Here is a 57671-nt window from a genome sequence, read left to right as displayed (position 1 = left end):
GAATATCGGTTGTTAGTTTTAGTCTGTAATTAGTTTCAACGCCATTTGGGAGCAGCATACGGCCTTTAAAGGCGGATGTATCTCCCGTATTTAAACGCTTAGCTTCGTCGATATTTAAGCAATAAAACTCTTTTAGGAGTATGTCAGTGCTCGGTTTATCTTCTGTCTGCATTAAAGAGTTAAAAGGTGTTAGCCATGCCTTTAAAGAAATTTTTTGTGGGATCAAGGTGCCAGATTCACTCAGGTATTGACATAAATGAGCAAAAATAAAAACTTGGGGTTCTCGCTTTAATAGCGCTGTCATAGTTTCAGAAATAATAATGTCAAATTGCTGGGAGTCTGGTGTTTGCCAACGCGTTGCGTCATCACACGTGATTGCAACAATGTTTTGGGTGATTGAAAAGTGCTTTACTAGCTTTTTAATTGCACTGATGTTTTCTGGATGAATGTCAATGAGAGTGACTTTTATGCGCGGGTTTGTGGCAACACTTAAATAAGGAATAAGTAACGTACCATAAGGGCCTGTACCGGCATAAAGAACATGAATATCATCAGTCGTTGCTTTTAAGCGTTCTTCAATAGCGAGTTTAACACCTTGCATAAATATTTGCGTACGAAGAGTTTATTCTATGCATTTAGCTGCTTGTACGGGAGAAATTGCAACGCCTTGGGATGTATTTTCATCATTCCAGTCATTCATATCTAAATCAGTTGATATAGACGTAATATTCCCTAAGTAATTTTTTAAATCGTTGATAAAAGGCTTCATCAACCCAGCATCACCTGGCTCATTTAGCAAATGTGTAACCGCATTACGGTATCTATTCAGTAACTCACTATCCATATCGCTCCCTGTATTTATCTACAACAATTGTTGCTTGCAATAATATAGCACTCTATTCTAATTAAGTTTAGCTTGTGTTAATAAATCAATTTAAGGTGTTTTACTTGCCTGAAATCAGGTAAGGAAAAGGAGTTATTATGCAAAATGAGTTGATAGCAAAAGTGCCACCTCCGCACACAATAACGCAGAGCACACTTCCTTGTTATAAAGAAACTGGAGGCTTAGGTCTATTTCAATTAAAGCGAATGTGGCACAAAGCACAGTTACAAAAACAAGGCTGTGCGGATAAAAAAATAATAGAAGACGAATGGTCGCTTGATGTCATGATCATTGACACTTTAGGTTTAGGGCTCACTCCGGCTATAGAGTCTATTTTTGCGAGTGATAGTTTTTTCGAATTTGAAAATTGGGTAAAAAAAGTGCATGGCAGAGTTATTTCAAACGCAAAAATAAATCAGCTTAATAAAAACATTGTTTCATTTTTTGAGAAAGCAGACATAAAAAATGAAACAGTATTAGTAGAGACGCCTCGTTACTCTATTTTAACGCCACTGCAGTGGTAAAGCTGGGATGATAATGGTTATGTTATTATTCCAGCGTTGGTGCCAAAAAAATTATGTGAAGACGTTTGTAATATGCTTTATGAACGTTTAAAAATGGATAAAAACAACCCCGCTTCATGGTATAGCTGTCATGCGCTTAAACAGGGGGTTATGGTACAAATATTTAATGATATAACCATGCAAGTTATACGCTCTCTTCCTCAAGTTCGAGATGTTTTTGAGCAACTTTGGGGAAGAGAAAACTTAATAGTAAGCACTGATAGGATTAGTTTTAATCCACCGCAGACAGAAAGTTGGCAGTTTCCTGGGCCAAATCTTCACTGGGATATAAACTTTAATAAACCACTCACCTTTGCAACGCAAGGGTTATTGTACCTTACTGACGTTGCCGCTGAGCAAGGTGCGTTTAGTTGTGTACCTGGCTTTCATAAAAAAATAGATAACTGGCTAGCTAACTTACCTAAAAATACTAATCCACACTCTTTTGATTTCGATAAATGCCACAGCACTCCATTAGCGGCAAAAGCAGGTAGCTTAATTGTTTGGCGACATACATTACCGCACGGTAGTTGTCCAAATAAGGGAAGTAGACCTCGTATTGTACAATATATAAACATGGCTCCATTAAAGTAAGTAGCTAAAGACTCGCTATGAGTAATAAACAATGCCGTGTAATAAAGTGTAATATTTTTTACAGCAAGTTTGTGGCATATTGTTTTTTATAAATGCCATTTAATCAATGGTTTAGTGATTTCTTCTTAGTTTATTATTTAAAGTAACTATTATTGATATTTATGCAAAAATAATTGCGTTCTAAGCCTTGTGGGTTAAAATGTTAGCTGAATGTAGTATTAACGAATGAAGGTTTTACATGGCAATCAAAATTCAAGGAAATGCTTAATTATGAAAACATATAGCTCTCATCCTAAAGCGTGTTTGGAATATGCAGAGCCCCACATTGATGAGCTATTAAAACATTCAATACGTACCCAGCTTGAGTCTCTTCTAAAATCTAAATTAACAACTGAACAACGCCAACAAGTTTTGCAAAAAAGCTTTGTTGATACAATGACTTTGGTATTGAGCAACACGCAAGTCGAACACCTTCAATTAGTGAACGCTTTTGAGTCTATGTATGATCATGCTGTGCAATCAATGGCATTAGCACAGCTCAGCCAAGAGCAGCTAACGCGGCAATATGTGTCAGGCTCTGGTTTAATTATGTCTCCTCATAACTGCAAACACACCATAAAAGATGTGTATCGTATTCAAGGTTATGCACGTGGGATTGATCAAGCGATAGAAAGCAAGCTTAAGCACTCGTCTTCCATCACCATTTTATACCCCGCCTGTGGCCCATTTGCACCGTTGCTGCTGCCTTTGTTGAGTCACTATAAAGAGAGTAATAAATTTACGTCAAAGCAGGTCAACGTAATTTTGGTAGATGTTCACCCTGGGGCAATATTATCGTTGCAGCAGTTAGTTAAAGACTTACAACTTGGCGATTATGTTTTGCGAATTGAAGAAGCTGATGCTACCCAGTATCACCCTACTGAGTCGATAGATATTCTTGTGCTAGAGGCAATGCAGCATGGTTTCACGAAAGAAGGGCAGCTAAGTATTGCCAAACATTTGGTGCAATTTTTAACCATTGATGGTTGGATGATCCCACAAAATGTCTCAGTGAAAGGCATGATGGTGATAGGAGAAACCGAGTTTAATGAACAATGGAAAGATGTAGATTACAGTCATTCGATCACTATTAATAAAAGCGCACAGCAAGATAGAGTTGAACTCGGTGAAATTTTAAGTATTAACAAATCAACGTTGTTAAATATGCAGGAACTTGAGCTGCAGGACGGCGTAAAAGTTATTCCTGCAAACCAAATTACTTTACCCAGCAATATTCAAGATATGAATAAGCGTGTTTTAGCTATTTATACGCATATCAACACATTTGCTGATGAGAGTGTTGGTCAGTATGACTCAGGGATTACACACCCAAGGCCTGATATGACGTTTTATATAGACGTTAAACCCAGAGATATTGAACACACTCATTTTGTTGCCAATAGCGGTGATACTGTGCAGTTTTATTATCAATTAACTGGTTTGCCAGGATTTGTCCCTGTCAAAGTACAGGGTGATTAAAGTGAAAAAAATAGCTTTCTTTACAGGTAGCTGCCAAAGTCTACCTGCAATTCAATACTTACTTCAAAGCAATTTATTAGGCTGTGTGGTGTTAGTTGAGGGTGAACCGAACCCCGATTTAATACAACTGCAACATTGGTTACAACAGCAAGGTATAACGACGTTATCTTACGTTAAAGCACAAGACGAAACACTGATTGCTCAGTTAGATAGATTAGCTATCAACTGTGGGTTGATTTATTTATTTAGACACAAAATAAGAGCGCCATTGATCCAGTATTTCAATGGTGAGTTGATGAATATTCACCCAAGTCCTTTACCTGAATACAGAGGGCCACAACCACTTTATTGGCAATTAAGAAATGGTGAAACACTCACCAAATTAACATTGCACAGAGTAACCGAAGAATTAGACTGTGGCGATATTGCATTGGATGTTGATATAGAGATCCACCCGTTTGACACAATTCAGTGTTTATATCAAAAAACAAATCAAGCCTTACCTTATTTAGTTTCGCAATTTTTTCAGTTGAGTGAGCAAAGTAAACTACAGTGGCGTCAACAAGAACAAAAAAACGTTAAACCAGCACCTGCATTGCAGCAGTTAGATTTATTTATTAATTGGTACAAACACAGCGCTCGCGACATTGTTAATATGGCAAGAGCGGGTAATTTTGATAGCCTATGTGCGCTTTTTCAATTTCGCGAAGGTACTTTTCAATTACTACAAGCAACTAAAGTCGATTCTACATTGAAGGGGGTCAGCCCTGGTACTGTTGTAGAGCTTGATAAAAAACAAGGTTTGATTATAAAAACATATGATGGAGCCGTTAAGTTAGATTTCATTGGCACATCACAGGGTGGCTTTGATGGCTATCGATTTGCACTGCTATTTGCATTAGAGCCTGGTCAAATATTGGAGAATATGAGTTGTACTAATAGTGCATAATTTTGCAGTAGGTCAATACTTACTTACAATTTATAAGTTATAAATATGATGGTGTAGTTGAGATAAAGTGATATGGCGTGGTTGCGGTAAGACCAATGTAGTTTGTTATTCCCGTGGTCTACTATTATCTGATTACCACTTCAGAGGCGAGGTAGGTATGAATATAAAAATAGGTCTAACAAACCACGGTGGGTATGAGCTGATTGCTTATTCATTTAACGGTGGTATTTACCCCGATAGTAGTAAAACCTCAAAAATAATGCAGAGTGAAGGCACGGGTGAGTAGACCATCGTCAATAGTGAAATCACGATTATAGAAATACCTGGTATGGAATTTTTACTGATACATTATTAGGCGATCAAAAGCTAGAAAACGTCCATGATAGGGTTTGTGAAGTTCCAAGTTACTTTGATAAATATGGACAAATGACACTATTACGCTATAGAACTACAGAAATTTATTGGCGCTTTCCTACCAGTGACGATGCCGCTGAGTTAACCGTATGTGTTATTGATATCGGTACCGTGTGTTTAGATAAGTGTTAATAGGCGTAGTACGCTGTGTTTGTGACTGAGTAGGTGATGGTGGTTCCTAGATTTATATAAGCACTAATTGCGACTAACTCGTGACAGCGGTATTTCCCAAAGCGATAAAATACACTCTACAGTGCGTTTTATAAAAAAGCATTAAAACAAATTATGAGGAATTAAATATGGCTACTGAACCATTTATTGGCACACTCACTGCGTTCGGCGGTACTTTTACCATTGAGAAGTGGGGTATGTGTTGGGGGCAGATGCAGGCAATTAGCGAGAATACGGCTTTGTTTTCATTGTTTGGGGCGATGTATGGTGGCGATGCTCGTACCACCTTTGCTTTGCCAGATTTACGAGGTCGTAGCCCAGTTGGTCAAGGGCAGATGCGAGGAGGGCATGATTATCGACAAGGCATAATGATGGGGACTGAGCGTATAAGTTTGGCTACAAGCCAGATGCCAGCCCATTCTCATACTGCTATTTTTACGCCCTCGGGTGGTGGTAGCCCTATTGCAGCAAAACTTGAAGTTGCTACTAATGGAGGCACATCTACAACGCCAAGTACAAGCACTTACTTAGCAGCAGGTAGTACTAGTGATAACTATGTGGCACCTGGATTAGGTGGGGTTGACTTAGTAGACATACCGGGTCTTACAGTAACTGGTGGTGGCAGTGAGGGTGGAACCGTGACTGTAGGGGCAACGGGGGGTTCCGAACCGATTGGAATAATTAACCCCTTGTTACCACTTAACTGGTTAGTAGCTCTGCAGGGGATTTACCCATCAAGGAGCTAGCCATACTCTGGTTATGTTGTTAGCTAAGGTGTAATTAATAGTGCTTGTAGCTGCTATTTAAACTATAGTTGGTTGTTTTGAAAACGTATATCATCGAGCTTAGTGACGATGATATACGTTCAACAGTTTGAACTTTCGTTAAAAGTAAGCGCCAGTTTTAGCGAAAGTTAAAGTAAAGCGAGTTACTAAGAGTGAGCATATATAGAGGATTTAAACAATGCATTTTGATTTCGCATTTCCCAAGTATGTTAACCCACAGAGCATGTGTGTTAACTATAATAAAATGACAAAACTAGCCTTATTTATGTCCGCAATTTATAGCACACATGCTGTTGCAGGGACATATGATTTTAGTTCAGTATCTGGCTCTGGAACACCAACGCTAACGACCACGGTAGACGGTATTACATTAACAGCAACTCAGTCAAACAGTAATAATATAACCCTTACTGCAGGCTTTTTAGATCCTGGCATCTCTAACAATAGTGATACTTGGACCATTACCTTTAGCTCACCGATAAATATAAGCCAGTTTCAAATGGGTGAAATTTCTAATCTATCAGATGGTATTTATATTTTTACACCAGATAGTGGTACGGCGGTCAGTATTGATGCGGATGATCCGGCTATTGTCGGCTCTGTTGCCACCTTAACACCAGGTGACTGGACATCGGTTAATTCTGTAACAATGAGTTATGATTACCCTTCTAATTCGTCTCATGTGGGCGTTGATAATATTCAATTTACTGCTGCGCCAGCAAATTCAGCGCCTGTTGTTGATTTAAATGGTGGGATTCCAGGTACAGGGAGTTTTTCGGCGTTTACTGAAGGCAGCCCTGCTACCGTGATTGCACCCGATGCTGAAGCTGGTGATAGTGATGGCGACTCAATAACAACAATAACCGTTGCATTAACAAATGATCAAGACGGGGTGTTTGAAGGTCTTAATGTATCTGCTAGTGCGCAAAATGCACTTGGGGGTGTAAGTGGTGCATCAGATATTAGTTTACAAGACACAATTTCTATTACAGGTGCAACTGCAACAACGGCTGAAGTTACCACTTTCCTTAAAGCAATCACGTATAACAATACCAGTTCGTCGCCCAACACAACTTCGCGGACAGTGTCAGTTGTTATCAATGATGGCACTGAAAACAGTACTAGCCGTACCGCGACAATTTCAGTGGCTAATCTTACAGCAGCTAGCTCTACAGCAGCGGGTTTTAGCACCTTAGATGGTACAAATTTAAATCCGGCAATAACGTTTAGTAGTGATGATGAGGTTTTAACTGTATCTTCAGCAAGCCATATTATAGGGTCTACAGCCCAGGGTGGCGATGGTACAGATGAGATTATTGTTATAGATGGTAGTGATCTCACACAATTTACCAGTTTAACCTCCTTTGAAACGCTCTCTACTTATAATGACGGCTCATTAACGCTCAGCGAGTCGCAACACGATGCGTTTACAACGATAAATGGCGCTGGAACAAATACATTTACTTTGGCAAGTGCAGATGGTGATAGCAGCGTAATTGCAGATGCAGACATAGAAACGTATGTTTTAAATGCTGCTTTTAATATTACTTTAGCTGGGACCGCGCAAAATGTTACCGGTAGTAGCAATGCTGATACTATTAATATTGCTGGATTGAGCGTGACAGGTACGCTTGCTGGCGGCGGCGATACCGATGTACTGCAAATGAGCACCGGTGCTGATATTAGTAATGCCACGGTAAGTGCATTTGAGTCTTTAGCATTAAATAGTGGTGCTTCAGTGACGATGACTGAGGCGCAGCACGACAGCTTTCCTTCGATAACAGCAAGTGGCACTGATTCAATTACCATAAGCACCGCGACCGATGGCCTAACTGGTAATAGTTCGGTTGAAACGTATGTGTTGAGTGCAGCGAATACATTTACGTTAGGCAATGCATCACAGAATCTAACCGGTAGTGGTGGTGACGACACGGTTAATGTGAATGCACTGAGTGCAACGGGTATTTTAGCGGGCGGAATTGGTACCGATACCTTGGTTGTTACCAACGGTGGTAATATATCAGGTGCGACAGTCAGCGGGTTTGAAGATTTATCGGTTGCTGCTGGTGGCACAGTCACCCTAGGCGCATCTCAGCTTGCGAGTTTTTCTGGCACAGTATCAGGCAGTGGCACTGAGACAATTTCTGTTTCAGGAGATGGTAATGTAAGTACTGTTTCGGCAATAGAAAGTTATACCTTAAATGACGATAGTACGAATACGCGCTCGGTTACAGTCACTAATGCTAGCCACTCTGTAACTGCAACCTCTGCGACTGATGCAATTACGTTTGATTTAGGTTTACTTACATTTACTGGAATCATTACCGGTGACAATACTGTTGCAGATACACTGAGTTTAAGTAATGGTGCAAATATATCAGCTGGGACCATAAATAATATAAATAACCTAACCTTGGCATCTGGTGCTTCAGTTAACATGACGACCAGCCAGCACCAAGGATTTTCAGGCACAATCACGGCTCCAGGCTCAGAGTCTATTACCATTAGCGGAGATGGCGATTTTACTACTTTAGCAGGTGTTGAAAGCTATAGCGTGGGTGATGACAGCACTAATACTAGAATCATTACAGTTTCAAGCAGTAACACCAATGTGGATGCTACTTCAGCTACTGATGTTGTTACGTTTGCAATAGGCACTAGTGCATACACTGGTACCCTTACAGGCGACGCAACAGCAAGTGATATTGTTAACGTATCTGATGGCGCGGATGTCACAGGAGGGGGCTTCTTTAATATTGGTACATTAAGCTTAGCCTCTGCTGCAACAGTAGCAATTGATGTTAATAATATTAATGATTTTAATACAGCCATTACAGGCTCTGCTGGCGCTGATACGCTAAAACTTATGGATGGTGGTATTTTTAATTTTTCCAGCACCACGGTATCGGGTATTGAAAATCTGGCAATCGGCACTAACAGCAACACGACTATCACCTTAACCGATAATTTTAATACTGATGCTGGCGTTGTGTCTTTTTCTAATGCTAGTGGCAGTGCTATTACAGCTGCAGTGACGCTAGATGCAAGTGCATTTAGCGCTGACATTTTAACAATGACCTCATCAGATTTTAATGGTGATGATGTACTTAAAGGTGGCTCTGGGGCCGATACTTTACGCCCAGGCGCTGGTACAGATACGTTAACAGGTAACGCAGGTAATGATAATTTTGTAGGTAGCTCATCTCAATTATCAGGCGATACAATTACCGATTTAGCCGCAGGCGATCGTATTACTATTGCTGGTATTACAGGGCTTTCAGCCAGTAACGTACGTTTTAATGGCACAAGTACATTAGAAGTAGATACCAACGCCACTGATTTTAACATTTCTGAGCTAACTCTTGCTCTTACAAACGCACCAGGCAACGACCTTACCTTTACGGTTGCTGATAGTGGCCCTGATACTATCATTACTTTTATTTCACCGAACTCAGCACCCACATTTAGTTCGCTTAATGGCGGTGCTACATTTATCGAAAATGGCAGTGCAGTGATAATAGATAGCGATATGACAATTGCAGATGCTGAGCTTGATGCACTTAACAGCAACGCAGGGGATTACAATAATGCTAGCTTGACTATTCGCCGGCGCGATGGCGCAAGTACAGAAGATATATTTGCTCATTCGGGACTACTCAGTACATTAACTGAGGGAAGTACATTTAGTTACAATGCTAATAATATAGGGACTGTTACCACAAACTCGGCAGGCACTTTAACGCTAACATTTAATAGCAATGCTACTTCTGCAATCGTAGATTCTGTTGCGCAAGCAATTACCTACGCCAATAACTCAGATGTGCCTCTAAATGCAACTGTGCTTGACTATACCTTTAATGATGGAGTCGTAGATAGCACAGGTACTAATCAGGCGTCAGTTACTATTACCTCGGTTAACGATGCGCCTACGGTATCAGCAGTGGGGGCTAATCCAACCTTTACAGAAAATGGCTCGGCAGTTGGGATTTTCTCTTCAGCTTCTATTAGTACGGTTGAGAGTGGGCAAGATATTGAACAAATATCACTAACAATAACTAATGTAAAAGACACGGGTCATGAGTTCCTTCAATTTGGCACCGATCTTATCAACTTAGAGCATAATGCATCGGGCACGTACTCGGGGGCCGTTAATTTTAGCTACGTGGTCTCGTTAAGTGGTTCAACAGCAACGGTAACGGTTACCGCAACCGATTCAGCTGCGGTGTGGCAAAACTATGTGCCGTTTTTACAATATAAAAACACCAGTGAATCACCAACCACCGATAATAGAGTTGTTACACTTACATCAATAAAAGACAGCGGCGGCACCGCTAATGGTGGCGCTGATAGAGCAATTGGCAGTTTTGGATCCTCTACAGTTAGCGTCGTGGGTGAAAACAATGCACCTACTGATATCAACCTTTCAAGCTCTACGATTAGTGAATCAATTGTTGGTGCCGGTGCTGATGTTGGATTATTAACAACGACTGATCCCGATTCGAGCATTCATACTTATTCGTTAGTTTCATCAACGTCATTGGCTGCGGGCAGCTGTACTGCAAGTACAGGCAATAGCTCTTTCCAAATCAATGGCAATACGTTAGAAACAAAAGCCGCATTGCCACTGGGTATTTACACTGTTTGTATACAAACAAACGATAGTGCTGCGACCTTTAAAAAATCATTTGCTATTACCGTAACTGAAGCGCCTAAACCAACTAACCCTGAAATCAGTGGCGCACCAGTAACAAAAGTAAACCAAGGTGAGGCTTATAGCTTTACACCAACAGCAACGGATCCACAAAATAAAGCACTGACGTTTAGTATTGCTAATAAGCCAAGTTGGGCGAGTTTTAGTAGCGCGACGGGTAATTTATTGGGTACTCCCGTTAAAACTGACGTAGGGCTCTACCCTAATATCGCCATTACTGTGAGTAACGGTAGCGAGCAAGCAAGCTTGCCACCTTTCAATTTAGAAGTGGTATCAACAAATAGTGCTCCGGTTGCGTCGAATTTAAGTTTAGAGCTTGATGAAGATTCTAATATCAGTTTTTCCCCTGATATTACGGATGTGGACTCAGATACGTTAACAATTAGCGCTGTGTCGCAGCCTCAATTTGGTACATTAACCAAACAAGCCAATACATTCACGTATACACCTAATGCAAATTATTTTGGCCCTGATAGTTTTAATTATCTTGCAGATGATACAAAGGAAAAATCTGCTATTGCCACGGTGAACTTTACGGTAGCTTCTATTAATGATGCGCCAATTGCCAATCCAGATAGTTATTCATTAAATAGCAACGCTGATAATAGCTACCCACTTGATGTGCTAGTTAATGATACAGATGTTGATGACGATGAATTAGTTATTGTTAGCGCCAATGCAAGCGTGGGGTCGGTGCGAATTGAAAATGGATCGCTGATTTATCAGGCTCAGGCAAGCACTAAAGGGGCTATTCAAATTAACTATTTGATCGAAGACCCTGATAAAGAAACAAGTAGAACAACAGCAACATTAACGTTGAATAATCAAGCAGACAATGTGCCAACGATCGAAACGCCGGCTGATATTGATGTTAATGCAAAAGGGTTGTTTACTAAGGTCAAGTTAGGTGTCCCTTCGGCAACGGATAGCGAAGGTAATAAATTAGCGGTTTCATTAGTTAACCCAAGTTTGTTGTATGCGCCAGGTAAGCATTTAGTTTACTGGAAAGCTGTAGACAGCAGCGGGCTTGAAGCAATCGCAACGCAAAATGTAAACGTGAGTCCGCTTATTTCGCTTAGTAAAAATAGCGAAATAGCTGAGAATAAAACACATAGCTTTAATGTGTTTTTAAATGGTGAAGCACCAAGTTATCCAGTGACCATTGCCTATGAAGTATCGGGTACTGCTGATAGCTCTGATCATGATTTAGTGTCGTCAGAGTTGGTTATTAACAGTGGCACGCAGGGACAAGTTAATTTTACAACGTATGCAGACTCCGAAACGGAAGGCAATGAAACCGTTGTAATTACACTGGCAGATACACTAAATTTAGGTGCGAAGTCTTCAGCAACAATCACTATTGTTGAAAATAATGTAGCACCTACTATTAGTACCAGTATTACACAAGGTTCTCAACAAAGATCACTTGTTACCATAGGTAATGATCTTGTCACGATTAAAGCTGTTGCTCAGGATGCAAATCCGAATGATAACGTAACGTTAAAGTGGGTATCAGAGGATAATAAACTTCTTAATACAAGCGCAAATGAAAACGAATTTGTTTTTTCAACACAATCACTAACTCCTGGTATTTATAAAGTATCGGTAACAGCGCAAGACTCTGGCGAGCCAAGTCTCTCAACAACAAAAGATGTTTACGTTGAAGTATTAACCTCACTTGAGACGCTAGGGCAGGAAGATTCCGATGGTGACCTTATCCCAGATGCACAAGAAGGTTACGGTGATAGTGACGGTGATGGCATTCCTGATTATTTAGATGCAATTAGTGAATGTAATGTCATGCAAGAACAAGTTAAAGACAGTGATAAGTTCTTAGTAGAAGGCGAGCCGGGCGTTTGCGTTAGAAAAGGGGTTACAGTTTCACAAAATGCAACGGGCGGTGTTCAGTTGCTTGATAGTGAATTACCTGAAGATGAAGGCGCGATAAATACAGGCGGACTATTTGATTTTATCGCAACAGGTTTACCTAATGCTGGAGATACTTACAGCATAGTAATACCGCAAAGAAAACCAATCTCACAAAACTCTGTTTACAGAAAATTAAAAGAGGGACAGTGGATTGATTTTGATACATCAGGTGACAACCAATTACTCTCTACAGCGGGTGAACCTGGCTATTGTCCTCCACCAAGAAGCAGTGAGTGGGCGCAAGGGCTTACTGAGGGCGCTTGGTGTGTGCAATTACAAATTGTTGATGGTGGCCCTAATGATGACGATGGCAAAGCGAATCGCTCAATAGTCGACCCTGGTGGTGTTGCAATTGTTCGCACATCGAACCAGCTTCCTGAGGCTAATCAAGATGAGATAACAATTGGTGCAGGGGAATCAACGACTATTGATGTATTAAAAAATGATACAGATCTGGACGGTGATACACTTACTTTAAGCGGCGCGACGGCTGATTTTGGTGATGTAAGTATTGTTGATGAGCAGTTACTGTATACCCCACCAGCTGGATTTGTTGGTGTTGCGATTATTGAATATAGTATTAGTGATGGCAAAGGGGGCACATCAAACAGCCAAGTTAAAGTTAACTTAGTTATAAATAATGCACCAACAGCTGTTTTTGATTCGGCAACAACCACAGATAACACATCGATAGAAATAGATGTACTTCGTAATGATTCAGATATTGATGGTGATGAATTATTTGTCGTTAATGCAGTTGCAGCTCAAGGCACAGTAACAATTAACATTAACGGCACTTTACAATACACACCTAAAAGCGGCTTTGACGGTGTTGATATTATTGATTACACAATAAAAGATAGCAAAGGTGCAAAGTCTACAGCACAAGTAAAAGTGACGGTTAGCGCTGTTAAATCAGTGGCCATCACTAATAAGTCATCAGGAGGAAGTATGGGAGGTTTGGGTTTATTGCTGATTTCAGTACTTGTTATTAGTCGAAGAAGGTCAATGCTTCCAAGCTTTGCAATAGTAACGACCAGTTGCTTAATTAGCACCAGTGCAATGGCTGATACATGGTCGTTTGAGGCCACGCTAGGTGAGTCTAAAGCAAAGCATTCTTTAGTAACTAAAGACAACAAGGCTAATTTAGTTTCTATTGATGATACTGATACTAGCTGGTCAATTGGCGCTTATTATGACCTGTCACCCAATTGGGAAGTCGCTATAAGATATATTGATTTAGGTGAAGGTCAAGCCGATTTAACTGCCCAAACAGTGAAAGCTGATGCAGATAAATTACATCAAGATTATTCACGCTTTGTACCGGTGTTACCAAAAGGGGTGGCAGCTGAAGTAGGTTACCGACATATGCTTGCTGAATCTTTAAGTACAAAGGTATTTTTAGGCGCTTATCGTCATCAGTATAAAATACAAAGTAGCATCACGGATGGAGCTCCCTTAGAGTATAAAGAACACGCTACGAAACCTTATATAGGTGCCGCTTTAGGTTATTCGGTTTATAAACAGACTGAATTATTACTAAAGTATACTTATTATAAAGTTTCAAAAAATGATGTAAGTGAGTTATCAGCAGGAATAAAAGTACGCTTTTAAGTTGATGCGTAGTGTGAACAGCGCCGCTATTAGCGGCGCTGAGCCACATATTTTTAAAAAGTATCACTAAGTTGTTTTGTTTCTATTGAAGATTCCTCAGTTCGTGGTATGTTTCTCGCAATCAAAAAAATAATAGGAATTCACCCATGCCAAAGGCGAGTGATGTTAAAAAGGGTACTGCCATTGATTTTAATGGCCGAGTTTTAGTTGTAAAAGATATTGTACGTTCTGTTCCACAAGGCCGTGCTGGTGGCAGCTTATACCGTATGCGTTTATACGACGTAGTAACGGGCAGTAAAGTTGACGAAACATTTAAAGACAGTGATATGTTAACGCTTGCCGATTTAACACGCCGTGAGGTGATGCTTTCTTATGTTGATGGCGACGAGTATGTATTCATGGATAATGAAGATTACACGCCATATAACTTAAACAAAGACGCGATAGCTGAAGAGATTCAGTTTGTTAATGAAGAAACACAAGGCGTACATGTGATTGTGATTGATGGCGCACCTGTAGGGCTCGATCTTCCTTCAAGTGTTGAACTGGTCGTTGAAGAGACCGATCCGTCAATTAAAGGTGCCTCTGCCAGTGCTCGCTCTAAGCCTGCACGTATGTCTACTGGCCTAAATATTTCGGTTCCAGAGCATATTTCAACAGGTGACCGTATCCGTATTAATACTGTTGAGCATAAATTTATGGGCCGTGCTGAAAAGTAGCTCACTTAAGTGAAGATGTTTTTAACAATATTGATATAAGCTATAGATTGTAGTTTTAATAGCCGAGGTTTTATTATCTCGGCTTTTTTATGTCATGAGTTTATTGCTTTAAATTTGGTCAAATAGACGTTAAAATACTCGCCTTATTTTTAAGTGATGTTATACCAAGCGGCATAAATCTTTGATCAATTTAACGAATTAAATTGCACTATAAGGTCGTTAAAAATTTTTTATTTAGAACAACTAGATACAAAAATTTTTGCCTAGTTCTAGCGTAATTTTCTTAACGTTAAATAGACCCCATATATAAGCAGATTGGTATTAGGAGTAGGTTTGTTTTTTGTTTTTTTAAGCTGCGTATTTATAGCTGTTATGTATTTAGAAGCGATCAAAAAAGGCATGCCAGTAAAGCGTTGGGTATTTTTAGGTGGTTTATTGGGGCCAGCTGCATGGTGTTTATTTAATCTGCATTATCGACGGGCGTTGATCCGCCATACTGGTCAAAATGCATGTATTTGGAACTCTTAACTTATTGCCGCTACGACTTTTTCTTCTCTAATTAAGCTTGGCGCTGCTTTACTTTGTTGTTGTTTTAAAAACGCAGTAAATTCAGCTTTTGATAAAGGTTTAGAGTAATAAAACCCTTGGACTGTTTCGCAGTTTAGGGTTTTAAGTATTTCTATTTGATCGGCTTGTTCAACACCTTCAGCAACAACATGTAAATCAAGGTTATGCGCAATAGTTACTATTGAGTCGACCATATTGCGGCCACGCTCATTTTTCATATCATCTATAAATGCTTTATCAACTTTGAGCGTGTTAAGTGGAAATTGTTTTAAATACGCTAACGATGAATAGCCTGTGCCAAAGTCGTCCATTGCTAAATGAATACCGCGTGCACTTAACGAACGCATAATGGAAATTGCTTCTTTAGGATCATCCATTACCGTACCTTCGGTTATTTCAAGCTCTAAAAAGTATGAAGGTAATTCGTTTTTTTGTAAAATAACATCAATACGCGATGTTAAGTCCGGTAAGCTAAATTGTTTTGCAGATAAATTAACGGCAACTCTGCCGTTAAATAAACCGCTATCGAGCCATTCTTTAACGTCTCTACAGGCTTTATTTAATACGACTTCACCTATTTCTATTATTTGTCCTGTTTCTTCTGCAATCGGTATAAACACACCTGGACTAATAATCCCTTTTTTGGGAGTAATAAAACGTACTAATGCTTCCATGCCCGTTAGCTTACCGGTCCGGATATTCATTTTTGGTTGATAATACACCTCAAAATGATCTTCTTTTAAACCAAAACGCATTAAGTTTTCTATTTGCAGACGTTTAACTGCTTGGCGGTTCATCGTATCGTTAAAAAATAAATAGCTATTACCTTTCTTTTTCGCATGATACATAGCAGTGTCAGCATTTTTTAATAATAACTCAGGCGTATTCCCATCTTCGGGGAACAGCACAATACCGACACTTGAAGTGATAACAAGTTCGTGGCCTGCCATTTTAAACGGTGTCGCAATGGCGGCTAAAAATTGCTTGGCCATACGCGTGATCATATGAATATCGTTAGTGTCCGACATAACTAAGGCAAATTCATCACCGCCTAAACGATAAAATACATCATTCTCACGGGTTAGCTTATTTAAACGCATAGCCAGCTTTGCAAGTAAACTGTCACCTAATTGATGGCCTAACGAATCATTTATTTTTTTAAAGTTATCTAAATCAAATACTAATAATGCATGGTGCGAATGTAGCTTAACCAGCTTGTGTAAATCAGTAAAAAATAAGTTGCGATTAGGTAGGCTGGTAGTGCGGTCTCTGTTTGATAAGTTATGCAGCTGCGACTCTGCTTTTTTACGCTCAGTTAAATCTGAATAAACAACAACGTAATTAGTGATTTGATTTTGATCGTTTTTAATTTCATCAATTGAAATCTCAATAGGAAGTAAAACACGCTCACTATTGCGCAATTTAACTTCTTGTTGAATATGATCGGTTTCGCGGACAATTTCAATAATGTTATTAATATAGCTTTGCTCATACCCAGGTAAGTTAAAATCTCTTTCAAGGTATTGCTCACGCTGGCCACCAAAAAGCGTTAAAAAGCTAGGGTTAATATCAACTAACTTAAAATTTTTGTCATAAATTGCTAATGCATCGGTTAGGGACTCTACACATTTAGCAAATAAATTTAAACGCTCCTCAGTCGACTTTAACTGTGATATATCGCGAACAGTGCCAGTCATTCTAAGTGGAGATAGGTTAGCGTCTTTTTCGATTATTTTGCCACGATCGAGTACCCAGTGCCAACGACCAAAAGTATCTTTAATGCGGTACGTTGCTTCAAAAAAAACGGTTTGTTCAGCAAAATGCTTTTTAAGGAGAAGTTCAACATTGGCAACATCAAGGGGATGAATTAGGCTTTTATTTGGGGGGAATCCAAGTAATGTGGTTGAATTCATCAAATATTTATCATTAATACGGATAACTTCACCCGTTTTTATATTCCAATCCCATAGCGTATCGCCACTGCCTTCTACCGTGCTTTTTAGGCGTTTTTGCGAGAGACAAAGCTCTTGACGCGAACGTCTGAGCTTAAAAATATTAAACAGTAAATAGGGCAAAGCAAACGCAATAATTGCGCTTGCTAAAAATAGTATTGTATCTGAATTGTAATTAAATGATGACTCGAAGGCACAAAGCTCAAATGAGTAAGCAAGTAATACAAGTGACAAACTGAGTCTTATAGTTATTGTTTTTATCATTTTTTTATTACTTATAATTTACAAACGATAACTTAAATCAAGCTTGACCAATAGTCAAAGAGAATGAGAATAAATTGGCATATTTTGTGATTTACTCACCTTTGCAGAACTTAAAAGTTCATACCTTGGCCTATCTTCATCAAAAAGTTGAACAGCATATTCTTTTATGTCTTCAAGGGTGAGAGCATTTAATGCCTTCAGTAGCTTCTGTTGCATATTAAACTCATGATCTCTATTGCCTATAGCAAGCCAAAGGCGCTGCGAACGTAGGCGTAAATTCTTATCTTTTTCAGCAATATGGGTTGTTAAACCATGTTTTTGTTGCTGCCAAATATGTTCATCAATTTTATCAATAGTATTTAAGTATTGACTAATAAAACAATTATGCCTGTGGATAAGTGTCTTGGTATCAAACGTGGGTGATTGTACATAAAAGGCAATTCCAGCTCTGGTATTGAAAGGAGCATAACCCGCACCCACTAAATAGCCTAACTGCTGTGTGGTGCGCAGTTCGTTAAAGTAGTCTTGGTTTATTAGATGATTGAGTGCCATCATCTTTATTTTTTCCGTTACGCTACTCGTTTGGGCCTGATAATAAATAACCATTGCATGGTCGTTACATGGTAGTTCTAGCTCGTAACGCGTCACTTTTTTGATTTCAAATAGTGGGCGTCTTAAATCATCAATGGTTGTAGCATTTTTTAAGTGGGCAGCGACTTTTTTCTGAAATGCAATAGCATCGTCTTGCTGCCAATTACCGTGTAAAAATGACTCAACATGAAGCGCTTTAAAAAAGTCCCGCCTAAACTCCTTAAATTGCTGAAAACTTGTGTTTTTTAATGCAGATGCAAGGTCTCCTGGTTGTGGATTCCAAGGCATTACTTTGGCACCTAAAATGCTAAATAACTCACTAACAGGCTTATTTTGGTTACTGTTGCGCCAATGCCTAACTAGTTGTTTTTTATATTCAGCGAAGCGCTTTGCACAAATTTCGACATTAAAAAGGGCATCAATGAGTTGATCGACTAATTCTAACTGGCTAGAAGAAAGGCCGGCAGTGTGAAGGGTTAATCCACCTTGATGCGAGGTTAGGTGGTAACTAAGTCCAGCAAGTTCTGCTGGATAAAACTGCTCGCCTACGCTATCCATAAATAAATCAGTAAATAAGCGAGTCAGTGCCATGTGCTTTACGTCTTTAACTGCAAAGTCGGAATCCATCGCTAAATAGAAATGACCTTTAGCGACTCTAAATGTATTGTCTTGCTTAAACCAAAAGTCAAAACCGGTCTCTTTCACAAGCAATTTTGGCTGAGTTTGTGGTTTTTCAATATCAAACAATACCACTTCTTTGGTTAAGTAAGGATTTGCGGTCGGTAATAGCATTTCATTAAGGGGTTCATTTATATCACTGAGCGCGTCGAGCCAGCTGGATGATACTTTTTCTACTTTATAAGGTGTGTTATACCACGCTGTTTTATGCTCAGGCTCCACGTTAGGGTGTATTAGAACAACACGCATATTATTTGGCGTTAACCATTGCATGGCCATTTCATGGGTCGCTCTTTTAAAGCCTTCCATTAAATAGTCACCTTGAACATAGTTACATTCGTCGTAATGCTGCATGTTAATACTTAAATTACTGACCCAGTCAATCAAGCGAGACTTTTCTTGGTTATCGAAAGCTATTTGTAATAGGTTTTTTTTATCTTGATAAAGGCGAGGTAACTTATCTGTATTGGTATTTATTAAGCAAATATACTCAAAGACCACTTCAATAATGTCTTCAAAGTACTCAATGCCTTCGTCAGTTAGCGCCATGCTAATATTAAAGTCTTTGAAGTTACTGCCGTTAATCCCCCCTCCGGCAGAAAGTGCATTTATCCAGCCTTGCTCTTTTAAAATAGAGTAAAGCGATCCTGCTCCTTCATAGCCCAGTAAATGGGCAATAAAGCTCACCGTTTTATGACGATAAAAATCGTCAATGTTTGGCATCGCAAAACTGACAATCAATTTTTGCATGTGCTTGTGCGGCTCAATATGGAGTATTTTACCTATGTCTTGCTTACGATATAGCGGCTCATTGATAGCTGGCTTTTTAAGATTTTTATGACCATTTACTTGATTGAAATACGTGTTAGTCCAGTCTTGCAGCGTATCGAGTTCTTCGTTGGCGCAAATAACTAAGGTCATCCACTGTGCTTGATAAAAAGTATTAAAAAAATCACGTAGTTCATCACTTATACAGCGTTCTCTATCTGCAAGTGTTTGTAAATTACCGACTGAAAATTTAGCAAAGGGGTGAGCAGGGTTTACTGTTTCTTTGTGCGCTTGGTAAATGCGGCGACCATCATCTTTTATTTTTAATTTAAATTCGGCTTCAATCGCATTACGTTCTTTTTCTGTTTCTGCTGGGTTGAGTAGTGGAGCAATAAAAAAGCGACTAAATTGCTGCAGTGCATGTTTAAATTCTTGATTGTTTATATCAAAAAAATAGCAAGTGTGTTCCGTTCCAGTCCATGCATTTGTATTTCCACCAGCCTGAGACACAAAGTTATTAAAACTACCTGATTCAGGAAATTGATCGGTGCCTAAAAAAACCATATGTTCTAAAAAGTGTGCAAGGCCTTGCCTATCAACAGGGTCATCAAAGTGGCCAGCATTAACAGCCATAGATGCAGCGGCTTTAGTTGAATCTTTATCTTGCACTAAGAGTACTTTTAGACCATTGTCCAGTGTAAAGGCACGGTATGCTCTGTTATCATTGCGACTGATATTCAAATGATGCTCCTGAAACGAAACGTTTACTTGTTAACAACAGATGATAGCTTCAGGGTAGCGAAATAATGCTAAAAGATTGACCTGAATATCATGAAAGAACTACTTTAGAAATAAATAGCTTTATGTTGTTAATATAGCGAACAAATGGGCAGGCTGGCTACTGTTTTATATTCTTTAATCGGTTGATTTTTTATGAAAACAATCTTAATAATGCGCCACGGCGAAGCAACACCGATGCAGGCTGACGATGCAGCCAGAAGTTTAACTCAATTAGGGCATACAGAGGCCGAAAAAATGGGCTTGTGGCTCAGCAAAGTTCATCAACCGGATGCTTTGTTAGTTAGTCCTTACATTCGGGCACAGCAAACCGCACAAAATGTAGCAAAAAATAACACCTTTAAATTTAGTGAAACAACAAGTGATTTAGTACCCGAAGGCAAACCCCAAATTGCTGCTGATTATTTGGAAACTCTAATTGCTGCACATCCTCAATGCAACACATGGCTTGTCGTTGCGCATATGCCTATTGTAAGTTATTTAGTTGATCAATTAAGCTCAGGTGACATGCCTATTTTTAATACAGGAGCCGTTGCTGTAATTCACTACGATGAGCAAACTCAACGTAGCCAATATATAAGTATAAACGCCCCTGAAAATGTATAAATCTAATAATATAGAGTAGTAAATGATGATTGACCGCCTTGAAACGGGTGCGCGAATGAGCCGCATTGTAAAACATAATGGCACAGTTTACTTGTGTGGGCAGGTATGTGCCGATGCTACAAAAGGTATAAAAGAGCAGACCAAAACTATGCTCGATAAAGTTGAGGCTTTACTTGATGAAGCGGGTAGCTCAAAAAAGCATATGTTAAGTGCGACCATTTATGTGAAAAGTATGGATTACTTTGCTGATATGAACGCGGTATGGGATACATGGGTACCACAAGGGTATGCCCCTGCACGTGCCTGTGTTGAAGCTAAAATGGCACGAGATGCTTTACTTGTTGAGGTTTCAGTTGTTGCAGCCCTTAAATAATCAAACAGAAATAGCATTGTTGATCAGTGATTTTAATAAAGAGACTGATCAGGCTATAAGTTCGCTTCCTGCTTGGTATTTTTGTGATAACGAAATAGATGCAAACGACTGCGCGCAACTTGTTTTACAAAAAGTGAAAACGGCCACTACGTCGTCACTTTATTGGTTTGAACATAATGGTGAAGCGTTGCCTCAAGTCGGTGATTTTAATATTTTCACTAATTGGCAAGGAAAGCCTCTGGGTATAATTGAAACCACAGATGTCACTATTACTCCTTATAATGAAATTACAGCGGCGTATGCCGCTTTAGAGGGGGAGGGTGATAAGAGCCTTGCTTATTGGAATAAAGTACATTGGGCCTATTATCAGCGTGAGCTTGCAGACACTCCATTTCAGTGTAATAAAACAATGCCTTTAGTGTGTGAACGGTTTAAATTAATATTTACAGCCGCGCATCCACTTCAAACAAGAGCAACGAATGAAAAATAACCCAGTAGCTTTAATAACAGGGGCAAGCAGGGGAATTGGTGCTGCAACAGCTATTCATTTTGCACGTAATGGTTACGATATCTGTATTAATTACAATGTCGGCCACCAAAGCGCAAAACAAGTCGCACAGCAAGCATCAAACTATGGTGTTTGCGTAGAGATAATACAGGCAAATGTTTCGCAAGACTCTGAAGTGGTCGCAATGTTTAAAAAGCTATATAGCATATTTGGAAAGCTGGATGTACTTGTTAATAATGCCGGTATTTTAAAACCACAAATGCCTTTGTTAAAAATGAGTGCAGAGCGAATAAACACAGTGTTGACCACCAATATTACGAGTGCTTTTTTATGTAGCCGTGAGGCTGTTAAATTGATGCTTGCAGGGGGCAGTATTGTGAATGTGTCCTCTGGGGCTGCTAAAACAGGTTCCCCTCATGAGTATATTGATTACGCTGCTTCAAAAGGGGCGATAGATACATTTACAATAGGCCTTGCCAAAGAACTTGCAGCGCGAAATATTCGTGTTAACTGTGTCCGTCCAGGACTAATTTATACCGATATGCATAGTGACGGCGGTGAGCCTAATAGAGTTGACAGGTTAAAACATGGGTTACCACTAGGTCGAGGTGGAAAGCCGGAAGAGGTTGCGTCGGCAATTTATTTTTTGGCCTCTAGTGCAGCTTCATTTACCACCGGTAGTTTTATTGATGTAGCTGGTGGTTCATAGTGTCTCTTATTTAATTACGTAAGTAAGAGACAGTGTTAGAGCTGTTTTTTCAGGTTGATATCGTTCTTAGAAAGAATTTTTAAGGCACGCATATTAGGTATTTATATGCGGTATTGGCTATTTATTTAATACTATTTTCATGACCCCATTTTATAGGAACAAACTTATTTAAAAAATAAGCATTAATATTTTAATCAGTATGTGAATAAGAAAAATTTTGTATAGTCATTACCCCGTTGTACTTCTAAAGTACTCTCAAAGAAAAGTTTAGGTATACGAATTTTCTTCAATTAGATGCCAAAACTATCTTTGAGACTACCTATTCTATTTGAGTTTGTTTTTTAGCAGGACTATGGGCGACAAGTCGTTAGCGTTTTTAGCGCACTGTCTTTTTGATTAAACACATGGCATGTTCTAAAGCTATCTTGCACAGTTATATGCAATGTAGAGCCATCGCCCTTAGCGGGCGCTGTCCCACCATAGTGAGGGCCTTTTGAGATAAAGCAATTACCCTGATCCCAAAATATAGCAAGCGTGTTATCATCCGAATCTCGGATTAACTGTTGCCAGAAAGCGATACTACCTTGCTTTTGAGGGAAAATGGCATTTTTACTGACTATACATTCCGCGTAGCTACTAAGTGATAATAAGCTTAATGAGCATACAATGAGTTTAATCAATTTTATATTAATGGTTTTCATATTTTTCACCTTTGTTGTTGCATTAAGTTGCTAAGTAAAAATAGCAAAAACAAACAATTTTAGGCATAAGAATGGTTCATATGATTTTGTTTTTAAAATAGTTTATGTAGTGTATTGCAGAGGTGTTAAATAAAGATATTGAAAGTTGATTTCACTATTGAAATCAACTCTAAGGCTTGGTTGTATGTAAATGTGGAGGGTTAAAATAACCCATATAATAATGCGCTCAACATTAACTAAACTTAGCATAATCGCTATTACAGCTTCCTATTGCAGAGCTAGATTGTAATTTTTCACTGGCGGATTTTACTTGCACTCTGTCTTCTGCCGCTAAGCTAATTACAGTATTACATAATTGGCAGCAAAACTTTTCTCCTGCACATAAGGCTTCAATACTAATAATAATTTTAGAATGCTGACAGTGAGGACAGTTAATGGTATTTGTTAAATTCATCGTAGTTCCTACATGTTTTAAATAGCGCCTTTATTAAAAGGCGCTTATAAGTTGTTATCCAGGTTTTGTATCCTCATTTTTAGGATTTTTGATCATTATAGGCTGAATAGCTGCCGTATACGCTTGGATTATTGTTGTTACCCCTTCAGGAAGTGGTAACTGCCCAGCATTAACTGCTACGGTGTATTTAGCTGAATTTGACTTTTCATAGTGCTCTTTATCAGAGGACGATGACTGACTAGTTGATTTAACCGAGCCTTCCACTTTGGCAGAAAATCCCATATAGCTGAAACCAGCTTCAAAGCTACCGCTAGTCTCTGTACTATCACTATTTGATTTTTCAGTGTCGTGTGAATAAGAGCTTTTCACTTCCATTTCAAAATTAACATCAACATTTTTAACGGCAAGTGAGTTTAGAGGTAAAATAGTCAAAATGGGTAAATTTAAAGTCGAAGTTGCAGGAGTTGATGGCTCACCTGTATCTTGATTAATAACAGGGCGAGTAATTTCAAGCTTGACCATAATAGGTCTACGTACACCTCCTTCCTTATCTTTATCATCGATTGGTTGAAAACAAGTTTCTAATAAAAACTGCGTTTGCGTAATTGCCATGTTTGCATTGGCATCAGCTGCTGCATTTAAAGGAGCACCAATTAAAGACTTCATTGGTAGACCAGAAAATTGTTGAGCCATACTTACTAGTGAATTTTCCATTATAGTATCCTTTTTCTAATGTTAGTTTTCTATCCAGGGATTTGCGCTCTAAGTGAACGCTCGTAACCTTCAATAAGTTTTTGAAGGCCTTCAGGAGTTTCACCTCCTTGAAGTTTTATTTCGATTTCCACATTAGAGGTGTTTCTTTCTTGCGATTTAGAAAAAATGCCTCCTTGAGCTTGTTTTGGAAATGCGACAAATAATTCATTTTGGTCGTTAGCAGTAACTTCTAAGTTTGCTTTAATGCTAACCTCTTGTATTTTTTGTGAGCTGATTGGTGTTAGCGTTATAATTGGTACATCAACATAGCTGATCTTAGGCCCATTATGGTCTTTATCAGGGAAGGCCATTTGCATTGTTTTAGGTTTGAGCACACGCCGAACTTGATTATTAGAAGCTAATTTTTCATTGTGGTTTTTGAGAATGCTAAGCGCTGCTTCTGTATCATCACTATCGATAAATGTTTTAACTTTTTGAATTGACTCATCATCAAGGTCTGTTACATTTTCAGTGGGTATTTCTACAATCTCAAAAAATTTATTAATGTGTTTTATACCTTGAGCTTCAACCTCATTAGCGGCTTGCTTAATGCTTGAATGAAGTTCATGTATAAGCGATCTAAATTTAATCATCTTTAATATTCCGTAGTGACTTTGTTACGTCAGTTATAGGTATTAAAAGAAGATAAGTTAATAAGAGCTGATCTTATGATTGTTTTGAAATGGCCATCTTTTTTCTTGCTGTCGATATTGTGCGCTGACTAATACCAAACACCCTGATTAGCTCATCGTTTGCCATGCCGTTTTTTATTGAATTTTCATACGCTATTTTTCTAAGCAAGCTAAAGATGCCCCACCTATTAGGAATTTCAATATAACCAGACGAATCAGCAAGAGAGCAAAGTCTGCAGTAATGAGATTCAGTTAAATTTATCTCTAAACTTATTTCTAATTTTGACTTATGCTTACCTAAGTAAATTTTTTTCCCACCATGCTTCTCTATAAAATCGTAGAACTCATTAGCAGTGTATGGCTCTACTAGTTCAGATAAAAAAAAGGGCAGCCTAGCAAGTACTTCAACTTTGTATTCTTCATAGAAAATATATAACTCATTCATATGATTTATTTTGTTTGTATAAATTGCGCCAAAAATTTCGTAATGCATCCTTTGCGGCTCCACTGAAGGTATACACTTCAAAGGCGTAACCTTTAAAGTTTTGTATGGGTTTCTTTATTTGTAGTTTTTAGGAGTTAATAAGGACATAAGAATGGTTCATATGAAATTAACATTTTGTAAACGTTTTTATTTCAATTGATTCTTTTTTGTTTTTTTTTGTTGTGGGTACTTTTGTGTGAAGCTGATAAGGAAAAATTATTATATTTTATCCCGTTCAAGTTATAAATTTGGAATGATGGTTAAGTCGCTTTAACCCATTTTTAAAAGAGGAAAACATGGTTTTATTTTCGATTACAATAATATAGCCAGCCAAAATGTAAAACTAGCAACACTTAAAATAGTCGACAGTACAACAGCGCCAGCAAGTGTGGCTTCATGTTGTTTTATTTGACTCGCAATAAGATAAGCATTTACGCCAACAGGCGATGCACTTAAAAGTACCAATACATTAAGTATTTGCGTGTCTAGCTTAAATACATAAGTGCCCACCAATAGCACCAATGCTGGTAATAGGACTATTTTTAAGATTGATGCAATGAGGGCCGGTTGCCAGTTTGCCGCTACTTTATAAAATGCTAAATTTGCACCAAGTACAAATAGCGCACAAGCAATCGCAGGCGACGCTAATAACGTAAGGCTATTAGCGACATCTTCAAATAAAGTGATCCCCACTATATTTAAAATAAGCCCACAACTAATACTCAATACAATAGGGTTTAATACCATGTTTTTAGCAAATTTTGACCACGAAAATTTGCTGCTGCCTTTAGCGCCAATTAAAAACGTAAGTGCAAACAACAATGTGCTATGAAAAGTGATGATCATAAACGCGATGGCTATCATTTCTTTACCAAACGATGCAATAACAATAGGGATACCCACTAACACCATGTTTGAGTAGCTTGAGGCAAGCCCAAATACACCATGTTGTTGATAGTTTTTTTTGTGTTTTTTATTTAAATAGAAGCGATCAATTAAAATGCCAACACCAAATATACTCAGTACTGGAATATAAAAACTTAAAAATGCAAAGAGGCTAATACTTTGTTGTAAATTAATTTGCGACATATTTAGCAGTAAAAAAGCGGGCAAACTAACGTAAAACGTAAATTTACTCAGGCCAGCAATATGCTGCTGTTCAAAAAACTTTAATCGGCAACAGCTATAACCCAGTACAACAATAAAGATGAGCGGAAAAATAATCGATAAAATGTGCACGCAGTTACGCCTTAGTCATAGATAAATTAACGTCTAAATTCATCACTTTGCGGTAAATTAATTAAAATAAGTACAGCGCCTCTGCCGCCATATTCAAGGGGGGCTTGATGCATGGCTATTACATCGGGGTGTTGTACTAAATACTGAGGCACTTTGTGCTTTAGTACGCCGCCGCCAATACCATGCACTACACATGCACAATAGTAATGCTGCTTTTTGCACTCGTGAATGAGCCCTGCGAGTTCATCTTTAGCAAGTTCTTTATTTAAACCATGTAAATCTAGGGTCAAATCAGGTGCAAAGTCACCACGGCGAAGCTGTTTAGCTAGGAAGGTATCTTGGCCTGGTTTTACATATTTGACCGTGCCGTGGGTATCTATATCGGGAATATAAACGTCTGAGAAAAAAAATTCAGACTGAGCCTGCTTTTTTTGCTGGGCAAATTGCTTAGCTTGTGACACCTTAGGTTTTGTATCAAAACGATGAGTATCTTGTTTAAATACTTTAGCGCCTGTGATCGTTTGACGAAATAAGCTTATGTCGTCATTGCTTAGGGACGAATGGGATGGAATGTCTTTTTTCATAACTTTTTACCTAAACAAAAAAACGTAAAAACGCAGCGCAAAAGGCGGTACAATACTTAAATGAGGGGCAATTGTAATTTGCCCAGCGCAGATAGGCAATGCAATCGTCTTAAAGACTCAAAACAGTCAGTAAGCTAATACAGGTAAAATATATGAGCGATTTACAAATAGAAGAAGCAACACTCGAAGAAGCCGTTGCAGAACTGTCAACTTTACATGACTGGTTACGTTGGACTACAAGCCAATTTGCAAGTAGTAGTATATTTTTTGGTCACGGCACAGATAACGCATGGGATGAAGCTGTAAGCTTATTACTGCCTGCGCTTAGCTTGCCCGTTGATGCGCCAAAAGAATTAATGCATGCACGTTTAACAAGTACAGAAAAAAACCGACTTGCGGGCCTTATCGCAGAACGTATTAACGACTGCACACCAGTACCTTACTTAACAAACATTGCATGGTTTGCAGGTATGCCATTTTATGTAGATGAGCGTGTACTTATTCCTCGCTCACCGTTTGCTGAGCTTATTAGTAACCGCTTTACACCTTGGCTTGAAGAACCACAATCGGTTAACCGTATATTAGATTTATGTACGGGTTCGGGTTGTATCGCAATCGCACTTGCACAAGCCTTTGAGCAAGCACAAGTTGATGCGGTAGATATATCGTATGAAGCGCTTGAAGTAACAGACATTAACATTAACGATTACATGTTAACTGAGCGCGTGTTACCTATTCAGTCTGATGTATTTAGTGGTGTACCAGGTCAAAAATACGATCTAATAGTGGCAAACCCTCCGTATGTTGATGCAGAAGATATGGCTGACTTGCCACGCGAGTTTCATCATGAGCCAGAGCTTGGCCTTGCATCAGGCCACGATGGTTTAGACGTAACGCGTACTATATTAAGCGAAGCGAGTGAGCATCTAACTGATAACGGTTTGTTATTTGTAGAGGTTGGTAACTCTATGGTACATATGGACGCACTGTATCCGGATGCGCCGTTCGAATGGATTGAATTCGAACAAGGCGGCTTAGGTGTATTTGTAATTAGTAAAAAGCAGCTAGATGAGTATTTTGCAAAATAAGTAAAAAATGAATAGCCAAGCCCTGTGCTTGGCTATTGGTAGTCATTAGGAATGAGGAAAGTTAATGGCAGGTAATAGCATTGGACAGTTATTTAAAGTGTCCACCTTTGGTGAGAGCCACGGCGTTGCATTAGGCGGCGTTGTTGATGGTACTCCCGCAGGTCTTGAAATCACAGAGGCCGACTTACAAATTGATTTAGATCGCCGAAAACCAGGCCAAAGCCGTTATACAACGCAGCGCCGTGAAAGCGATCAAATAAAAATATTAGCAGGCGTTTTTGAAGGTAAAACCACAGGTACTAGCATTGGTTTATTAATTGAAAACACCGATCAACGTTCGCAAGATTACGGCAAAATTAAAGATGTATTTCGCCCTGGTCATGGCGATTACACATATTGGCATAAGTACGGCTTGCGCGACTATCGCGGTGGTGGGCGTTCATCTGCACGCGAAACCGCAATCCGAGTCGCAGCAGGGGCTATCGCTAAAAAATATTTAAAGCAATTTCATGGTATTGAAGTTAAAGCATGCTTAAGCCAGCTAGGTCCTATTAAGGCTGAAACGTTTGATTGGGATGAAGTTGAAAATAACTTATTCTTCTTCCCTGATGCAAGTAAGCTTGAAGCGCTTGACGAATATATGCGCGACCTTAAAAAGCAAGGTGACTCAGTTGGCGCTAAAGTAAAAGTAGTGGCAAGCAACGTACCGGTAGGTCTAGGTGAGCCAGTATTTGACCGCCTTGACGCCGAACTTGCACACTCCTTAATGAGTATTAACGCAGTTAAAGGCGTGGAAATTGGTGATGGCTTTGATGTGGTTGAGCAAAAAGGCTCTGAGCATCGTGATGAGTTAACCCCTGAAGGTTTTACATCAAACCACGCCGGTGGTGTACTTGCGGGGATTTCGACAGGGCAAGATATTATTGCTTCTATTGCGCTTAAACCAACCTCGAGCATTACTATTCCTGGCAACAGTATTAATACGAGCAACGAAGCGGTAGAGATGATCACCAAAGGTCGTCATGATCCGTGTGTGGGCATTCGTGCAATCCCGATTGCTGAGGCAATGATGGCTATTACATTAATGGACCATTTACTGCGTCAACGCGGTCAAAACCCACATGTAAACCACGAACATGGGCCAATTAAAGGTTCGATTGATTAACTTGGTTTGATTTAGTAAGAAATATAAAACTCAAAACGCGGCTCTGATTTTGCCGCGTTTTTGATTGGAGAAAATTTAACAATAAGCTTAAATACGGTCAATGGCATGTTTTGCCACCAAGTATAGCTTTTTGACCATTAAACCTAATACCCAACGGATAAATTGAGCTGTAAGCTCTTTGACTTCATATGTCGCTTTACCAACAAACGCGAGCATATGCCCAATTAATCCCTTTAACTCCTCTGTAAGCTCTACAAATTTAACCACTGATTCAAATAGGCAGCGGGCTAAAATATCATAAAAAGTTAACCCAACAGCTACACCTGCCTGTGCAGAGATAAAGGCGTATTGTCCTGTTTTCTTTAAAAAGGTAATTAAGCCATTGGTAATTATTCGTTGGCAGGCAGCTGAAAACGTAACATTAAAGCGCTGCTCATACTTTAACACAGTGTGATTGTAGTGAAGAGGCTTTATTGAGCTTTCCATGCTTGCGTAGTCTTTATAAGCAGCCACAGTATTAACATAACCTGGTGTATTTTCTTCCATCGAGTGTGCACCAATACTAAAAAAAGATCCTTCATTCATCGCTGTCTGATATTCGCTTGAAGTATGACTAAATGGCCAAGCTGGTACGCAGGGTACCGGATCTGCGCCGTGCGTTACGCGGTACTGGCCTATATTGTACGCTGCAGAATGAACAAACTGGTTTAATACAACCCTCGGCGCACCAAACGTATATAAATTAGTGGGAATACCTTGCTCACTTGCCCAAATTGCAGTGAGCTGTGCTATAGCACCACCTAAGCTATGACCAACAAGGTGCAAACACTTAGGTTTATGCTGCTTGACATAACTTTCAAACATCGGCTTCATGCTGGTAAAGGCTTTCTCAAAGCCAGAATGCACTTCTAAATTTTTAGGGCCGTGGGTAATGGCTACATTTAAGTTTGTTAGCCAGTCGGCGCAGGAGGTAAAAACGGTGCCACGTATACCAATAATATGGTGGCCTTTAAATTGTTGTGATGCACCTTCTGCAGTCAAAGCGAAACCTGTCGTGCGGTTTAGCAGTTGATTGATTAAGCCACCGCTAACACCTTTTATTTGGTTGTTGGTGATTTTAAAGTTTTCAATAAAATCTATGTTAAACTCTCTTTTATAACTGTTACTTTTTCTTATATCATATACTCTTGCGGCAACGCTCGCAGCTGTGTTGGGTGACAACTTATTATTCATAACTCAACCTCCTTCCCTGTAAAAAGCTCTGTAATCTTATTGAAATCTCCATCATGTATTTTGTACTTTATCTCTCCGTTCTCTATGATATGTGTTGGTATATAGTCATCTTCCCATCTACAAATACTGGAGGCTATTCTATTTAAATGCTCATTATTGTAATTTTTGAACTCAAACCTGACTAATTTATTTGTTACTTCGCAATTTATGAATGCTAATTTGTTGGTATATTCAGGTATTTCTTTAATACCAGACTGATTAGCACTCCAGAGCTCAATTTTATTATCATCATTTCGGATAAAAATTTCTTGGGAAATACGGTTTTCAACGATAAGTTTATTCGGAATTGAGGAAAAAATTGTTTTTTTTGGAAAATGAAAGCGCCCATCTTCATCGGTAATTGCAGTGTCACGACGGTCAATCTCATCTAAATACATTAATGATCGTATTATTTCTAAGTTGACAATTGGTGCGCCCTTTTCTGTAACAATACCATTGACTTCAGGGCTTAAAAATACTTCTTTTTTCTTTCTGAACCAGCTAAACATATCTTCTCCTTGACTAATGGCTGGGAAAATAATAAGACAAACAAGAATGAATAAGATAATGAATCGAGGGCTATAGCTAGATTTATTCATAGGCAATCCTTGCATATTTTTACTAAATATTAATTGAGATTAAAAACTGTGTAAAGGGTAGTGTTCAAAAAACTGTAACATTTTAATATTATTTAAAAACAAGAGTTAGATATGACTTAGTCTTTTGGCTTGAACAAAAAATTAGCTGAACTTCAAGCTAGTAAAAGTTTATTAAATCCTGAGTGTATTTCTAAGTTTTTACGGTTTTCTTTTAGATCTTTGAACCAATCAGCACAGGAAGTATTACGGTACTACGTATACCAATAATAAGTTGGCCTTTAAATTGTGGTAATGCACCTTCTGCAGTTAAAGCGAAACCTGTGGTGCGGGTTGGTTAATTAAACCGCCACTAACGCCTTTTATTTGGTTGTTGGTGATTTTGAAGTTGTCTCTAAATGTTGGGTGGAAAATACCGCTAAAACTTGTTGAGCTTCTAATATCGTAAACCCTTGCTGCGGCACTCGCTGCAATGCTTGGCAGTAATACTGCTTGGACTTTTTCCATGTTAATCTTCCTTGATGTTACGTTCAGTTAAGTTATTAAAATCACCATTATTAATTCTATATTCCCTATCTCCGTCATATAACAAAAATGGCATATAGTCTGTTTCCCAACGACAAATACTCGATGCTACATAATTTAAATGTTCGTTATTATTTTTTTTAAATTCAAAAGTAACGCGTTTATTAGTTAATTCACACTCTAGGAATGCTAATTTTTGACTATACTCGGGAATTTCTATAATTGATGATTGATTTGCAACCCATAATGGAATTAAAGTGCTTTCGCTTTCAATAAAGATTTCTTGCGAAACACGGTTTTCAACTATTAGCTTATTTGGTATTGAGGAAAGAATCGTTTTTTTGGGAAAGCGAAAACGTCCATTTTGATCTGTGTTTGCAGTATCTCGGTGGACTTTTTCATCTATGTAGATTAATGAGCGAATGATTTCTAAGTTGGCAATTGGTGTGCCATTGTCTGTAACAACACCATTGACTTCAGGGCTTAAAAATACTTCTTTTTTCTTTCTGAACCAGCTAAACATATCCTCTCCTTGACTAATGGCTGGGAAAATAATGACACATGCAATAATAAACAAGATCACGAGTCGAAGTTGAAGCTCAAACTTGAGTTACTCATAGGTAACCCTTGCGTAACTTTCTGAATTTTAACCGACAAGAATATACATGTTAAGTAGAGAATACCTATTTTCACGGAGTGGTGAATTAATATTAAGGTTTTTTTGTACTAGATTCTAAACTGAACTTTATGTGTATAGTATAACTTTTTCAAGTGCTAATACTGTTGAGGTTTTATTTATTGAGCTATTTAATTAGTCAGACCTTACAATGATTAGTATTAACTTTAAAAATGACAAGACAGTTATTATGCGAATAAACAATCAACCTTCAGTCGTACATTATGAATATGAAACAGCTATTAAACGTTTAGAAAAGTTTTCTCACTTTACAGATAGCAGCATTGGCATTCCTTTTACTAAATTTAATATAGGTTTGGAAGCTGTGATTGGTTTAATCCCTGTTATAGGTGATGCCGCAGGGCTAATTTTATCAAGCTATGTGCTTATCGAAGCGCAGCGTTTAGGTGTGAGTAAGCGTATAAAGACTAAGATGATTATCAATATGCTTATAGACTTTGTGGGCGGTTTAGTGCCATTTTTTGGTGATATTTTTGATGCGTTTTTTAAAGCAAATACACGAAACACGCATTTATTAAAAAAGCATATAGCGAAGCAGTTAAAAGCGCACGGTAATGAAAGCTCAGTTATTTAAGTGCATAAACTACTTATAGATAACAATTATGTATCGTATATTTCGCATTGGCTTACTTTTATTTAGTTCGCTTTTAAAAATGTAAGCTATTAACTTATAACAGGTAAATGTATGTACCTTGATCACCCTAGGTATGGTAATAAGCCCATAGTTACCAATATTTCAATGGCGGTAGAAGCGATTGAGCGAGCACACTGGCATTACTCAAGCCTTAAATATTTTCCTAATACGGTAATATTGGCAGATATAGAAAAGCAAAATTATGCCATTTACCCCCGAACACTCTATGTTGATATAGAGGTGCAGTGCGGGGCTTGCTCTAAGGCATTTATTTTTTTTGCTCAAGAGCAGCAGTATTGGTTTGAGGTACTTGGGTTTTGGGTCGATTCGCACTGTACTCATTGTTTTGGATGTCGTAAGCATGCCAGATATATACTTACTCTTCGTAAACGATACGATATGTTAGCAAATGCAGCCAATAAAACTGTCAGTGAAAAAACAGAACATAAAGCGCTTGCAAAGACTCTTTACTGTTTAGGTATTATTAAAAATATCAATAAAGTGAATGGTTAGCCTACTCATATTTTACTATCACGCCTTATTTTTACTTTAGTTGTAAAAGCCCGTACAATTCGTCTCGTTTTTAGTGCGCTATGTAGCGCTGTAACCGAGACGAGTTAGCCTAACTTTATGCATCAAATAGCTGATCTAATTTCAATTTTTGAACGCACTTTTTATCAAACTTATAATACTCGGTTGATAAAAGGCGACAGCGAGCCTGTGTATTTACCGGCAACAGATTATGTGCTCTATCACCAAGTCGTATTTGCCCATGGTTTTTACGCCAGTGCATTGCATGAAATAGCACACTGGCTGGTGGCGGGTAATGAACGGCGTTTATCAGAGGATTACGGCTATTGGTATTGCCCCGATGGGCGTGATAAACAACAACAAGCTGATTTTGAAAACGTTGAAGTAAAGCCCCAAGCCATCGAGTGGTTATTAAGTACCGCAGCAGGGTTTAATTTTAATGTGTCGGTAGATAACTTAAACGGCGAACAAACGTGTCGGTTTGATTTTCAGCAGCGCGTGCATCAACGAGTGCTTACCTTGATTAAAAACGGTTTTAACTCTCGTACCGAGTCACTTTTAAAAGCGCTCTCTCATTTTTACAACACACCGTGGCCATTAACTGCACAGCAATTTAATTGGCAACACCCAAAGGAGCTTTGTAATGGCGTTTAAATTAGGCTTAATTGTAAATCCAGTCGCGGGTTTAGGTGGCACGGTTGCTTTAAAAGGCAGTGATGGCGCACAAACTGCTGCCAGAGCTATTGAGCTAGGCGCAGAGCCAAAAGCCAATAGCCGCACAAAAGCAGCGCTTGAAGTGCTATTACCTTATAAAGAGCGCCTGACTATTTACACTGTTAACGGTGACATGGGTGAGAAAGCAGCCAAAGCCTTAGGCTTTAATGCAGAGGTTGTGTACAACACTTCTGCAATAACAACCCCAGATGACACAGAACAAGCAGCAAAAGTACTTAAAGACTGTGGTGTTGATTTAGTTTTATTTGCCGGAGGTGACGGTACAGCACGTAATATTTGCCATGCAATAGAAGACACTGTGCCTGTACTTGGCATTCCCGCAGGCTGCAAAATCCACTCTGGTGTGTACGCTATTACACCAAAAGCTGCAGGGCGCGTAGTCGAAATGCTGGTTAAAGGTGAGTTAGTTACTTTAGCTGATGCCGATGTAATGGATATCGATGAAGATGCCTTTAGACAAGGCACAGTAAAAGCAAAGCGCTACGGCGAAATGCAAACCCCAAGTGAAGTACGTTATATGCAAGCGGTTAAAAATGGCGGTAAAGAAACCGACGAGCTCGTGCTTGCCGACATTGCTGCGCATGTTGTATCACAAATGGATGAAGACACATTTTATATTATGGGTAGCGGCTCAACGGTTGAGGCGATAATGGAGGAAATGGGACTTGAGAATACGTTGCTTGGCGTGGATTTAATTAAAGATCAAACCTTAGTTGCCCAAGATTTAACGGCTGCGCAATTACTGCAATATACTCACCAGCAAAGTACTAAGTTAGTTATTACGCTCATTGGCGGGCAAGGGCATATATTCGGCCGTGGTAATCAGCAATTGAGCCCTGCGCTTATACGCGCAATAGGCAAAGACAATATTATTGTAGTCGCAACAAAAACAAAACTACAGGCGCTAAATGGGCGTCCGCTTATTTGCGATACGGGCGACGGCGAACTTGATGACACATTAACGGGTTATATAAAAGTAACCACCGGATTTAACGATCATATTATGTATGCAGTAGGGCACCAACATCTTGAAGAAATGGATGCTTTGCAAAACCAGGAGATTAATAAATGAGTTTAGTGAACTATATCGATGCAGCTCAGCAGTACTTCGATGACTTAGTAATAAAAGCAACCGACGATGAGTTATTTGCAGGCGGTTATTTACGAGGCCACTTTGATCTTGCTGTAGGCTATGCCGAAGTAGAAAAACTCACAATTAGTATTGATGAGCTAAACGAAACTGTAGAGCAAAGCTTAGTTAAAGCCTATCGCAATGGTGAGCTTAACGAGGAAGACAAGGCATTAGTTGTACGCTTGTGGGAAGAAGTAAAAGCACTCGCTTAACAAAACCGATAAAAGAAAAACACGATTAGCTCAGCGCTGTCGTGTTTTTTGCTTTTAAAGGCCCTAAAATAGATTGTTATGTTAATTTACTGTTGCGTTTTAATGCGATACTGTTGTCAAAATAAATTTTAATGAGTAATCAAATATGAATAATAATCAGGGCGCCTTACCTTCGGGGCTAGTCGCGCGTTTTTTAAATTTTGTTGAAAGAATAGGGAATAAGCTTCCAGACCCGGCAATTATATTTTTATTTGCTATGTTATTGATCTGGTTTTTATCGTGGTGGTTTTCAGGCGTAAGTTTTGACGCAATTGATCCCCGTACAGGCGAAGCCATTATAATTAATAACATGCTAGCAAGTGACTCATTAGCGACCTTTTTATCATCAATGGTAAAAACCTTTACAGGGTTTGCTCCTTTAGGCGTAGTGTTAGTGGCTATGCTTGGTGTGGGCGTTGCCGAACATTCTGGCTTTATTAATACCGGCTTAAAACTGATGTTAAAAGTAACACCTAAAAAGTTATTAACGCCTTCGATCATTTTAGTGGCCATCGTTAGTCACACGGCAACCGATGCAGGTTATGTATTGGTTATCCCATTAGCGGGCGTGATTTTCTATGCCGCAGGGCGTCATCCACTTGCAGGTATTGCAGCGGCATTTGCGGGTGTAAGTGGTGGTTTTGGTGCTAACTTTATTCCATCGGGAATTGATCCATTACTGCAAAGCTTTACGCAAAGTGCAGCGCAAATTATTAACCCTGCTATGTCTATTAATCCGCTTAATAACTGGGCATTTGCCTCAGCGTCAAGTTTATTTATCGTATTAGTAGGCTGGTATATCACCGATAAAATTATCGAACCACGCCTACAAAAAACTAAAGTTGATGGCACAGAAGAAGACTTGCCTGTATTTGAAGATGCACGCAGTGATGAAAAGCGCGCCTTTTTTATTGCAAGTAGCGTGATGATCGCAGGCCTTGCATTATTAGCGTTTGTTTCAGCCCCCGCAGATTCTGCAATGCGTAGCAGTGATGGATCGCTTACCAATTTTAGCTCCCCTTTAATGCAATCAATTGTTCCGTTAATCTTTTTACTCTTTTGGATCCCAGGTGCTGTATATGGCTTTACAGTCGGCACATTTAAAAGTACCAAAGATATGATCGATGCTATGAGCAAAGCGATGAGCGGCATGGCGTATTATATTGTAATGGCGTTCTTTTGTTCGTTATTTATTGCCGCTTTTAGTAAATCAAACTTAGGTGCATTACTGGCAATCGAAGGCGCACAGCTTTTAAAAGCGATGGAATTACCCAGTGCTGTAACTGTCGTTGGCATCATCTTTTTAACAGGCTTTGTTAACTTATTTGTAGGCTCAAGCTCAGCTAAGTGGGCGCTGCTAGGTCCTGTATTTGTGCCGATGCTAATGCAGTTGGGCATTTCACCCGATCTAACGCAAGCAGCTTATAGGGTTGGAGACTCAAGCTCTAATATCATTACACCGCTTATGCCTTACTTTCCGCTAGTTGTTGTTTACTGCCAAAAGTATGTCAAAGGCACTGGAATCGGCACGCTCATTGCGTTGATGCTGCCATACTCAATCGCCTTTATGATTGGCTGGAGTATCTTCTTGCTAGGCTACTGGGCACTCGGTATCCCGCTAGGTCTTGATGCCAGCTATGTGTATCCGGCAGTAGCGCCTTAATAAAGTATAAATATTAAGAGCTTATATTAGCCCTGCCACGAAAATGACAGGGCTTTTTTATAAGCTTTAACTTTGTAAACCAATGATGGCTACCTTTCTAGCCCTCTGACAATATAACCAAAATAGCTAGCTTCACCGATTACATAAACATAGTGCCCTTTACTATTGGTAATGGATGATTTCTCTTCATACCACCGGAGCTCGTGTATTTGCTTTGTTTTAGGATCTAAAAAAGATAAACGTGTACAACTATTTTCATAATTACTGCCGCACTCTTCAACGTCTGTCAGGATATATTCTTTATACCAATAATCACTTTCAGTGAAATAAGCAAACAGCTTTATTGGAAGGGCTAAATAGATATAAAATATTGCATATATTAAAAATGGAGCTGCCAAATAGCCTAAAATAAATGAAGCTAGGTTCTTTATTCCTGAAATATTATGCTTAAATGATTCTCTATATTTACTGCATTGCTTATATTTTTTGAATACAAGCATATTCAAATAGATAAATAATGCACCTGAAATAATAGGGATAATCCAAAAAATAGTAATGTCATATTTTTTATTTGCAATAAATGGAGGGTCTGTAAAGTCTATTACAATTGGAATAGCCATGAATAAAATAAGAGGGCTTAGTAGCGCTATGATTGTTAGGTATTCATATAATTTTTTCATATCAGTGATCCTTACTGTCAAAAATATTATTTTTTTACAAAGCTTGGCGCATTATTTAGTAAATATTGATGACTAGCTTGGTAATCTGCATAAAAAATGACTGCTTCATCCTCAGCTAGTGAATTAACAACAGTTGAGTACCAATCTATGTATCGAAGTTGCTCTTTTGTAAGAGAATATTTTTCAAGTTTGAAGTAGTTAATAAAGTCATTGCATAAATCTTCAGTTGTATTCTTCTCAGACCATGTCAGTTTGCTGCTAGAGTTGATGCTACCATAAGTAATTAGATCGTTAGTTGGCCACTGCCCATCTTTAGTGTGACCAATTATATAGCGCCAATCACAACCGCTGGGCGATAATCCAGCATATAGGTATATGTGAAAAAAACCTTTATTATGAAGTAGGGCTACCATTCGGGTTATTTGGCTTGTTAGAAGTTTCATTTATTTACATCTCTCCCTGAAAGTAATACAGCTGCTTATTCCTATTACTGCAGCCATTTTAATAGCGAGCTTCTAAGTTTTTCCTCTAACTAACCTGAACTCTGGTTAAGAGATTTATTATTCAGAGTTGAGGTTAACTAGTTTTCTCATGTTACAGACACAAAAAAACCTTGTCACTTTCGTGGCAAGGTTTTTTTATTAAAGAGTCGTTGCTTATTTAGCTGTGAAGCTTACTGGGCGACGTTCTTTACGAGGACCGGTACGCTTATCACCGCGTGCGCTGTCATCTTTGTTAAAGCTGCGTTTCTTATCACCAGCTGGACGCTCAGAGCGTTCGCCGCGTGGTTCAGCAGGGCCTTGATCTTGTGTGATTGTTAAGCCCATAGGGCGTTTGCAAATAAACACTTTTTGGAAATGATCAAGTACATCTTTAGGCATGTTTTGCGGTAATTGAACCGTACTGTGATTATCGTGCAGACGAATATCACCAATAAACTTGCTTGAGATGTCAGCTTCGTTAGCGATAGCGCCAACAATGTTTTTAACCTGAACACCATGTTCACGACCTACTTCGATACGGTACGTATCCATAGGGCCTGCATCACGGCTGTTACGTTCGCGAGGTTTACGCTCAGCGCGTTCACCACCACGCTCGTTACGACGTCCACGGTCACCGCGATCGTTACGTGGATTGCGGTCGTTACGCTCGTTACGTTCACGAGGTTGAATCTTAACTTCTTCAACTTTAATTGGCGACTGTTGCTGTGCTAAACACAGTAACGCACCCGCTAAGCTTTCAAGAGGAAGGTCAAGTTTTTCAGCCATGTTAGTAGCTACTTCATTGAAGAACGTGATGTCTTTGTTTTCAAGCGCAATAGTTAATTTTGCTTGTAACGCTTCGATACGTTTTTCTTCAACAATTTTTGCAGTTGGTAATTCAACTTGTGCAATTTCAGACTTCGTATGACGAATGATATTTTTAAGTAAATAGCGTTCGTTATGTTTTACGAATAAAATTGCTTTACCAGTACGACCAGCACGACCTGTACGGCCGATACGGTGAACGTAGGCTTCAGAATCTTGTGGAATATCGTAGTTGATAACTAAGCTTAAACGGTCAACATCTAGACCACGTGCCGCTACATCTGTTGCAATAACAATGTTTAGCATGCCACTTTTTAAACGATCTACAGTGCGTTCACGTGCTTGCTGGTTCATGTCACCGTTAAGTGGAGCCGCAGAGAAACCTTCGCGCTCTAATAATTCAGCAAGTTGTACAGTATCGTTACGTGTACGAACGAAAACAATAGCGCCTTCATATTGCTCAGCTTCTAAAAAGCGAACAATGGCTTTATTCTTGTGTACGCTTGCATTCCAGAACACTTGCTCAACAGATGATACTGTCGAGTTACGCGCAGAAATATGAACCTGTTCAGGGTTGTTCATATATTTGCTGCTGATGTTTTGAATTTGCTTAGGCATAGTCGCAGAGAAAAGACATGTTTGCTTTTCGCGCGGTGTTTTTTCCATGATGTTTTCTACATCATCGATAAAGCCCATACGTAACATTTCATCGGCTTCATCAAGTACAAGTGCTTGTAGAGCATCAAACTTGATTGTGCCACGGTTAATGTGATCGATTAATCGACCAGGTGTAGCAACGATGATTTGAGCGCCACGACGAAGTGCGCTTAACTGAATGCTGTAACTTTGGCCACCGTATAGTGCTAATACTTCAACACCACGAGTACCTTTTGCATATTGTTCAAATGCCTCAGCAACTTGGATCGCAAGCTCACGTGTTGGTGTGAGTACAAGGATCTGTGGCTGTTTCACAGACGGGTCAATATTGTTTAGTAACGGCAGTGCAAATGCTGCGGTTTTACCTGTACCCGTTTGTGCTAGTCCCAGTACGTCCTTTCTTTCTAGCAATAACGGTATACATTGAGCTTGGATTTCAGATGGTGTCTTGTAACCCAACTCTTCAACTGCCTTCAAAATTGCAGGAGAAAGATTTAGAGATTCAAACGTGACTGGTTCTGACATTAATACGCCTCAACGAATTTAAAGAGGCGCGCATTATATAGGATTAGCGAGGCAAATGCTTGTATAAATTGAAACTAATTTATATGTATTTGAAAGCGGTCGAAATTTAACCAGTTTAATATAGACTTTATTAAACTGGTTAACATATTTAATACAGAACTTATTTGTACAAACCTAAGTTTTCTTTTGCATATGCTTCAAATTCGGTAAACCCGCCAATGTGATTTTGGTCTACAAAAATTTGTGGTACGGTAGGGCAAGGTTTACCCGCTGACTTTTCTAAATCAACTTTGCTTATCCCTTCTTTTATAATATCGATATAACGAAATTTAAAATCATCGCGTTCATTTGCTAGTTGTTCTGCTACGTCTTTTGCACGTACACAAAATGGACAACCTTCGCGGCCAAAAATTACAGTAAGCATAACGCTCTCCTTTAGTTGAGTTTTTTCAGTTTAAATGATTAAAAAATATTTTAAAGCGTAAAAAACCGATTGTGTTGTTCTATTTTTATGATGCTGTGCATTCTAAAATTTAAGCCACAATGGACCACGTACCTACCAAGCTCTTGCTGCAATCCCTAGCTGACTTGAGTAGCCAATTGAACGCGCAGTGATCTGCAATTTTTCATTTATGACGTAATAAGTTGGAAATGCACTTACTTTATAGTTCGCTTGAGTATGTTTATCTCCTAATACAATTGGCATAGTGAGGTTTAGTTCATCAACAAAGTGAGCGACTTCTTGCTCATTCTTATAATCAAATGCAATACCAATTGCATTAATATTAGAGCTATCGAGTGCTGCTTCTAGATTCGGCATGCTGTAACGACAAATTGTGCACCATGGCGCAAAAAAATAGACAACAGTGGTTTTGCCTTCAAGTTGTGCAATGCTTATTCTTTCAGTCGGTTGGTTTAAAAGTGGTAAATTAAAATAGGGCGCTGGTGCATTATTCGTTTGAAGCAAATTGCGTTCTTTAAAAGTACTTACTAAATAAAAGACTAATATTGCCAAGCTTATATTTATAAACGCACTACGTCGTATTTTCATGTGTTCCTCCCCAATAAAATAAGCTCGATTACATTTTAATGCTTGAATTAATAAGTTTAACCCTAAGCTCTACTTAGCAAGCAATAACGATATTTAACTTTTACGAAGGAGAATATGATTATGAGTAACGACCTACAACCAGCGATGAAAATACCTGCACTTGTTGTTAAAGACAGTGATAATAAGCAGGCTGATATTACAGTTAGACAAACAGATTTACCATGGAAAATGATTGTTATTTATCGTGGTAAGCACTGTCCATTGTGTACTAAACAACTTAATGCATTAGCGAAAATGAAAGGCCAATTTATTGATGCCGGTGTTGAGCTTGCGGCGGTTAGTGGCGACAGCCACGAACAACTGACGGAACACCTAAAAGATTTAGAAGTGAATTTTCCATTGTACAGTAGTCTTTCGCTCGTGCAGATGACAGATCTTGGCTTGTATATTAGTGAGCCGCGTAATGAAAATGAAACCGATCATCCATTTGCAGAGCCGGCAATTTTTATTGTTAACGAGCAGGATCAAATTCAGATAGTTGATAAGTCAAATGCGCCATTCTCAAGACCCGATTTAAACGATTTACTCTCGGGAATTAAGTTTATTCGCGAAAACGATTACCCCATTCGTGGCACGTTGACTGAATAGCTCTTAGAGCGCGTTGACCTTTCGTGATTGATTTTGCAGCAGGCTGTTTGGTATTTAGGCAAGGCAGAGCCTATGTAGTGTGGTTACTCCCCATAAATAGGCGATAACGCAGCATAAATGCCAAACATGCGCTGCCCTTTGAGCTCGATCTAGGGGCAATTTACTCTTTGTTGCTCGATTTTTACTTATTCTTACAGGGATGTAAGCCATTAGAGTAACGCAGGAGCAGTTACCGAGCCCACTCGATTACAAACTTCGCGCCGCGATTAAATCGTCCCTAGATTGAACAAATTTCAATCCACAAAGGTCAACACGCCCTAGGACACGTATTTATTATACGTGTCTTTTATTTCTTAAATTATTTAATTTTTTTACTTGAAAACATTTTTACCGTCCATATATAGTTTAGTAGGGCGCCTGATGGGTCCTAAATTAAACTTAAACAATTGAAATTTATATTATTAAATAATATTTGCTAGCGCTTGTTCTACGGAAAAGCACTTGCAAAATATCGCTTAAATATGAGGATATTATTATGCGTACAGTAGACTTATCACCACTTTATCGTTCATTCATCGGCTTCGAACATTTAGCATCACTTATGGACGCGGCGGCAAGTACAGACAAGCAGCCAAGTTTTCCTCCTTATAACATTGAAGCGCTCGATAAAGACAGATACAGGATTACTATGGCCGTTGCTGGTTTTAGTGATAACGAATTGACCATTGAGTCAGAAAACAACACATTGAAAGTGGCTGGTATTAAAGCCAATAAAGATGACAAAGAGCGTAAATTTATTCATCAAGGTATCGCAGAGCGCAACTTTGAACGTAAGTTTCAGCTTGGCGACCATGTAAAAGTGCTTGGTGCCGACTTAGCTAACGGTTTGCTTACTATAGAGCTTCAGCGTGAAATACCAGAAGCACTTAAACCTCGTAAAATAGAGATAGGGCAAGGTCATTTAATCGAAGATAAATAAACCCTGTTTAACCTTAGTTTCCCTTGATTATTTAGCCGTCTCACTTGAGACGGCTTTTTTATGCAATTGAATTTAAATCTACAACGCCCTCTTAATCTTGGTTAAGTAAACTCTGTTGTGTTTTTTTCAGCAGAGCGATTTTATCAATCGCTTCTTGAAGCTGCTCTTGCTTCATCCCTTGTTTACGCCCTTTAGCAATTAAGCTTTCTAACGTTGTAACTTTGGTATTAACAGCACTGATAAAGCTACTTTCTAGTGCGTGCTGCTTCTCTTGTTGAAATTGTTGGTAGGCTTTATGATCGTCTAAATCTCCCTTGTATTGAACACTGCTTAGTTTACTTTTATTTAGTGGGGGTAAGTAATTCGGTTCAGTAATTACCTGTTGAATATGCCCATCCAAGGTGCTTTTTTTAATATTTGAAGGATGTACATCTTCAATTTTTTTTACGGTGTGTACAGCTTGCTTTATTATAGGTCGCTCACCTGTTGGTTGTTTAGTCGCTAGTACCATTTTTTTCTGCTCGGTGGAGCCAGAGAAGTAGTATATGAAGGTAATGGCTAAAGATATTGTGATGAGTGCCGTGAGCTTTATTTTCATAACTTAATCTCATTTTGTGTGTGCCACGCAGCCCACTTTTGCTGGTATTGCTGATGAGCATTTTGTAACGCCACAGATTTAATCGCTTGATAGCGAACTGTTTGGCCCGTTGCTGCAAAATATCTATATTCATAGTCATTAGTTAACACCACAACCCATAATCCCGCTGGCGAACGAATGACTTCAGAAAGCTCATTTTCATTTTGAGTAAATGCAAGTTGTACTGCCCACTCTTTTTTATGCTCTCGATTGATATTATTATCAAATTTACTATAAATATCATTCATATTAGCCGCTCTTAAAGCCGCTTTGAAAGTACTCTTTGCCACTTCATTCTTAAATTTAACCGCGTCAGTTCTATTTTTAAATTCAGCACCTTGGGCTGTTATTTGATATAAATATTTGAAGCGACTTTTATTTGCTTGGTAATACTGATTTATTTGTTGTTCAGAAACTTGTTTTTCTAATTGTTCGAGTATCGGGCTTTGTCCATGCATCATGTCTTTTACGCCAAGCCAGCTTTGAATCGAAGGACGCAATATGTCACCTTGAGCAATGCTTATTAAATTATCAATGTTGATATCTTTTGCTTTAAATGCGTTGGTCGCTTTTTCTAAATTTATAAAATATTGATGCTTTTTAGCTATTTCTGCTTGAAATAACTGGTTATCGCCTTGATGCAACCTAAACCGTATTTGCATAGAAAGTGGTTTAATGAAGTCATAAACAGACATTGCAGGAAACGCAAAATGTTCAAGTTTTACTAAATTTAATGTGTTTTTTTGCGTTTCAGAATATTGTCCATTCGCAGGATATTCACCTAATGTGTTCGTAAGCCAGCTGGCCGTAAAATGTTTAACATTATTAGAAGCTTCGATGGTCGGTGGTAAATGTAGTTGCTTTATAAAAAGGTTATTTAGGTAGCGCTCTACATGGTAACCGGTGGTAAAACCTACATCAGACAAACGCGCTACCTTGTCGGGCATTAGGCGCTGTGCTTCACTTAGCAAAAATTGGTTCTCGTATAAACGATAACGTGTTTGCGAAAGACTAATGTCACTATTTTGCTGTTGATATATTTGATGCATCAACTGTATTTCAGCGGGTGTGTACTTTTCAACACTCGTAAATGCTTGGCTGCTGTAAAGCAGCCCAAACATTACTACACATAGGTAGGCGAAATACCTCATTAGCGGGCAACCATGGCATGATTTAATAAATGTACAACCATTGCAATAGCATGAGGGATAACTTGTTTAGCGGTATCGACACGATCGTAATGATCTTTCGAATTAAGCACAATACCTCCTTGAGCGTACGAAAAAGAACCGCCTTGGGTTAGCAATGGACGTACATCCGTTGAGGCTTCATCTAACGGTGAAAAGGTATTTATTGCTTGACGTATTAAGCTAGGATCATTGAGTTGTTCTTGATCATAATAATCCTTTACCCAGCCTTCCCAGCTAGAGTGATTTAAATCTGAAGTTGTCCATGTGTGATGCGGCTGAAGTAAATCAGTTGTATGAAATACAAACCCCAGTACTTGTGGATTACCACTGTCTAAATAGCTTTGAAACCAGTATTGGCCTAAGTTATCGATTGGTTGAAAAGGAATTTTTTCAAAATCATCATACATATTATAGTCCGATTGACTATCAATTCGGTAATGAGCTTCAGTAATGTCATAACTATTATATTTTGAAGAGTCAGCATTAAACCAGCCTGTTTCTCTTCCCTTTCCATCATCTAAATAGTCCCCTTTTAACCAAGCCGCAGCTAAGCTATCAATGGTGCCCCATACAGTGAGTTTGTCGTAGTTATAGCCGCCAAAATCATTACCATGCTGATCAGCGCCTTGCGTGTGGTTTTGAAAGTGCCAATAGCTAGTATATTTTACAATGCTTTCAGCCGCGCCCCAAAGAGGAGCTTGGACACAAGAGCCCGTAATGGCACCACATAAAAAAGTATCTTCAAAATCATCAACATCATAGGCTGCTTGCCCTAGTAGCTCAGCCAGCTGTGAAACTGACATTTTATTTTGTAAAGCATATTGCGACAGCGCCGCATATTGCGTTGATTGTGGGTTTTGCTCCATATAACTTACAGCGTCAATAACAATCCGCTTATGGGTTTCTTGGCTAAATGCATGTGCTTGGTTGATACTTGTAAGTAATATAATTGCCGATGTTAATATTTTTTTCATTTTTATCTCATTGCTGTATTTAAAGGATTAACGCTATTAAAAGATAGCGCTATTACAGTACAATGACAGAAAAATTAAACATTTAATTAACAAATTTACCTATTTCATATGTCACAGACTTTCTAAATCAACTAAATACGCAGCAGCTTGTTTTAATAGCGCTGCTTTTTGCTCTTCGGTTTGTCGGTCCCAGTTTTTATAAACCATGCCTATACGCGGGTTTTTCTCTAATTTACTGCGGTGGGTGTGCATAAAGTTCCAGTATAGGCTATTAAGGGGGCATGCTTTTTCTCCCACTTTTTGTTTAACATCGTATTGGCAACTCTTGCAGTAATCGCTCATTTTATTAATGTAGTTTCCACTTGCTGCGTAGGGTTTTGTCGCAATGATACCATCATCGGCAAATTGGCTCATGCCACGTGTATTAGGCATTTCTACCCATTCAATAGCATCTATATAAACACCTAAATACCAGTTATCTACGTCATCAGGATTAATTCCCGTGAGCATACAAAAGTTTCCAATAACCATTAAGCGCTGAATATGATGGGCATAAGCCGTTGTTAAACTTTGCGAAAGAGAGTGGCTTAAACAGTTCATTTTTGTAGAGCCATGCCAAAAGTATCCAGGTAATTTATTTTTCGCCTGTAATTGGTTTTTACGTGCGTAGTCGGGCATATTGATCCAATAAACACCCCGGACATACTCTCGCCACCCTAAAATTTGTCTAACGAAGCCTTCTACTTGTGAGATTGATATTTCATTAGGCCTTTGCCTATATTCGTTTATGACTCGATTAATGACATAAAGTGGATGAAGCAATTTTGCGTTTATGGCAAACGATAATCGGCTATGATAAAGGCTAGTGTTGTGCTCACTTTGATTTGTCATTGCATCTTGGAACTGACCAAAATTAATAAGTAAATTTTCACAAAAGTACTCAAGGCAGCTAATAGCTTGTTTTCTAGTGGTTGGCCATTGTAAACGTTGATTTTTTATTTCACCAAGGTAGCTCACTTGATGTTTATCTAAGCGATCAATAATTGTACTTACATCATTATTAAAAACCTTGGGTAAAGGTATATCCACTAAGTCGTTTTTAGAAAACTTATTACGATTATTACTATCAAAATTCCATTTACCGCCTTCAGGTTTTCCTTGCTCCATAAGTACATCAAATTGCTTACGCATAGCGCGATAAAAATGCTCCATCGTTACATGTTTGTTTTTTGAAAAACGCTCTTTTATTTGCGAAAAGGGAAGTAAAAAATGCTCGCTATCGACTGCGGTTACATTATATGTGCTTGCTTGTTTAAATAATAAAAGTTGCTCTTTGAGTCTGAACTCATCAGGATATTGATATTGTATGGCTGAGCAGTGATATTTTTTCGCTATTCGATTAAGTAAATCGGGTAAATTTTTATCATTTTGGGTTTCATCTAGGGTTAAGTGTAATACATTAAACTCTGCGCAACTTAGCGCATGGGCAAAGTTTTCCATAGCACTAAAAAATGCACATATCTTTTGAATATGATGCTTAACATAATCAGTTTCTTGCTTAAGCTCTGCGACAAGATAAAGAGTGTCATTGTCTTTATGTTTAAACCAGGAGTGAGACGGGTTAAGTTGATCACCTAAAATAAGTCTTAATGTTTTATAATGAGTCATAGTTAAGCCAAATTAATAGTATACGGGTATGTTTAATTAGCAGATCGCTTTGTTGAATTTTAAGTTATTACCTTAAAGTTAATTTTTAGCAATGCATATTTCAGGTGAGAAGTGATGAATAAATTAAAAACGGTTTTAATGCTATTTGTTTGCGGGAGTCCAATTACCGGATCAGCCGAAACCACCGCTATTTATAAATGTGAGACGAGCGGTGCAGTGGAGTTTAGTCAACAACCATGCACTGACAATCCACAAATTTTGCATTTAAATGTAATAACGCCACGCGATGATAAACGACATAGCGGCGAGCAAAATAGTATTAATCCAAAACCGAGTGCTGATTCAAATACAATCGATTCGTACATAAAAATGACGGCTCTGAAAAAGCAACTTGGTGAGCATCAAAATAAAATCGAAACGTATAAGTCACAAATGCAAAAACAACTTAGCATGTTTAATAACAGTTTTGATTTGCAAGCTAATAACTTAGCAGGTCTAGGGCGTGTTGACCTTTCGTGATTGATTTTACAGCAGACTGTTTGGTATTTAGGCAAGGCAGCGCCTATGTGGTGTGGTATTCCCCATAAATAGGCGATAACGCAGCATAAATGCCAAACATGCGCTGCCCTTTAGGTTCTTTCTAGGGGCGATTAACTCTTTGTTGCTCGGTTTTTACTTAGCCCGCTAGGTCACAAACCTCGCGCCGCGATTAAATCGCCCCTAGATTGAACAAATTTCAATCCACAAAGGTTAACACGCCCCAAGCAAAGTGTAGCAATTGCTGAGCAAATAATTGCGACCATATCAAAGTTTGATGTGCTTATTAAAAATCAACAAATGATTATAGACAGAGTAACTCAGCAGATCAAAAATCTTGAAAAGACAAAAAAAAGTGATAACGCAAATCAGACTGGAAATGAAAATATTGATGGTTTCATTCGTAAAGAGCAATTACATCGGGAAATAAAAGCCGCAAGTAGTAAAGTAATCACATTAAGTAATGAACTCAAAGAAGAAACATTAAAATTAGAGCAACGGATGGACTACCAAGGCAGTAGTGAAGCCGATACCACCTTTCATCTTGCCTTATCTAAGCGAATAGATGCTTTAAGTACACACTACGGATTACTGATAGAAATAGAAAATAAAAAGCTCAATCGCTTAAACGATCAGGTTATTTATTTACCATGATATAAGGGGTTGTTGATCTTTCAGAGTTAAAATTTGTGCTACCTGAGGCAATTAACTATTTGCTTCCTCATGGCTTGCTTTTTTAAGCATCCGTTGTTCCAGTGAAATTACGTTTGAGGTATGAAACAGACTGTTATTCGAAAAATTTTCAAAAAACATTAAAACTTTACGCCAAGCTACTTTTTTCTCTGAACTAAAACGTTGCCCAAGGTGCTCTTCTAGTGTGGCATAAAACGTGTCACACAATACTTTAATGTCGGATTGTTGAATATTATCATTTTTTAAAAACTGTAATTGATATGATAAAAAAGGAGCAACAGATAAAGGGTTATCCAAATGCTTAATAATACGTTCTAACATACAGTAAAGGGTATAACTTCTTTCATTAAATTGCGCAGCAGTGGGGTAACTCATGGTAATACAAGATTGAGTTAATTTGGTGTGAAAACGCTCAGTGAAAGCATGAAAATTTGGTTTTATAATGCTAAGGCTTTTTAATAATTCTGGTTGATGTGTTTTCATTAAATGCCTCGCTGCATCAGGTCATCATTGGTTTTTAGAGTCTATATTTTGGTTTTTAGTATAGCCAGTAGATAAAAAATCGCACGGTTTTTTAATGACAAAACACAAAGCTGCGACCAATATTTTGATTTGTATGTTATTTTTATAATTAATAATGAGAGTGATTATCTATAAAGAACTATCTCATAGATTATACAGTAGTGCTTTACTGATCTTTGAAAGCTGGAATTTAGGTAATCTAGAGATGGTTTAACAGTAATGTAATACTTGTAACTTAGTTAAACTGAACTCTGGATAATAAATTTATCTCGAGCAGCTATTTTCAGCGCTAACTGCGTTGAATTTACTTGCAATTGGCCCGCTATTGACGCGTAAATTAGCTTGTTTTCACTGAAAATCTCTTAACTAGAGTTCAGGTTAGTTTGGTAATGACTCAAGTTTTTTGTGGAAAGTAATCACCTACCATAGCCGCTGCCTTGTCTAAAAGCCAAACACACTGCTGCAAATTTAATCTCGAAAGATAAACGAGCCCTAATTATGCGTGTTAATTAAATACACATTAAATTGACAACTACGTTGAATTAGATAATTTGTAAAGTTATTAGTGATTATAGTTGCTAATTATCCCACGCATCCTTATAATAGCCGCCATTGTTTAGCTTGTTCTAAAAAGCTAACAGCGATATTAAATTAAGATTTTAATATCTATTGGCGCGGGATGGAGCAGTCTGGTAGCTCGTCGGGCTCATAACCCGAAGGTCGTCGGTTCAAATCCGGCTCCCGCAACCAATTCTAATAATAAGCGAAAGCTTATTAATTTATGTCGCGCATTCTAAGTAATGCGCGTTTTGCGTTTAAGCTAGTGTAGTTTAATTTGGTCAGATAGCTGACTCGCAGCCAAGCTCGGCCCTAGGCCACACAGTTTTATGCTTTTTGGTGTGACGCCCCGCTTGGTTCGGGGCGTTGTTGTATCTGCACCTTTCGGTTTGATGTTTATTTTCATCAAATTAAAATTTAAACTCAGTATTTTAGGGCTATAAGCCCTTTTTTTGTTTGTATGGAGGATTTTCGTGACAAAACTTGAACAAGATTTAGTAACCATGTTATCGCCTGCGGTAGAAATGTTAGGCTTTGGATTATATGGTCTTGAATTTGTACAAGCGGGTCGCCATTCTACCTTGAGAGTATACATTGCTCATGAGGATGGGATCTCAGTTGATAACTGTGCGGATGCGAGTCGCCAAATCAGTGCGATTTTAGACGTCGAAGACCCGATTACAAATGAATATGATTTGGAAGTATCGTCTCCTGGTGTTGATCGTCTATTATTCAAACAAGATCATTACGAGCAGGCGCAAGGAGAGGAAGTACGTGTACGTACTAAGCTTCCACAAGATGGTCGTCGTAATTTTAAAGGCGACTTAGTAGCAGTTAGCAGCGATATGATCACACTATCTAGTGATGGTGCAGAGCATCTAATCATGCTTAGTAACATCGAACGTGCGAATTTAATCGCAAAGTTTTAAATTCGAGTGCGAAGGAATAGGGCAAGCGAGGCATTACCCATGGCAAAAGAGATATTATTGGTTGCTGAAGCCGTTTCCAATGAGAAAGCGGTTCCAAAAGAAAAGATTTTTGAAGCTCTAGAGTTCGCATTAGCGACAGCGACAAAGAAAAAACACGATGGCGAAATTGAAGTGCGTGTAGCAATTGACCGTAAAACGGGTGATTACGATACGTTCCGTCGTTGGCAAATTGCAGCAGTGCAAGAAGATGGTTCATTAGAGAATCCTTACAGCGAAATCACACTAGAAGCAGCGCAGGTTGATGAACCTGATTTGCAGCTTGGCGATTACGTTGAAGAGCAAATTGATTCAATTAAATTTGACCGTATTACAACGCAAATGGCAAAACAAGTGATCGTACAAAAAGTACGTGAAGCTGAGCGTGCTTTAGTTGTTGATGCATACAAAGATCAAGTAGGTGAGTTAGTTACGGGTGTTGTTAAAAAAGCAACACGTGATTCTATCGTACTTGACTTGGGCAATAATGCTGAAGCGGTTATTTTTCGTGATGATATGCTTCCTCGTGAAAACTTTCGTCCGGGTGACCGAATCCGTGGTCTTTTATACGAAGTTAAGCCAGAAGCACGCGGAGCACAATTATTTGTAACGCGTTCTAAGCCAGAAATGCTAATGGAATTATTCCGCATTGAGGTGCCAGAAATTGGCGAAGAAATGATTGAATTACGTGCCGCAGCACGTGATCCAGGTTCACGCGCTAAAATAGCTGTAAAATCTAATGACAAACGCATTGACCCAATTGGTGCATGTGTTGGTATGCGTGGCGCACGTGTTCAGGCGGTATCGTCAGAACTTGGTGGCGAGCGTGTTGATATCGTTCTTTATGACGACAACCCAGCACAGTTTGTAATTAATGCAATGTCACCTGCAGAAGTTGCTTCAATCGTAATGGATGAAGACACTCACTCAATGGATATTGCAGTTGATGCAGATAACCTAGCGCAAGCGATTGGTCGTAATGGTCAAAATGTTCGTTTAGCAAGCCAACTAACAGGTTGGGAACTAAACGTTATGACTGTTGAAGACATGCGTACTAAAAATGAAGCTGAATCAGATAAGCTACTTAACTTATTCACTGAAAATTTAGAAATTGATGATGAATTTGCTTCATTGCTTATTAATGAAGGTTTCTCGACACTTGAAGAAGTGGCGTATGTACCAGCCTCTGAATTTTTAGAAATTGATGGTCTGGACGAAGAAACAGTTGATCTACTGCGTTCACGCGCAAAAGATGCATTAACAACTAAAGCACTTAAAACGGAAGAAAGTTTAGAAGGCGCAGAGCCAGCTGAAGACTTACTTGCGCTTGAAGGCTTAGAGCGTCATCTGGCTTTTGTTATGGCAAGTAAGGGTGTTGTTACACTTGAAGACTTGGCAGAGCAAGGTATTGATGAACTCGTCGATATTACAGAACTTTCATCTGAAAAAGCGGGTGAACTAATTATGGCTGCACGAAACATTTGTTGGTTTGCAGACGAGTAATTTATTAACGGAGGTATTACACACTATGGCAGAAGTAAATGTTGAAAAACTAGCCGGCGATATAGGTACAACTGTTGATAAATTGCTACAGCAGTTTTCACAAGCAGGTATCACTAAGCAAGCAACTGATAATGTAACTGAAGCAGAAAAAGCAACGTTACTTGATCATTTAAGCAAGCACCATGGCGGTACTGGTTCAGATGGTCCAGCGCGTATGACTTTACAACGCAAGAGCAAGAGCACATTAAGTGTGACTGGCTCTACGGGTAAAGCTAAAGCTGTTCAAGTTGAAGTTCGCAAAACACGTACTTACGTGAAGAAAAGCGCAATGGAACAAGAACAAGAGCAAGCACGCTTAGCCGCTGAAGAAAAAGTACGTCTTGAAGAGCAGCAAAAAGCTGAGCAAGAAGCCGCAGAATTAAAAGCGAAACAAGAGGCAGAACGCAAAGCAAAAGAAGACGCTGACCGTAAAGCCAAAGAAGAAGCTAAACGCAAAGCTGATGCAGAGCGTAAAGCGAAACAAAAGCAGATGACCCCAGAGCAAAGTGCTAAGTCTGAGAAAGATCGCATAGAAGCTGAGCGTCTGCAAAAAGAAGCAGAAGAGGCCGCATTGAAGAAAGCTGAAGAAGAAGCGAAACGTCAAGCAGAAGAAGCAAGAAAGCTAGCTGAAGAAAACTCGGCACGCTGGAAGAAAGAAGAAGAAGAACGTAAGAAACGCGAAGAAACAGCGGATCACCATCTTACAACTTCTACTTATGCACGTGAAGCAGAAGATGTTGCCGATGCTCGTGATGAGCAAGGTACACGCCGTGCTAAGAAAAAGAAAAAAGCGCCAGCAAAAGATAAATTTGCAGCGTCAAGAGGCCGTAACAAGTCTAAGTTAAAAGCACCAGCATCGCTGCAACATGGTTTCCAAAAACCAACTGTTGATGTTAAAAATGAAGTGCGTATTAGCGAAACAATTACAGTAGCTGAGCTTGCATCACGCATGGCCGTTAAAGGCGCTGAAGTTGTTAAAACAATGATGAAAATGGGTGACATGGTTACCATTAACCAAGTGATTGACCAAGAAGCTGCACAACTAGTTGCAGAAGAAATGGGCCACAAGGTTATCATTGTTAAAGAAAACGAATTAGAGCAAACAGTACTTAATGACCGCCATGAAGATGGTAAGTCAGAGCCACGTGCGCCAGTAGTAACTGTTATGGGTCACGTTGACCATGGTAAAACATCGACTCTTGATTACATTCGTTCTGCAAAGGTTGCTTCAGGCGAAGCCGGTGGTATTACACAGCATATTGGTGCATACCATGTTGATGTAAACGGCAATATGATCACGTTCTTAGATACACCAGGACATGCTGCATTTACATCAATGCGTGCTCGTGGCGCTAAAGCGACAGATATCGTAATCCTAGTGGTTGCAGCAGATGATGGCGTTATGCCACAGACTAAAGAAGCGGTACAGCACGCACGTGCAGCTGGCGTTCCTTTAATCATTGCTGTAAACAAAATGGATAAAGAAGGCGCAGATCCAGACCGCGTTAAAAATGAACTAGCTGTACTAGACGTTATCCCAGAAGAATGGGGCGGCGATACACAGTATGTTCATATATCAGCTAAAACTGGTTTAGGTATTGATGACCTTCTTGAAGCTGTGCTTATGCAATCTGAGCTTTTAGAATTAACTGCACCTACTGAAGGTATGGCTGCAGGTGTCGTTATTGAATCTCGTCTTGATAAAGGCCGTGGTCCAGTAGCATCAGTACTTGTTCAATCTGGTACACTTAATCAAGGTGACATTGTATTATGTGGTCTTGAGTATGGCCGTGTTCGTGCAATGCGCGATGAAAACGGTAAAGACATTAAATCAGCTGGTCCATCTATTCCAGTTGAGATTTTAGGTCTTTCTGGTATTCCAGCTGCGGGCGACGAAGCGACTGTTGTTAAAGATGAGCGTAAAGCGCGTGAAGTTGCTTTATACCGTCAAGGTAAGTTCCGCGATGTTAAACTAGCACGTCAGCAAAAAGCGAAGCTTGAAAACATGTTTACTAACATGACTGAAGGCGATGTGTCTGAAGTTAACGTGGTACTTAAAGCAGACGTTCAAGGTTCTATCGAAGCAATCTCTGATTCACTAACTAAACTTTCTACTGATGAAGTAAAAGTGAAGATTGTAGGTTCAGGTGTTGGTGGTATTACCGAAACTGATGCAACGCTTGCTGCAGCGTCTAACGCAATTGTAGTTGGCTTTAACGTTCGTGCTGATGCTTCTGCTCGTAAAGTGATTGATACTGAAAACTTAGATCTTCGTTATTACAGCGTAATTTATGCCTTAATCGAAGAAGTTAAGCAAGCCATGTCAGGTATGCTAGCGCCAGAGTTTAAACAAGAAATCATTGGTCTTGCTCAAGTTCGTGACGTATTCAAGTCTCCAAAAATTGGCGCAATCGCTGGTTGTATGGTTACTGAAGGTGTTATTAAACGTAGCGCGCCTATCCGTGTACTACGTGAAAACGTGGTTATCTATGAAGGTGAGCTTGAGTCACTTCGTCGCTTTAAAGACGATGTTGCTGAAGTTCGTAACGGCATGGAATGTGGTATCGGTGTTAAGAACTACAATGACGTACGTGTTGGTGACCAAATCGAAGTATTTGAAACAGTTGAAGTACAACGTACTCTTTAATTGTTAGCTCGCTAAACTAATAAATGGGGGCTTAGCCCCCATTTGTGTATCCATTATTTAATTAGCTTATTATTAAATTTCAATAAGTTATGATTTTAGGACAAATGCAATGAGAGAATTTTCTCGCACTGATCGTGTTGCACAGCAAATCCAAAAAGAAATTGCTGTAATTTTACAACGCGAAATTAAAGATCCACGCCTAGGTATGGTGACAGTGTCAGCGGTAGAAGTATCGCGCGATTTATCTTATGCCAAAATTTTTATTACTGTGTTTAATACACAAGATGAAGATGCTGCAAAGCAAAGCGCAAAAGTACTTAATGAAGCAACGGGTTATATTCGCTCGTTACTGGGTAAGCGTATTCGTGCACGTATAATGCCTGAGTTAAAATTTTTAGTTGATAACTCACTTATGGAAGGCATGCGTATCTCTAACTTGGTGGACTCTATTATCCGCGAAGATAACGCAAAACATGTTGATGAAGACGTAGAAAGTGTTGATGCTGCTGATGTGTCAGATAGCGAAGAAAGTATTGAACACGAAGACGAAACAGATAGCGAAAAAGGCACTGATACAGATGGCAAAGCGCAGTAAAGGCCGTGCAGTAGACGGTATTTTGTTGTTAAACAAACCCCAAGGCATTTCATCAAATAAAGCACTGCAACAGGCAAAGGGTGCTTATTTTGCACAAAAAGCGGGCCATACAGGTGCACTTGATCCGCTTGCAACAGGCATGCTGCCGATTTGTTTTGGTGAGGCGACTAAATTTACGCAGTTCTTACTTGATACTGACAAAACCTATGTTGTTCGCGCTAAGTTAGGTGAGCGTACAACAACATCAGACTCTGATGGTGAAATTGTCAGTACCAAAGACGTTAATGTAACGCGTGAACAGCTAACAAAAGAAATTGCTGCGTTTGTTGGCGAGTCTGATCAGTATCCATCTATGTATTCGGCACTTAAATATCAAGGTAGACCGTTATATAAGTATGCACGTGAAGGTATTGAAGTACCTCGTAAATGCAGAAAGATAAACGTGTTTAGTTTATCATTTGACGAGTTTGATGAAGAAAACAACGTATTGCAAATGACGGCCCATGTATCAAAAGGGACTTATATTCGTACTATTGTTGATGACTTAGGTGAAAATCTAGGCTGTGGCGCACATGTCATAATGCTTCACAGAACTGCGGTTGGTCAGTACCCTGCAGATAAAATGGTTTCGCTCGATGACGTTGAAGCGTTATTAGCAAAAGCAAAAAGTGAAGAAATTGCACCTTCTACTTATATCGATCCATTGCTGCTACCAATTGATACCGCTTTAGTTGATTTACCTGTGGTTGAAATAACGAAAGAGCAGGGCTCGGTATTTAGTCACGGGCAAGCGGTCGAATTACCAATAGCGTTACCTGATGGTTCAATTAAGGTATTGGCTGATGGTGTTTTCATCGGTACAGGCGAAGCGAATGCTAACGGTCACTTAAAAGTGAAGCGTGGACTTGCCAGTCAACAAGATGATTACGTAAAACCTGAATAGCTAATGTTGCTATTTAAAGCTGGCTATTAGCTATATGGTGGGATAATTAACTTGTAGTTATCTCCATACTTGGTAGAATACGCCCGCTTAATCGTTTTGGCTGAATTAGTGATCGGCTAAGGCACCTTTTAAATTTAATTTTTGGAGTTATTATGTCACTAAGTAATCAAGAAAAAATCGATATCATTGCTAAATTTGCACGTGCTGAAGGCGACACTGGTTCACCTGAAGTACAAGTAGCTTTACTTACTTTTGATATCAACAAGCTTCAAGGTCACTTTGCTGACCACAAGCATGACTTCCACTCACGTCGTGGTCTGCTTCGTAAAGTAAGTACTCGCCGTAAACTGCTTGATTACCTTAAAGGTAAAAATATCACGCGTTATACTGCATTAATCCAAGAGCTTGGCCTACGTCGCTAAGAACTTGATTACAGAAAAAGGAGCTTTTTAGCTCCTTTTTTTGTGCCTAAAATTCTTCTAAAGACCTACAATATAATTTATACCAATCTGCTTATATATAGGGCCTATTTAACGTTAAGAAAATTCCGCTA

The 57671-nt window shown here is 39.0% G+C and carries 55 protein-coding genes, 1 tRNA gene and 1 pseudogene (1 of these 57 only partly in view); 32 read left to right on the top strand and 25 right to left on the bottom strand.

Going from position 1 to position 57671, the window contains the following annotated elements; translation table 11 throughout:
* Positions 1-601: the 5' portion of a class I SAM-dependent methyltransferase gene (locus ACJJVZ_RS14305; protein WP_405601403.1), read on the bottom strand. The gene continues 428 nt to the left of window position 1, outside the view; 601 of the gene's 1029 nt are visible here — the first part of the coding sequence; the start codon lies at positions 599-601; its stop codon lies beyond the left edge, outside the window.
* A 21-nt stretch (positions 602-622) separates the two neighbouring features.
* Positions 623-844 (bottom strand): hypothetical protein, encoded by a 222-nt coding sequence (locus ACJJVZ_RS14300; RefSeq protein WP_405601401.1) that lies wholly within the window; start codon positions 842-844, stop codon positions 623-625.
* A 137-nt stretch (positions 845-981) separates the two neighbouring features.
* Between ACJJVZ_RS14300 and ACJJVZ_RS14295 the strand changes: the two genes are divergently transcribed.
* From ACJJVZ_RS14295 to ACJJVZ_RS14255, 9 genes and pseudogenes are all read left to right on the top strand, one after another.
* A complete protein-coding gene (locus ACJJVZ_RS14295) occupies positions 982-1407 on the top strand; it encodes a hypothetical protein (protein ID WP_405601398.1) in 426 nt (141 codons plus the stop codon).
* Between the two features lie 15 nt (positions 1408-1422).
* Positions 1423-2040 (top strand): annotated as a pseudogene (locus ACJJVZ_RS14290) (phytanoyl-CoA dioxygenase family protein); the annotation flags it as partial.
* A gap of 270 nt (positions 2041-2310) precedes the next feature.
* Complete coding sequence (locus tag ACJJVZ_RS14285; RefSeq protein ID WP_405601395.1) at positions 2311-3558, top strand: hypothetical protein; 1248 nt, start codon at positions 2311-2313, stop codon at positions 3556-3558.
* 1 nt (position 3559) lies between these two features.
* Positions 3560-4507 (top strand): methionyl-tRNA formyltransferase, encoded by a 948-nt coding sequence (locus ACJJVZ_RS14280; RefSeq protein ID WP_405601393.1) that lies wholly within the window; start codon positions 3560-3562, stop codon positions 4505-4507.
* A 157-nt stretch (positions 4508-4664) separates the two neighbouring features.
* Entirely contained in the window at positions 4665-4793 is a 129-nt protein-coding gene (locus tag ACJJVZ_RS14275; protein WP_405601390.1) for a hypothetical protein, read from the top strand.
* Between the two features lie 427 nt (positions 4794-5220).
* Positions 5221-5838: a phage tail protein gene (locus ACJJVZ_RS14270; protein ID WP_405601388.1), complete on the top strand. Its 618-nt coding sequence runs from the start codon at positions 5221-5223 to the stop codon at positions 5836-5838.
* A 217-nt stretch (positions 5839-6055) separates the two neighbouring features.
* Positions 6056-14131, top strand: coding sequence for an Ig-like domain-containing protein (locus ACJJVZ_RS14265; RefSeq protein WP_405601385.1), 8076 nt, complete (start codon positions 6056-6058; stop codon positions 14129-14131).
* A gap of 146 nt (positions 14132-14277) precedes the next feature.
* Entirely contained in the window at positions 14278-14850 is a 573-nt protein-coding gene (yeiP, locus tag ACJJVZ_RS14260; RefSeq protein WP_077538539.1) for an elongation factor P-like protein YeiP, read from the top strand.
* A gap of 333 nt (positions 14851-15183) precedes the next feature.
* On the top strand, positions 15184-15378 hold the full coding sequence (locus tag ACJJVZ_RS14255; protein ID WP_138586238.1) for a hypothetical protein: 195 nt from the start codon (positions 15184-15186) through the stop codon (positions 15376-15378).
* Here ACJJVZ_RS14255 and ACJJVZ_RS14250 read toward each other — a convergent pair.
* Positions 15375-17633, bottom strand: coding sequence for an EAL domain-containing protein (locus tag ACJJVZ_RS14250; protein WP_405601383.1), 2259 nt, complete (start codon positions 17631-17633; stop codon positions 15375-15377). The two genes, ACJJVZ_RS14255 and ACJJVZ_RS14250, sit on opposite strands and share 4 nt — an antisense overlap.
* A gap of 54 nt (positions 17634-17687) precedes the next feature.
* Positions 17688-20411 (bottom strand): insulinase family protein, encoded by a 2724-nt coding sequence (locus ACJJVZ_RS14245; protein WP_405601380.1) that lies wholly within the window; start codon positions 20409-20411, stop codon positions 17688-17690.
* A gap of 192 nt (positions 20412-20603) precedes the next feature.
* On the opposite strand from ACJJVZ_RS14245, the gene sixA reads away from it, so the two are divergent.
* Genes sixA through ACJJVZ_RS14225 form a run of 4 tightly spaced genes read left to right on the top strand, consistent with a single transcriptional unit; the run spans position 20604 to position 22664 of the window.
* Positions 20604-21074, top strand: a complete 471-nt coding sequence (sixA, locus tag ACJJVZ_RS14240) for a phosphohistidine phosphatase SixA (RefSeq protein ID WP_405601378.1) — start codon at positions 20604-20606, stop codon at positions 21072-21074.
* 22 nt (positions 21075-21096) lie between these two features.
* Positions 21097-21447: a RidA family protein gene (locus ACJJVZ_RS14235; protein WP_138586242.1), complete on the top strand. Its 351-nt coding sequence runs from the start codon at positions 21097-21099 to the stop codon at positions 21445-21447.
* Entirely contained in the window at positions 21431-21937 is a 507-nt protein-coding gene (locus ACJJVZ_RS14230; RefSeq protein ID WP_405601375.1) for an ASCH domain-containing protein, read from the top strand. Before ACJJVZ_RS14235 ends, ACJJVZ_RS14230 begins: the two co-directional genes overlap by 17 nt.
* Entirely contained in the window at positions 21927-22664 is a 738-nt protein-coding gene (locus ACJJVZ_RS14225) for an SDR family oxidoreductase (protein WP_405601373.1), read from the top strand. Before ACJJVZ_RS14230 ends, ACJJVZ_RS14225 begins: the two co-directional genes overlap by 11 nt.
* A gap of 350 nt (positions 22665-23014) precedes the next feature.
* Here the strand turns inward: ACJJVZ_RS14225 and ACJJVZ_RS14220 are convergent, their stop codons facing one another.
* The 7 genes from ACJJVZ_RS14220 to smrB all read right to left on the bottom strand — a co-directional run bounded on the left by ACJJVZ_RS14220 (position 23015) and on the right by smrB (position 27511).
* Entirely contained in the window at positions 23015-23365 is a 351-nt protein-coding gene (locus ACJJVZ_RS14220) for a hypothetical protein (protein ID WP_138586245.1), read from the bottom strand.
* Positions 23366-23597: 232 nt separating this feature from the next.
* The gene (locus ACJJVZ_RS14215; protein ID WP_138586246.1) at positions 23598-23819 is read right to left on the bottom strand and encodes a hypothetical protein; all 222 of its coding nucleotides are present in this window, start codon (positions 23817-23819) and stop codon (positions 23598-23600) included.
* A 54-nt stretch (positions 23820-23873) separates the two neighbouring features.
* Positions 23874-24533: a DUF2589 domain-containing protein gene (locus ACJJVZ_RS14210; RefSeq protein ID WP_138586247.1), complete on the bottom strand. Its 660-nt coding sequence runs from the start codon at positions 24531-24533 to the stop codon at positions 23874-23876.
* 29 nt (positions 24534-24562) lie between these two features.
* On the bottom strand, positions 24563-25165 hold the full coding sequence (locus ACJJVZ_RS14205; protein ID WP_138586248.1) for a DUF2589 domain-containing protein: 603 nt from the start codon (positions 25163-25165) through the stop codon (positions 24563-24565).
* A gap of 73 nt (positions 25166-25238) precedes the next feature.
* Entirely contained in the window at positions 25239-25697 is a 459-nt protein-coding gene (locus tag ACJJVZ_RS14200) for a hypothetical protein (RefSeq protein ID WP_138586249.1), read from the bottom strand.
* Positions 25698-26000: 303 nt separating this feature from the next.
* Positions 26001-26927, bottom strand: coding sequence for an AEC family transporter (locus ACJJVZ_RS14195; protein WP_193155720.1), 927 nt, complete (start codon positions 26925-26927; stop codon positions 26001-26003).
* Positions 26928-26953: 26 nt separating this feature from the next.
* The gene (gene smrB / locus ACJJVZ_RS14190; RefSeq protein WP_138586251.1) at positions 26954-27511 is read right to left on the bottom strand and encodes an endonuclease SmrB; all 558 of its coding nucleotides are present in this window, start codon (positions 27509-27511) and stop codon (positions 26954-26956) included.
* Between the two features lie 152 nt (positions 27512-27663).
* On the opposite strand from smrB, the gene prmB reads away from it, so the two are divergent.
* On the top strand, positions 27664-28599 hold the full coding sequence (prmB, locus tag ACJJVZ_RS14185) for a 50S ribosomal protein L3 N(5)-glutamine methyltransferase (RefSeq protein ID WP_182701261.1): 936 nt from the start codon (positions 27664-27666) through the stop codon (positions 28597-28599).
* Between the two features lie 64 nt (positions 28600-28663).
* A complete protein-coding gene (gene aroC, locus ACJJVZ_RS14180; protein ID WP_138586253.1) occupies positions 28664-29764 on the top strand; it encodes a chorismate synthase in 1101 nt (366 codons plus the stop codon).
* An 87-nt stretch (positions 29765-29851) separates the two neighbouring features.
* Here the strand turns inward: aroC and ACJJVZ_RS14175 are convergent, their stop codons facing one another.
* The 4 genes from ACJJVZ_RS14175 to ACJJVZ_RS14160 form a co-directional block, all read right to left on the bottom strand.
* A complete protein-coding gene (locus tag ACJJVZ_RS14175) occupies positions 29852-30997 on the bottom strand; it encodes a lipase family protein (RefSeq protein ID WP_193155718.1) in 1146 nt (381 codons plus the stop codon).
* Entirely contained in the window at positions 30994-31635 is a 642-nt protein-coding gene (locus ACJJVZ_RS14170; RefSeq protein ID WP_405601365.1) for a DUF6795 domain-containing protein, read from the bottom strand. Before ACJJVZ_RS14170 ends, ACJJVZ_RS14175 begins: the two co-directional genes overlap by 4 nt.
* 306 nt (positions 31636-31941) lie before the next feature.
* Positions 31942-32139, bottom strand: a complete 198-nt coding sequence (locus ACJJVZ_RS14165; protein WP_193155716.1) for a hypothetical protein — start codon at positions 32137-32139, stop codon at positions 31942-31944.
* 1 nt (position 32140) lies between these two features.
* Complete coding sequence (locus tag ACJJVZ_RS14160) at positions 32141-32680, bottom strand: DUF6795 domain-containing protein (RefSeq protein WP_405601363.1); 540 nt, start codon at positions 32678-32680, stop codon at positions 32141-32143.
* 343 nt (positions 32681-33023) lie between these two features.
* Between ACJJVZ_RS14160 and ACJJVZ_RS14155 the strand changes: the two genes are divergently transcribed.
* The 6 genes from ACJJVZ_RS14155 (at position 33024) to ACJJVZ_RS14130 (ending at position 37800) form a co-directional block, all read left to right on the top strand.
* Complete coding sequence (locus ACJJVZ_RS14155; protein WP_405601360.1) at positions 33024-33428, top strand: DUF4112 domain-containing protein; 405 nt, start codon at positions 33024-33026, stop codon at positions 33426-33428.
* A 111-nt stretch (positions 33429-33539) separates the two neighbouring features.
* Positions 33540-34001 carry a zinc-ribbon domain containing protein gene (locus tag ACJJVZ_RS14150; protein WP_405601357.1) on the top strand — a complete coding sequence of 154 codons (462 nt, stop codon included), beginning with the start codon at positions 33540-33542 and terminating at the stop codon, positions 33999-34001.
* Between the two features lie 117 nt (positions 34002-34118).
* Positions 34119-34673 (top strand): elongation factor P hydroxylase, encoded by a 555-nt coding sequence (locus ACJJVZ_RS14145; protein WP_138586258.1) that lies wholly within the window; start codon positions 34119-34121, stop codon positions 34671-34673.
* The gene (locus ACJJVZ_RS14140; protein ID WP_182701267.1) at positions 34663-35826 is read left to right on the top strand and encodes an ATP-NAD kinase family protein; all 1164 of its coding nucleotides are present in this window, start codon (positions 34663-34665) and stop codon (positions 35824-35826) included. The genes ACJJVZ_RS14145 and ACJJVZ_RS14140 overlap by 11 nt, the downstream gene beginning before the upstream one ends.
* Entirely contained in the window at positions 35823-36098 is a 276-nt protein-coding gene (locus ACJJVZ_RS14135; RefSeq protein WP_077538508.1) for a YfcL family protein, read from the top strand. Before ACJJVZ_RS14140 ends, ACJJVZ_RS14135 begins: the two co-directional genes overlap by 4 nt.
* 145 nt (positions 36099-36243) lie before the next feature.
* Positions 36244-37800, top strand: coding sequence for an AbgT family transporter (locus ACJJVZ_RS14130; RefSeq protein WP_182701268.1), 1557 nt, complete (start codon positions 36244-36246; stop codon positions 37798-37800).
* Positions 37801-37889: 89 nt separating this feature from the next.
* Here ACJJVZ_RS14130 and ACJJVZ_RS14125 read toward each other — a convergent pair whose 3' ends face one another.
* The 5 genes from ACJJVZ_RS14125 to ACJJVZ_RS14105 form a co-directional block, all read right to left on the bottom strand.
* A complete protein-coding gene (locus ACJJVZ_RS14125) occupies positions 37890-38480 on the bottom strand; it encodes a hypothetical protein (protein WP_405601354.1) in 591 nt (196 codons plus the stop codon).
* A gap of 26 nt (positions 38481-38506) precedes the next feature.
* The gene (locus tag ACJJVZ_RS14120; protein ID WP_405601352.1) at positions 38507-38923 is read right to left on the bottom strand and encodes a hypothetical protein; all 417 of its coding nucleotides are present in this window, start codon (positions 38921-38923) and stop codon (positions 38507-38509) included.
* 213 nt (positions 38924-39136) lie between these two features.
* Positions 39137-40969, bottom strand: coding sequence for a DEAD/DEAH box helicase (locus ACJJVZ_RS14115; protein WP_405601350.1), 1833 nt, complete (start codon positions 40967-40969; stop codon positions 39137-39139).
* A gap of 160 nt (positions 40970-41129) precedes the next feature.
* The gene (locus ACJJVZ_RS14110; protein ID WP_077538500.1) at positions 41130-41393 is read right to left on the bottom strand and encodes a GrxA family glutaredoxin; all 264 of its coding nucleotides are present in this window, start codon (positions 41391-41393) and stop codon (positions 41130-41132) included.
* A gap of 132 nt (positions 41394-41525) precedes the next feature.
* A complete protein-coding gene (locus ACJJVZ_RS14105; RefSeq protein WP_405601347.1) occupies positions 41526-42020 on the bottom strand; it encodes a TlpA family protein disulfide reductase in 495 nt (164 codons plus the stop codon).
* A gap of 120 nt (positions 42021-42140) precedes the next feature.
* Here ACJJVZ_RS14105 and ACJJVZ_RS14100 point away from each other — a divergent pair, with 120 nt between their 5' ends.
* Together ACJJVZ_RS14100 and ACJJVZ_RS14095 are read left to right on the top strand one after the other, a co-directional pair.
* Positions 42141-42668, top strand: coding sequence for a redoxin domain-containing protein (locus ACJJVZ_RS14100; RefSeq protein ID WP_182701274.1), 528 nt, complete (start codon positions 42141-42143; stop codon positions 42666-42668).
* Between the two features lie 535 nt (positions 42669-43203).
* Complete coding sequence (locus ACJJVZ_RS14095; protein WP_182701275.1) at positions 43204-43647, top strand: Hsp20 family protein; 444 nt, start codon at positions 43204-43206, stop codon at positions 43645-43647.
* A gap of 91 nt (positions 43648-43738) precedes the next feature.
* Here ACJJVZ_RS14095 and ACJJVZ_RS14090 read toward each other — a convergent pair whose 3' ends face one another.
* From ACJJVZ_RS14090 to ACJJVZ_RS14075, 4 genes are all read right to left on the bottom strand, one after another.
* Complete coding sequence (locus ACJJVZ_RS14090) at positions 43739-44245, bottom strand: hypothetical protein (protein ID WP_259398989.1); 507 nt, start codon at positions 44243-44245, stop codon at positions 43739-43741.
* Complete coding sequence (locus ACJJVZ_RS14085; RefSeq protein ID WP_405601344.1) at positions 44242-45405, bottom strand: peptidyl-prolyl cis-trans isomerase; 1164 nt, start codon at positions 45403-45405, stop codon at positions 44242-44244. Before ACJJVZ_RS14085 ends, ACJJVZ_RS14090 begins: the two co-directional genes overlap by 4 nt.
* 29 nt (positions 45406-45434) lie before the next feature.
* On the bottom strand, positions 45435-46448 hold the full coding sequence (locus tag ACJJVZ_RS14080) for a phospholipase (RefSeq protein ID WP_405601341.1): 1014 nt from the start codon (positions 46446-46448) through the stop codon (positions 45435-45437).
* 111 nt (positions 46449-46559) lie between these two features.
* Positions 46560-48116, bottom strand: coding sequence for a cryptochrome/photolyase family protein (locus tag ACJJVZ_RS14075; RefSeq protein WP_405601339.1), 1557 nt, complete (start codon positions 48114-48116; stop codon positions 46560-46562).
* A 114-nt stretch (positions 48117-48230) separates the two neighbouring features.
* Between ACJJVZ_RS14075 and ACJJVZ_RS14070 the strand changes: the two genes are divergently transcribed.
* Together ACJJVZ_RS14070 and ACJJVZ_RS14065 are read left to right on the top strand one after the other, a co-directional pair.
* Positions 48231-48635 (top strand): hypothetical protein, encoded by a 405-nt coding sequence (locus tag ACJJVZ_RS14070; RefSeq protein WP_405601337.1) that lies wholly within the window; start codon positions 48231-48233, stop codon positions 48633-48635.
* A 297-nt stretch (positions 48636-48932) separates the two neighbouring features.
* Positions 48933-49307 carry a hypothetical protein gene (locus ACJJVZ_RS14065; RefSeq protein ID WP_405601334.1) on the top strand — a complete coding sequence of 125 codons (375 nt, stop codon included), beginning with the start codon at positions 48933-48935 and terminating at the stop codon, positions 49305-49307.
* Between the two features lie 51 nt (positions 49308-49358).
* Here ACJJVZ_RS14065 and ACJJVZ_RS14060 read toward each other — a convergent pair whose 3' ends face one another.
* A complete protein-coding gene (locus tag ACJJVZ_RS14060) occupies positions 49359-49829 on the bottom strand; it encodes a globin (RefSeq protein WP_405601331.1) in 471 nt (156 codons plus the stop codon).
* 712 nt (positions 49830-50541) lie between these two features.
* Between ACJJVZ_RS14060 and ACJJVZ_RS14055 the strand changes: the two genes are divergently transcribed.
* From ACJJVZ_RS14055 to rpsO, 7 genes are all read left to right on the top strand, one after another.
* Positions 50542-50618: transfer RNA gene (locus ACJJVZ_RS14055), tRNA-Met, on the top strand.
* Between the two features lie 281 nt (positions 50619-50899).
* Entirely contained in the window at positions 50900-51355 is a 456-nt protein-coding gene (gene rimP, locus ACJJVZ_RS14050; RefSeq protein ID WP_077538482.1) for a ribosome maturation factor RimP, read from the top strand.
* 39 nt (positions 51356-51394) lie between these two features.
* Positions 51395-52894 (top strand): transcription termination factor NusA, encoded by a 1500-nt coding sequence (gene nusA, locus ACJJVZ_RS14045; protein WP_077538480.1) that lies wholly within the window; start codon positions 51395-51397, stop codon positions 52892-52894.
* 25 nt (positions 52895-52919) lie between these two features.
* Entirely contained in the window at positions 52920-55580 is a 2661-nt protein-coding gene (infB, locus tag ACJJVZ_RS14040) for a translation initiation factor IF-2 (RefSeq protein WP_193155705.1), read from the top strand.
* A 109-nt stretch (positions 55581-55689) separates the two neighbouring features.
* Complete coding sequence (gene rbfA, locus ACJJVZ_RS14035; protein WP_193155704.1) at positions 55690-56175, top strand: 30S ribosome-binding factor RbfA; 486 nt, start codon at positions 55690-55692, stop codon at positions 56173-56175.
* The gene (truB, locus tag ACJJVZ_RS14030; protein WP_405601327.1) at positions 56159-57118 is read left to right on the top strand and encodes a tRNA pseudouridine(55) synthase TruB; all 960 of its coding nucleotides are present in this window, start codon (positions 56159-56161) and stop codon (positions 57116-57118) included. Before rbfA ends, truB begins: the two co-directional genes overlap by 17 nt.
* Positions 57119-57270: 152 nt before the next feature.
* Positions 57271-57540 (top strand): 30S ribosomal protein S15, encoded by a 270-nt coding sequence (gene rpsO / locus ACJJVZ_RS14025; RefSeq protein ID WP_024610129.1) that lies wholly within the window; start codon positions 57271-57273, stop codon positions 57538-57540.
* Positions 57541-57671 lie beyond the last annotated feature (131 nt).

It is taken from the genome of Pseudoalteromonas sp. Ld19, assembly GCF_045064135.1.
Taxonomy (GTDB): Bacteria; Pseudomonadota; Gammaproteobacteria; order Enterobacterales; family Alteromonadaceae; genus Pseudoalteromonas; species Pseudoalteromonas aliena.
Note: the sequence above shows the minus strand (reverse complement) of the source record. Positions and strands in the feature narration are given on the sequence as shown.

Coding starts and splice junctions, on each gene's coding strand:
- ACJJVZ_RS14300 (WP_405601401.1), bottom strand. CDS start 844: ATGGATAGTGAGTTACTGAATAGATACCGTAATGCGGTTACACATTTG.
- ACJJVZ_RS14295 (WP_405601398.1), top strand. CDS start 982: ATGCAAAATGAGTTGATAGCAAAAGTGCCACCTCCGCACACAATAACG.
- ACJJVZ_RS14285 (WP_405601395.1), top strand. CDS start 2,311: ATGAAAACATATAGCTCTCATCCTAAAGCGTGTTTGGAATATGCAGAG.
- ACJJVZ_RS14275 (WP_405601390.1), top strand. CDS start 4,665: ATGAATATAAAAATAGGTCTAACAAACCACGGTGGGTATGAGCTGATT.
- ACJJVZ_RS14270 (WP_405601388.1), top strand. CDS start 5,221: ATGGCTACTGAACCATTTATTGGCACACTCACTGCGTTCGGCGGTACT.
- ACJJVZ_RS14265 (WP_405601385.1), top strand. CDS start 6,056: ATGCATTTTGATTTCGCATTTCCCAAGTATGTTAACCCACAGAGCATG.
- yeiP (WP_077538539.1), top strand. CDS start 14,278: ATGCCAAAGGCGAGTGATGTTAAAAAGGGTACTGCCATTGATTTTAAT.
- ACJJVZ_RS14250 (WP_405601383.1), bottom strand. CDS start 17,633: ATGATAAAAACAATAACTATAAGACTCAGTTTGTCACTTGTATTACTT.
- sixA (WP_405601378.1), top strand. CDS start 20,604: ATGAAAACAATCTTAATAATGCGCCACGGCGAAGCAACACCGATGCAG.
- ACJJVZ_RS14235 (WP_138586242.1), top strand. CDS start 21,097: ATGATGATTGACCGCCTTGAAACGGGTGCGCGAATGAGCCGCATTGTA.
- ACJJVZ_RS14225 (WP_405601373.1), top strand. CDS start 21,927: ATGAAAAATAACCCAGTAGCTTTAATAACAGGGGCAAGCAGGGGAATT.
- ACJJVZ_RS14220 (WP_138586245.1), bottom strand. CDS start 23,365: ATGAAAACCATTAATATAAAATTGATTAAACTCATTGTATGCTCATTA.
- ACJJVZ_RS14215 (WP_138586246.1), bottom strand. CDS start 23,819: ATGAATTTAACAAATACCATTAACTGTCCTCACTGTCAGCATTCTAAA.
- ACJJVZ_RS14210 (WP_138586247.1), bottom strand. CDS start 24,533: ATGGAAAATTCACTAGTAAGTATGGCTCAACAATTTTCTGGTCTACCA.
- ACJJVZ_RS14205 (WP_138586248.1), bottom strand. CDS start 25,165: ATGATTAAATTTAGATCGCTTATACATGAACTTCATTCAAGCATTAAG.
- ACJJVZ_RS14200 (WP_138586249.1), bottom strand. CDS start 25,697: ATGCATTACGAAATTTTTGGCGCAATTTATACAAACAAAATAAATCAT.
- smrB (WP_138586251.1), bottom strand. CDS start 27,511: ATGAAAAAAGACATTCCATCCCATTCGTCCCTAAGCAATGACGACATA.
- prmB (WP_182701261.1), top strand. CDS start 27,664: ATGAGCGATTTACAAATAGAAGAAGCAACACTCGAAGAAGCCGTTGCA.
- aroC (WP_138586253.1), top strand. CDS start 28,664: ATGGCAGGTAATAGCATTGGACAGTTATTTAAAGTGTCCACCTTTGGT.
- ACJJVZ_RS14175 (WP_193155718.1), bottom strand. CDS start 30,997: ATGAATAATAAGTTGTCACCCAACACAGCTGCGAGCGTTGCCGCAAGA.
- ACJJVZ_RS14170 (WP_405601365.1), bottom strand. CDS start 31,635: ATGAATAAATCTAGCTATAGCCCTCGATTCATTATCTTATTCATTCTT.
- ACJJVZ_RS14165 (WP_193155716.1), bottom strand. CDS start 32,139: ATGGAAAAAGTCCAAGCAGTATTACTGCCAAGCATTGCAGCGAGTGCC.
- ACJJVZ_RS14160 (WP_405601363.1), bottom strand. CDS start 32,680: ATGTTTAGCTGGTTCAGAAAGAAAAAAGAAGTATTTTTAAGCCCTGAA.
- ACJJVZ_RS14155 (WP_405601360.1), top strand. CDS start 33,024: ATGCGAATAAACAATCAACCTTCAGTCGTACATTATGAATATGAAACA.
- ACJJVZ_RS14150 (WP_405601357.1), top strand. CDS start 33,540: ATGTACCTTGATCACCCTAGGTATGGTAATAAGCCCATAGTTACCAAT.
- ACJJVZ_RS14145 (WP_138586258.1), top strand. CDS start 34,119: ATGCATCAAATAGCTGATCTAATTTCAATTTTTGAACGCACTTTTTAT.
- ACJJVZ_RS14140 (WP_182701267.1), top strand. CDS start 34,663: ATGGCGTTTAAATTAGGCTTAATTGTAAATCCAGTCGCGGGTTTAGGT.
- ACJJVZ_RS14135 (WP_077538508.1), top strand. CDS start 35,823: ATGAGTTTAGTGAACTATATCGATGCAGCTCAGCAGTACTTCGATGAC.
- ACJJVZ_RS14130 (WP_182701268.1), top strand. CDS start 36,244: ATGAATAATAATCAGGGCGCCTTACCTTCGGGGCTAGTCGCGCGTTTT.
- ACJJVZ_RS14125 (WP_405601354.1), bottom strand. CDS start 38,480: ATGAAAAAATTATATGAATACCTAACAATCATAGCGCTACTAAGCCCT.
- ACJJVZ_RS14120 (WP_405601352.1), bottom strand. CDS start 38,923: ATGAAACTTCTAACAAGCCAAATAACCCGAATGGTAGCCCTACTTCAT.
- ACJJVZ_RS14115 (WP_405601350.1), bottom strand. CDS start 40,969: ATGTCAGAACCAGTCACGTTTGAATCTCTAAATCTTTCTCCTGCAATT.
- ACJJVZ_RS14110 (WP_077538500.1), bottom strand. CDS start 41,393: ATGCTTACTGTAATTTTTGGCCGCGAAGGTTGTCCATTTTGTGTACGT.
- ACJJVZ_RS14105 (WP_405601347.1), bottom strand. CDS start 42,020: ATGAAAATACGACGTAGTGCGTTTATAAATATAAGCTTGGCAATATTA.
- ACJJVZ_RS14100 (WP_182701274.1), top strand. CDS start 42,141: ATGAGTAACGACCTACAACCAGCGATGAAAATACCTGCACTTGTTGTT.
- ACJJVZ_RS14095 (WP_182701275.1), top strand. CDS start 43,204: ATGCGTACAGTAGACTTATCACCACTTTATCGTTCATTCATCGGCTTC.
- ACJJVZ_RS14090 (WP_259398989.1), bottom strand. CDS start 44,245: ATGAAAATAAAGCTCACGGCACTCATCACAATATCTTTAGCCATTACC.
- ACJJVZ_RS14085 (WP_405601344.1), bottom strand. CDS start 45,405: ATGTTTGGGCTGCTTTACAGCAGCCAAGCATTTACGAGTGTTGAAAAG.
- ACJJVZ_RS14080 (WP_405601341.1), bottom strand. CDS start 46,448: ATGAAAAAAATATTAACATCGGCAATTATATTACTTACAAGTATCAAC.
- ACJJVZ_RS14075 (WP_405601339.1), bottom strand. CDS start 48,116: ATGACTCATTATAAAACATTAAGACTTATTTTAGGTGATCAACTTAAC.
- ACJJVZ_RS14070 (WP_405601337.1), top strand. CDS start 48,231: ATGAATAAATTAAAAACGGTTTTAATGCTATTTGTTTGCGGGAGTCCA.
- ACJJVZ_RS14060 (WP_405601331.1), bottom strand. CDS start 49,829: ATGAAAACACATCAACCAGAATTATTAAAAAGCCTTAGCATTATAAAA.
- nusA (WP_077538480.1), top strand. CDS start 51,395: ATGGCAAAAGAGATATTATTGGTTGCTGAAGCCGTTTCCAATGAGAAA.
- infB (WP_193155705.1), top strand. CDS start 52,920: ATGGCAGAAGTAAATGTTGAAAAACTAGCCGGCGATATAGGTACAACT.
- rbfA (WP_193155704.1), top strand. CDS start 55,690: ATGAGAGAATTTTCTCGCACTGATCGTGTTGCACAGCAAATCCAAAAA.
- truB (WP_405601327.1), top strand. CDS start 56,159: ATGGCAAAGCGCAGTAAAGGCCGTGCAGTAGACGGTATTTTGTTGTTA.
- rpsO (WP_024610129.1), top strand. CDS start 57,271: ATGTCACTAAGTAATCAAGAAAAAATCGATATCATTGCTAAATTTGCA.